Here is a 54,170-nt window from a genome sequence, read left to right on the forward strand (position 1 = left end):
CGCGGAACAGATCGGGAAGGATGCCGGTATATTGGACCTTGACCGCATTGGCGCTGCCGTCGGTGACGGTAAATTCCACCGTCGAACCGGCGCCGCGCACGACGCTGCCGGCGCCCACCAGCCCGCCGAGCCGGATGCGGGTCTCAGGCGCCACCGGGGTCTTGGCCAGATCCGCCGGCATGTAGAAATAGGCCACCGACTGGCTGAAGGCGAACATCACCAACAGCACCGCCGCAAGGATGAAACCCATCCCGCCCGCGATCACCGCAAGGCGCTTCTGCTTGCGCGTCATTGCGTCATTCCTTCCGTGGCTATGCCAAGTTCCCTGGCAAGCGCCAGCAATTGCCGGCCCTGTTCACCCGCCGGTGGAAAGGCCGCAAGGCCGCGCTTCAGGGCGTCGGCTGCGCGATCCTTATCGTTCAATACGGTGTAGGAGCGGACGAGCCGCATCCATCCGTCGAAGTTGTTGGGCTCGGCGCTCAGCTTGGCGTCGAGGCTTTCGACCATGCCGCGGATCATCTGCTGGCGATCGCCGGCGCTCATGTTTTCGGCCGCCGCCACGTCTTCCGACGTCGGTCCGCCAGGCGCCGAAGGCTGGGCAGCCGCGCCGCCGTTCTTGGCGATATGTTCATTGACCAGCGGCAACCAGGGCGCATCGGCAGGCGATTGCTGCGCCAGCGCTTCGAAGGCTCGGCGCGCCTCGTCGGTCCGTCCCGCTTGCTCCATGCTGAGCGCGACATAGAAGCGGGCACGCGGATTGTCGGGTTCCAGCGTCAGCGACTGTTCCAGCGCCTGACGCGCCTCCTCCGTCACCACGCCGTCGGAGACCGCCATCAGCGTCTCGGCAAGCCCGTCGAGCCGGATCGGGCTCGGGCCGAGAAGCCGGATCGCGTTGCGATAGGCGACCACAGCATCGTTGACCCGCATCGTGCGGACATAGATCGGCGCCAGCACATCCCAGCCCTTGCCGTCATCGGGATTCTCGGCCAGGTGCCGTTCCGCCTTGGCAATCAGCACCGCCACGTCATTGCCGGGGTTTTCCAGCCGCGCCTCCAGCGGCTGCGCGGGCAGATCCGGCCTGCCCGTCGTCAAATAAAGACAGAGCCCGAGCACCGGCAGGATCAGGAGAACGAAGGCTTCACTGACACGGTGAGATCGTGCGGGTTTCGGCGTCGTCTCCGGTTCACCGGCAGCAACGGCGATCAGCCGCCGGCCGATTTCGGCCCTGGCGTAATCGGCCTCTTCCGGTGTGATCAGCCCGCCGGCAAGATCGCGGTCGAGTTCGCGCAGCTGGTCGCGATAGACCGCCGCCTCGCCGGCGCGGCTGTTCTCCGCCGCCTTCGCGCCACGCAGAAGGGGGTAAAGCAGAATGACGGCGACGGCTGCCGTCAGAACGGCAACGAGAATCCAGAACAGCATAGCGGCCCAAATACGTGAAGCGCGCGCCCATTCCAACTGCCAAAGCCGGAATGACGAAGATTTGAGGCTATTCGCCGCAATTCAGCCGGCTTAAAGCGCGTCGCATCCAATTTAATGCATCCGACCCGCTTTCGCTCTTTGTTTTTATGCCTGTCGTTGTCCGGGAACCGCCGCACACTTCCGGGCGACATGCATCAGACCTTAACCGAGCGGCGACCAGCTGCCGTCGTCGTTGCGGCAAGCAGCGCCTCGCGCCACGCTGTCCTTGCCGTCGACCGTCAGCGTATGGGTATATTGCCGGCAATTCTGCGAGCCGACCTGATAGGGCGCTGCCGCCACCACCTTGCCGGTGACCTCCTTGCCGCTCCAGACCACGGGCTGGCCGGCGGCTGCCCCTTCCAGCGCCCGGTATTCCGCCTCGAGCGCCCTTTGCTTGTCGCTGTCGCTCAAGCTGACGCCGCTGCGGCCGACGATGCCGCCCTGCAGCGCGGTGATGAAGGCGGCCGATGCCGAGGGTTTGCTGGAAAAAATGCCGCGCGAAGCAGCGCTCTTCGTCGTCGTGCAGCCGGTGAGCGCGACGGCGAGAAGCAGAATGGAAACGATCATGCCTTGCGAGCGTAGAATCATTGCGTCGAACCACGATCAGAGGTCAATTTCAGCCGATCGAAGTGCAGCGTCCCCGTGTCAGCATTAAGGCAAAGCATGCTATACATTTGCCACTATCCTTGTGACATCAAGCAGTTGGTCATGCAACATCCTTTGTGACGCCGGGCAGGATAAGCTTCGCCTTCAGCCCGCCCCATTCACCACGGGACAGCTCGAGGCGCCCCTGGTACTCGTTGGAAATCTCGGTGACGATCGACAGGCCGAGCCCGGTTCCGGGCTTGCTTTCATCGAGCCTGCGGCCGCGTTTCAGCGCCTCGCGGATCTGGTCGGGCTCCAATCCCGGCCCGTCGTCCTCGACGGCGAGCTCCACCCAATGACGGCGCGCGCTCGCCTCTGCGCCCTTGACGTCCTCGCGGGCCTCAACGGCCGAAAGCCGGACCTTGCTCTTGGCGAATCGCGCCGCATTTTCCAGGAGATTGCCGACCGTCTCCTCGAGATCCTGCTGTTCCATGGCGACGGCCAGATGCGGCGGCGAGACGACGAGATCGAATTCGGTGTCGACATTCAGGCGGCGCATGACGCGCACCAGCCGTTCGAGCGCCGGCTCGGCATCGGTGCGGGCGAGCACGGATTCGCGCTGCGCGGCGATGCGGGCCCGGTTGAGATAGGACTGCACCTGCCCCTGCATCGATTCCGCCTGGCTGCGGACCAATTCGCCATGGGATTTTTCGAGGACACGCGCCTCATTGAGAAGAACGGCGATCGGAGTCTTCAGCGAATGGGCGAGATTGCCGACCTGCATGCGCGCCCGCTCGACGATGCGGCGGTTGCTGTCGATCAGCGCGTTCACCTCGTTGGCGAGCGGCAGGATTTCGCGCGGGAAATCGCCCTTCAACTGCTCGCTCTCGCCGGCGCGGATGCGCTCCAGGGCGGCGCGCGCCTTGTCGAGCGGCTTCAGGCCGTAGAGAATCGCCAGCGCATTGACGATCAGGCTGCCGACGCCGAAGCCGGCAAGCGCCAGATAAAGACTATGGGAGAAGGTGCGCACATCGTCCTCGACGACGTCGACATTGCCGGTGACGCGGAAGCGCGCCGCACGCCCGTCGGTATCGAGCACCACTTCGGTTTCGGCGACCTGCACCCGGTTCCCAGAGGCATCCGTCACCTGGTAATAACGCTCGTAATTCTTGTCGAAGGGCGCCTCGACGACGGAGGGAACCGGAATGAGCGCCGAGCCGAGCGAGGGCGAGACCAGCGGCGCTGTCGTATAGGTGCCGAGCGGCTCCACCACCCAGTACCAACCGGTCTTCGGCTGGGCAAAACGCAGGTCGCCGAGCTGCGGACTGCCGCTCAACGCTCCCTGATCACCGATCGTCACCGAATTGATGACGTTATAGAGCTGCGCCCGCAAGAGATCCTGGAAGCCGCGTTCGGCGCTCTTGCGGTAGAGCGTCGAGATCAGCAGGCCGATCACCACCAGGGCCACCGTCGACCAGACCGTGGTCAGCAGCAGCACACGTGCGGTGAGCGACTTAATTCGCATGTTTCGGCGCTTGGATGCGGTAGCCGAGACCGCGCACCGTCTCGATCAGGTCGACACCCATCTTCTTGCGCAGACGGCCGACAAAGACCTCGATCGTGTTGGAATCGCGGTCGAAATCCTGATCGTACATGTGCTCGACCAGTTCGGTGCGCGAGACGACCTCGCCCATGTGATGCATGAGATAGGCGAGCAGGCGATATTCGTGCGAGGTCAGTTTCAGCGCCGTGCCGTTGACCGTCGCCTTGGAGGATTTGGTGTCGAGCCGCACCGGCCCGCAGACGATCTCGGAGGAGGCATGCCCGGCAGCGCGCCGGATCAGCGCCCGAATGCGCGCCAGAACTTCCTCGACATGGAAAGGCTTGGTGACGTAGTCGTCGGCGCCGGCGTCGATGCCGGCGACCTTGTCGCTCCAGCGGTCGCGCGCCGTCAGGATCAAAACCGGCACGCCGCGGCCGGCGCCGCGCCATTTTTCGAGCACGGTGACGCCGTCCATCTCCGGCAGGCCGATATCGAGGATGATGGCGTCATAGGGTTCGGTATCGCCGAGGAAATGGCCCTCCTCGCCGTCGAACGCCTGGTCGACGACATAGCCCGCCTCCTTCAGCGTGTCGGTCAGCTGCCGGTTCAGGTTGACGTCGTCTTCGATTACCAGGATGCGCATCGGTCCGCCTTCGTCCGCTTCAAATCGATCATGTTCTGAATAGACCGATTCCGCCTACATCGGAACCTTTACCGTCACCTTGCGCGGACGTTGGCCGTTGCCCGACACCAGAACGGTGATGATGCAACTATCGCCCACCGGTTGCACGGACAGGAGCTGGCCGCCCGTCTGCTCGACGACCTGGGCTGCGGCAGCGCTGCAATCGCCTGCCACGCGCAGGACGAGGGTGCCCGCGCCGTCCGATGAGGGCGCCGATACCACCAGCCCGGCGGCCACTACTGCGACGCTCAGAGGAAAGGCCATGTGTTATGCTTTCAAGGGTAGTTCCAACTTGCTGCGACTATGTACTCACGTGACCTGAATGGCAAATGAATGCGCTGTAATACAGGGTGTTTAGAACCGTTCTCGACTGCTGGCGACAGCCGGTTTCAGCTGCTGAAAACCGATGCCGCAGCGGCCTTCGGCGGCCTTCTGCACATGGATAAAAGGTCTTCGGCCAAGGCACAGACGGCGGGCTGGGCGGGGACGCTCGAATCAAGCCGGCGCGCGGCGAGCTGCCGGAAATTGCAATCGCAGCTTTTACCGGCCGATCGAAACTGTTATGTCCTTGCGGCTCCCGCATTCAGGCCATTTCAGCACCAATGCCAAACTCCCTCCGCTTCCGCTCGGCGCAGACGGTCTTCGTGCTCGCCATCACCCAGCTGATCGGCTGGGGTACGACCTTCGACATGCTTGGGGTGATGGGCCGCATCGTGGCGCCCGATCTCGGCATGGCGAACGAGGTGGCGTTTGCCGGTCTGACGATCATGATGTTGGTCAGCGCCATCGTCGGCCCGGCGACCGGCCGCTGGCTTGGCCGTTACGGCGCCGCCCGGGTGCTTTCGGCGGCTTCCCTGACCTTTGCCCTCGGCCTCTGTCTGCTTGCCGCCGCCAACGGCGTCATTCTCTACGCCGCCGCCTGGATCGTGATCGGCGTCGGCGGCGCGCTCGGCCTGTCGGCGCCGGCCTATACCGCCGTCGTCGAGCGTGAAGGGATGAACGGCAAGCGCGTCATCGCCATATTGATGCTGTTCACCGGGCTTTCGAGCGCCATCTTCTGGCCGATCCTCAGCCTGCTCAACGAAGCCGTCGGCTGGCGCCTCACCTTCCTCATCTGCGCAGGCCTGCAATTCTTTGTCTGCCTGCCGCTGCATCTTTTCGCCCTGCCGAAGCCGATCGCAAGCCATGTCGACGGCGCCACAGCCGACATCGCCCCGGTGCCGCTGTCGAAGGCGGCACAGCGCAAGGCCTTCCTGCTGATCGCCGCGGCGACGACCCTTACCACCTTCGTCACCTTCGGCATCTCGCCCTCGCTGCTCGAGATCTTCCGCCAGTCCGGCGCCACGCCGGCCTTCGCGCTGCAGCTCGGCTCGGCCCGCGGCGTGCTCGGCATCTCGGCGCGCTTCCTCGACATGCTGCTCGGCCGGCGCGGCAACCCCGTCCTCAGCGCCGCCATGGGCATCGGCCTGATGCTGATGAGTTTCCTGATGATGCTGGCCACCAGTCCGTCGACGCCGCTGCTCGTCACCTTCGTCCTGCTTTACGGCTTCGGCTCCGGCGTCATGGCCGTCGCCCGCGCGCTTCTGCCGCTGGCAGTGTTTTCGCCGCGCGAATTCGGCCTGCAATCGGCCCGCCTGTCGCTGCCGCAGAACCTGGCCAATGCGATCGCCCCGGTCGTCTTCACCGCCATCCTCGACCGCGCCGGCACCGGCCCGGCGCTTTTCGCCGCTGCCGCTCTCGCCGCCTTGTCGCTGACCTTCGTGCTGATGCTGATGGCGCTGCTGCGCGGCGCGCGGGCAGCGCAGCCGAGCCCGGCCGTTTGATGAGGCCTGGAATGGACGCCGTCTTACGCTGACGAGTGAACGGTCGCGTTTGACGAATCTTTTGAATCGTTTGCCGCCGATTTTTCGAAAGTTGGGTCCGGTGGCTCACAGCTGCGTTCGACATCCGGCGCCCGCGAGTCCGGAATTCTTCTTATCCCTTTGAAATTTCAGCGAAACAATGACAGGAAGCCGATGGCCTGCCGATTCAGAGCGGCCGCTTCACCGCTGTGCGGCTGTCGTAGTCCGCGGCGATGCGCTTTTCCCGCAGCGGTCGGACACGCTCGATCGAGCGCTGATAATCGGGATGCGCCTTATAGGCGGCAAGAGCCGCTTCATCGTCGAATTCGCCATAGACGACGAGATCGATCTCGGTACCCAGCTGATCGGTCTTCACATTGGTGCCGATTTCCAGCAGCCGCGCATGCGGAATGGCGGTCAGGATCGAAAGCCCGGCCCTCACCTCCTCCAGATGTTCTTCCTGCACGGTGAAGAAGACGATGTGGCGGATCACGCGGAAGCTCCTGTCAGATTTCAGAGGTCGGCCCGCGCGATACCATGTGCGCCCCTGGCCTTCAACCGCGCGACCTGCCCGGCGCGGCATCCGGACGCATCGCCGCATTGAAAACCATGGCGTAGCCCGCGAGCTTCTCGGCCCGGTCGGTGCCGTTGACGATGCGGCGCGCATTGACCCAGTCCTCGGTCGTCGCGTTCAGGTGATCGGCAAGTTTGTGGCCGGTAAAGCTGCCCTGCAGCATGCCTTCGATCAGGATCGTCACCGCCGCATCCATCTCCATCGCCCGGTCGGGATCGGCAACGAGATCGATGCCCGTCAAACCACTCATCGCCTCGTAATTCCGCTTATGGGTAAGCTGCACCAGGCCACGCCCGAGCCAGCAGCGGCCATCCTCGTCCGGTCGCCAGTAGGGCGTCTTTACCCAGGCGAGCCGGCCTGCAGCATAGGCCGCCTCCAGGATCTCGACGGCGCGGGCATCGCTTTCAGCCAGCGTCTCGCGGACCGGCTGCATCGTATAGGCGGTCTCGTGATAAGCGGTCGCGAGGATATAGGCGAGCCATCGGCGGTCGGCCTGCGCAAACCGCCTTTCCCAGGCGTCGAGAATCGCCGCGATACCCACTACCTGAGGCTGAGTTAGCTCTCCTTTAAAGAGCTCCTCGCGCACCGCATCAAAAAAGAACATCCGATCCATGTGGACAACCATACCGCGCTTCCCGAGAGTCTCGTGGTTAAAACCGTCTTAATCGATTAAAATCAACTTAATCGTTTGAAGTGTCTAAGCCCCTGATTTACACGGCTTTTGTCTTGTGCAATGCATCTTCTCGCCCTGAAGCCTTACCACCACAAGAGGAGACTTCCGATGCAGACGCCTGCCAACACCCAGACCACCATTCCCCAGCACGTCGTCGACCAGATGGAAAACGAGTGGCGCCAGATTCGCCTTGAACGCGAGAACATCCGCCCGACCCGGCAGCCGCAACAGCAGCGCTGAGAAATACAGGCAGAGCGGCGCGGATGTAAGGGCTGCCTTCATCGCGTCTCGGCCTCAAGCCGCTTCGCCAGCGTCTCCAGCGACCGGGAGAAGACCGTTTCATCTCTAAGCGCGCGCGACAGCACCAGTGCCCCTTGAATGCCGCAGACGCCCTCCTCGGCCAGCGTCTGCGCCTCCTCCTCGACACAGCCAGCCCGCATCAGCGCCGAACGCAACGCGTCGATCCAGCGGATGAAATAGTCGCCGATCGCCGCCGAAAACTGTTCGCGGGTGTCGTCGAGCGCGAAGGCGCCGACGAGGCAGATGCGGCGGCCGGAACGGAAGTAGTCATTTACATTGGCCCACATCGCCGCGATCGCCTGACGGGCATCGTCATGTCGCAGCGGCCGATAGACTGCCTCTTCGAACCAGGCATCGATATCGGCGAGCACGGCGCCGGCCATCTCCTCCTTGCCGCCCGGGAAGAAGTGATAAAGGCTGCCCTTGCCGATGCCGGTGCGTTCGGTGATACGGCTGAGCGTGGCGCCCTCATAGCCGAGCTCGCGGAAGATTTCCGCGAGCAGCGGCACGATGTCGGCGCGTTCATAAACGGTCTTCACCGGGCTGAAATCATCCTGTTCTAGAGGCCGAGGTCCGTCAGACCGGGATGATCGTCCGGACGTCGGCCGAGCGGCCAGTGGTATTTGCGCTCCGTTTCCCGGATCGGCAGATCGTTGATGCAGGCAAAACGGCGCTGCATCAAGCCGGCCGCATCGAATTCCCAGTTCTCATTGCCGTAGGAGCGGAACCAGTTGCCGCTGTCATCGTGCCATTCATAGGCAAAGCGCACGGCAATGCGATTGTCGGTGAAGGCCCAGATCTCCTTGATCAGCCGGTAGTCCAGCTCCTTGGCCCATTTGCGCGTGAGAAAAGCGACGATCTCGGCGCGGCCGGTGATGAATTCGGCGCGGTTCCGCCAGCGGCTGTCCGGCGTGTAGACGAGCGAGACGCGCTCGGGGTCGCGGCTGTTCCAACCGTCCTCGGCGAGGCGGACTTTCTGCGTGGCGGTCTCCAGGGTGAAAGGCGGAACGAGGCTGGACATGAGATCTCCTGTACTGAATGGTTCTTAGTTTACCGAACGGTACAGGTATTGCAACTCTGTATCGGGCGGCGCTCGAGCTTAGACGTCGGAGCGCCGGCTCCACCGCAGCGGCAGGGCATCCGGGCGAAGCACAATGTTCTCGGGCGTGAAACGCCACAGCCTTTCCGCTTTGGGAAAGGCGGCGATCTCAGGCGAATCGAGCAGCACCTCGACCCGACCGGTCATCTGCAGCATGTCGCCGGTTTCGAAATCGATGAAGACCAGCCCGGCCTTCGGATTGACCAGGAAATTGCCGAGCGTGTTGAAGAATCGATTGCCGGCAAAGTCGGGGACGGTCAGGGCGCCGTCGGCGCCGAGATGCACGAAGCCGGCATAGCCGCCGCGATGAGAGACGTCGACCTGGCGTTCGCCATTCCCCCGGTCGACATAGGAAGCGACGAAGAACGTATCGGCGCTCTCGACCATCCGCCGCGCGCGCGCGTCGAGCTCATGGGACCGCAGCGGCGGCAGCGTGGCCGGCAGGGCGGGATCGCGAACGAAGGCGGCGGCGCGCGGCTGGATGTATTGCGGGCAATTGCCGAAGCTCTGGCCCACGCGCAGGCGGAAGGCGCCGGCATCCGTCCTGCGGATGACGCCGTTCAGCCGGTTGCGCCGCCGGGTCTCGAGCTGAATGCCGAGCATCGCGACGGCGGCGCCATCCTCCATGCCGGCGTCGGCGGGATCGGCCGGCTCGCGCGGCAGGCGGACCTCGAGCGTCTCCGGGTCCGGCGAGGACATGAAGCCCGGCTGCGCGGCCCGCACCGTCGCCCAGACGTTGCCCTTCGCATCGACCGTGCCGAGCACGACGAAAGGCAGCATTGGAAAGAAGGCGCGGTGCTGCTCGGGCATCGCCTTGCGGACGAAATTCCGCCCCGGCCCGTCCATGCGTTCGACGACGCCGAGGCTGCGCTGCATGGCAAGCTCACCCTGATGCCAGGGCGATGCCGCATCCTCTCCTGACTGCTCCAGCATCATGGCCTCCTTTCAGGCGCGATTTTCGACCGGGGACGGATCTTTATGCGGCCAGGCCGATCTTCGTCCTGCGGAAGCCGACGAAACCCGGCAACGCCTCGATGCGGGCAAGCCAGGCGCGCACGGCCTGATAGGGCGCGGTGTCGACATTGCCCTCCGGCGCATTGGCGATGTAGCTGTAAAGCGCGATATCGGCGATGACAGGATTGTCGCCGAGCAGGAAGGCGCGGCCGGAGAGCTCCGCCTCGACCAGCGTGAGAATACGGTGCGCCCGGGCAATCACCTCATCGGCATGAAATTTGGCGCCGAAGACGGTGACGAGACGAGCGGCGCAAGGCCCGTAGGCGATCTCGCCCGCGGCGACCGAGAGCCATTTCTGGATCCGCGCCGCCGTCAATATGTCCTCCGGCAGCCAGTCGGTGCGGCCATATTTGCGTGCGAGATAGACGAGGATGGCGGCGGAATCGGAAATGACCGCGCCATCGTCGTCGAGCACGGGCACCTGGCCAAAAGCATTGAGCTTCAGGAACTCCGGAGCCTTGTGAGCGCCGGCAGCCATGTCGACCTCGACCAGTTCGTAAGGCACGCCGAGCAGTGACAGGAACAGGTGAACCCGGTGCGAATGGCCGGACAGCGGATGATGGTAGAGTTTCATGACGGTTCCTCTGAGGTCTGATGGGCGGGAACAAGGCCTCGGCCTTGCCGGCGATGGCCGTTCGAACCATCTGCAGGGAATTTACTGCCTTCCAATGAACTGCAGTAGGATGCTAATCTGGAAGGCGTGTTCTCAATTGATGGAAGGATAAAATGGACCGCCTCGATGCCATGAGCGTGCTTCTTGCCGTTGTCGAGCAAGGCAGCCTGTCGGCCGCCTCGCGGCATCTGCGTTCACCGCTGGCAACCGTCAGCCGCAAGGTCTCCGAGCTCGAGGCGCATCTCGGCGCCAAGCTGCTGCAGAGAAGCAATCGGAAGATCACATTGACCGAGGCCGGACGCTCCTATGTGGAGGCGGCGCGGGAAATTCTTAACCGGGTGGAAGAAGCGGAACGGACGGCCGCCGGCGAATACAGCGCGCCGAAGGGCGAGCTGACGATGACCGCGCCGATCGTCTTCGGGCGGCTGCATGTCCTGCCTGTCGTGGTGGATTTCCTGAAGGCCTATCCCGAGATCAATCTGCGGCTTATGCTCGGCGACCGGCTGTCGAACCTCGTCGAGGATCATATCGACCTCGCGCTGAGGATCGGCACCCTTGTAGACAGCAACCTGATCGCCACGCGGCTCGGCGCGATCCGCCGCACCGTCTATGCCAGCCCGGATTATCTCGCGCAGCACTCGGCACCCCGCCACCCGAGCGATCTTTCCGCACATGACTGCATCACCTTCGAGAACATGGCCTCGACGCGGAGCTGGACCTTCACGGAGGGGAAGCGCGACCTCGCGGTGCCGATCCGCTCACGGCTTGCGGTCAACACCGCCGAGGCCGCCGTCGATGCGGCCGTCGCCGGTCTCGGCATCACCCGCGTACTCTCCTATCAGGCGGCCCGCGCCGCAGCGGCGGGCCTGCTGGTGCCGCTGCTCCAAGATTTCGAACCGCAGCCCGCGCCGGTGCAGCTCGTCTATCCCTCGCAGGGACTGGTGCCGCTGAAACTGCGGGCGCTCATCGATTTCGCGACGCCGCGCCTGCGCGCGACGCTGAAATAGGCTTTAGGCGAGCCTGCCCTCTTCCGCCTTGTAGAAATACTGGCTGGCGACCAGCCAGCCTTTCAGCGGCCGCAGTGGCGGAATGCAGGTGGCGAGCATGAAGGGGCCGGTGACCAGAAGCTGCACCCAGATCGGCGCCGAGAACGCCACCTCCAGCCAGACGCCGAGCAGCACGCTCGGGATGCAGGCGAAGCAGATGACGAAGAAGGCCGGGCCGTCGGCCGGATCGGCGAAGGCATAATCGAGGCCGCAGACCTCGCATTGCGGCTGCAGCGTCAGGAATCCCTTGAACATATGGCCCTGGCCGCAACGCGGGCAGCGTCCCCTGATGCCGGTCTGCATCGGGGGAAGTGGGGGATAGTCGGTATCCATGATAACCTCGTCTTCTCTGGCATACGGCTCAATGCCAATCAATGCCACATAGATGTATGCATTCAATATAAATACATTACGCCTCAATCACCAGTCAACTTGCCAGAATGCCGCAGATCCCCGTCGGCTGCCGACCGGGCAACGCAGACATCACATCGAAGGGGATGATACCCGAAGCGGCCTGAGGGCAGGCTTAGAAGAACGACGCCGCCATCTCCGGCGGGCCTTCCAGCGCATGGGCCATGAATTCCAGTGCGCCGTGCAGTCTCTCCCGGGTGATCGGACCGCCGAGGCAGACCCGCACCGCTTCCGGGGCGGCGCCCTCGACGGTGAAGGCATCGCTTGCCACGACGCCGATGCCGGAGGAACGCATATGACTGCCGAAGGTGGAGCGGGTCCAGCCATTGGCGAGCGGCAGCCAGATGTTGAAGCTGATCGGATCGGCGCGGTAGCTGCCGGCCGGCAGGATGGCGGCAACCATCTGCTGGCGGGCGGCGGCCTCGGTGCGGACGAAGCGCAGGATCGCATCGGCCGTGCCGTCTTCGATCCAGCGGGTGGCGAGCGCCATGGTCAAAGGCGAAGCCATGACGTTGTTGGCGCGCATGGCGCTGACGAAAGGCCATACGGCCTTGCTGTCGGGCGCCACGACATAGGCAAGGCGCAGGCCCGCGCCGAGGCATTTCGCCAGGCCGCCAATATGCCAGGTCAGATCCGGCACCATTGCCGCCAGCGGCGCCGGACCATGCTCAGGAATGAAGCCATAGGCATCGTCCTCGACGATCGGCAGCTGATATCTGCGGGCGACGGCCGCGATTTCCGCGCGCCGGTTGGTTGAAATCGTCAGCGTCATCGGGTTCTGCAGCGTCGGATTGAGATAGAGCGCCTTCGGCTTCAACCGCTCGCAGGCCTTCGCAAGGGCCTCCGGCAGGACACCGTCCTCGTCCATCGGCAGGCCGGCGAGATTGAGCCGCAGCTGGGCGGCGATCGAGCGCATGCCGGGATAGGTGATGATTTCCGACAGCACGGTCTCGCCCGGCTTTGCCAGCAGGCCGAAGATCGCCAGCAGGGCCGGATGGGCGCCCGGCGTGACGAAGATCCGCTCCTGCGACGGCGTGAGCCCGCGGCGTCCGAGCCAGGCGGCGGCGGCGTCCTTATCCATGCCGGAGCCGCCGAAGCCCTGGTAACGCAGAAGCTGAACGAGACTTGCGGCCACCGCCGACATGCCCTCGCGCATGCCGGCGATCAGTTCCGGATCATCCGGTTCCGGCGGCATGTTCATCGAGAAATCGACGATCGATGCGCGGCGCGGATCGGGTACGGCGTCAGGCGCGAAGTCCTGCCGCGCCTTGCCCGCGCGGCCGGTGACGAAGGTGCCCCGGCCGACATGCGACTCGACAAGCCCGCGCTTCTGCGCCTCGACATAACCTCTGGCCACGGTGGTGAAATCGACATTCAGGCGCTTGGCGAGGTCGCGCTGCGGCGGCAGCCGGTCTCCAACCGCCAGATGGCCGCTGCGCAGATCCATTTCGATCAGATCGGCAATCGCCATGTAACGCGGGCTGCTGCTGCGGCTGAGATCGGGATGCCAGTCCTTCATGTCATGATCCGTGCCCGTCTGATTCCTGGTAGGATTGACTGTATATTGTTGCGCAGAGACGCTGTCACCCCCGGATATTCCCGGTATCCCCTCCACGGTCGCGGCATGCGGGTGCGGAAATTCCCGTCGCGCCAGCCTTGCCGCCACCCCTTCATCTTCTTACCTATTAAGGAGGCGCGCCGGCTTTCGGTCTCGCGCGGCGGCGCCCTCGGGATAAAAGCATGAATATCGATCCGATCCTGCGGTCAGTCGTGGCCGTCCGTTCCTCCATTCCGGAAGATGCCTTCACGGCGGAGACGCTGGGCACCGTCCGGGAGGGCAGCGGCGTCGTCATTCGCGACAACGGGCTGGTGCTGACCATCGGTTATCTCATCACCGAGGCCGAGGAAGTCTGGCTGACGACCCAGGACGGCCGGGTGGTTCCCGCCCATCCCCTTGCCTATGATCAGGAAAGCGGCTTCGGCCTGGTGCAGGCGCTCGGCGTTCTGAACGCCCCGGCGGTGGATATCGGCGATGCGGCCGCCGCCAGGCCCGGCGATCCCGTCGTGCTTGCCGATGGGATCGGCGAGTTCGTCCAGGCAAACATCGTCGCCCGGCAGGAATTCGCCGGCTACTGGGAATATCTGCTGGATGAGGCGATTTTTACCGCACCGGCCCATCCGGCATGGGGCGGGGCTGCGCTGATCGGCGCCGACGGCAAGCTTCTCGGCATCGGTTCGCTTCGCCTGCAGATGAGCCAGGATGGCGAGATCGCCGATATCAATATGGTCGTGCCGATCGATCTTTTGCCGCCGATCCTCGACGACCTCTTAAACCGCGGTCAGGTCAACAAGCCGCCACGGCCCTGGCTCGGCGCATTCTCCGCCGAGAGCAATAGCGGCGTGGTGGTGATGAGCGTGGCCGAAGGCGGACCGGCCGCCGAGGCCGGCCTGCGTCAGGGCGATATCATCTCCGAGATCCGCGACGAAGAGGTCGATGGCCTGGCCGATTTCTACCGCAAGCTCTGGAGCAGTGGCCCGGCCGGCGCCGAGATTCCGATGCGGATCCTGCGCAACGGCCGCGAAGCCTGGCTGCGCGTCAAATCCGCCGACCGCAACAGCTTTCTGAAAAAACCGCAGCTGCAGTGAGCCGCATCGGCCCCTTGAACGCTGCCGGACGTCCGAACGGATTCACTTTCGTTTGGTGGCCATTTAACAATGCTGGTGTTGCATTGATAAAGATGCTGGTGTTGCATTGATCTTGAGATGAACGGAGTTTGCAGCCCATGTTCGATCATGTCTCCATCGGCGTCAAAGACCTCGACAGAGCCCGCCGTTTCTACGACGCGGCGCTGGCGCCGCTCGGCTATGAGCGCCTGTCCAATTCCGATGGCGTGATCGGCTACGGCCCTGATGAGGTCGGCCTCTGGGTGATACAGGCGGAGCATCCCGTTGTCGCCGACATGCAATCCGGGCTGCATTTCTGCTTCGTCGCTCCGAACGAGGCCGCTGTCGACGCCTTTCACGCGGCGGCTATCGCTTCCGGCGGCACCGACAATGGCGAACCGGGTATCCGGCCGGATTACGGCCGCTTCTATTACGCCGCCTTCGTCATCGATCCCGACGGCTACCGGCTCGAAGCCTATTTCCATAAGGGTGAGATATAACGGGCTCCGAATTTCGAGCAATTCCGAACGAACTTCGGCATCACCAATGCCGCGGCTGCCGGCTGGCAGGCCCTGCCGACCTGGGGTTCGCTCTCGGCGTCGCTGGTGCTGATCCTGCTCTTCCTCGCGGTTGAAGCACGCCATGCCGATCCGATGGTGCCGCTCGGCATGTTCCGCCGGGCGCGGCTGCGGCACGCCAATGCGATCGCCGCCCTCTTCCAGGGCGCCTATGTCGGCTTCCAGTTCCTGGCGACGCTCTATTATCAGAACGTCATCGGCTGGTCGGCCTTCACGACAGGCTTCTCCTTTGCCCTCGGCGGCGTCTTCGTGATGTTCCTGGCGCCACGCTTTGCGAACCTGGCGCAAAACCGCGGCGCCACCGGCCTGATGGCGGCAGGCGTCGGGCTGCAGGCCTTCAGCTACATTTTTTGGGTGACGGCACTCGGACATGTCGATCCGATCCTGCTCGTGCTGGTCTCGCAGGTCCCGCTCGGCCTCGGTTATGCCATGACCTACCCTTCGGTGCAGGTCGCAGCGCTTTCCGATGTCGAGGACGACAAATCGGGGCCCGCCTCCGGCCTGCTCTTCGCCTCCTTCCAGATCGGCGGCGGCATCGTGCTTGCGGCCGCTTCGGCGGTGTTCGGCGCCGCGCCGAATTTCGGCTGGGACCCGTATGTCGCCGGCGTCGCCTTCGTGGCGCTGCTTGCGATCGCCATCACCCTGCTTGCAGCCGCAGGTCCGAGGACATCAGCCGTCCGGAGGCCCGCCTATCAGGCGGCGGAATGACCGTTGCGCCCGCACCCTTATCGGTGCGGGCTTTTCATAAGCAAAAACGAATATTCATAGCGAGAATCCCATTGCCTTGCCTCGGCGAAAGGCGCATGGTTTCGCCGTCGGCAGCCATTGTCCGGGCGCTGCCGACTGAGGGTTTTCATACCTTCGCCCCGACGAAAGGAGGACCGATGTCTTCCACTTCCAAAAAGCCATACCTGACCTCGTCCGATCTCGACATGCTTCAGTCCGTACTCGACAATGCGGGCTACGAGGCCAGGATCGCGCCCGACGACGGCGGGGGCTGCAATGTCGCAGCGATGCTGCTGATCAAGCTGTTTCAGGAGGGCGTAACGTCGCCCGCCATGCTTTCGCAGGCACTCGAACACTACTTCGGCAAGCTGAAGACGCCGCCGAAACCAGTCACTCCGGTATACGACCGTTATGCGATCCAGGGATTGCCCAGCGACAGGCGTAAGACAAACCTCAAACCCGACGCGCGAAGCTGAAAACGCGCTTTGCATTCGTCTGAACAGGAGATCGATCGATGGCAAAAGGTCAGCTGAGAAGCAATCGCGAGGCTCGCAAACCGAAGAAGGACAAGCTGGCGCCGAAGATGGCACGCACATTCGCCGGCCAGATGAAGGCCGCGACCCAGGCCGCTCCGCACGGAAGCAGCGCGCCGAAGAAATAAGCTCGCATCGAGCCTTCGGGTGAATCGCCCCTCGCCGCCTCCATGACAAACGCAAGTCGGGATCGATTTGCGTAATGGGTGATGTGTGGCTAAAAGCGGCAGCGCGTCCTGCCGGGACGCGCGATCAGCGATGATCGTGTTTTCGAAAAGCCGGAAGGTGCCACAGAGCATGACTCCTCTTCAAATAATCAACCGCCTCGGCGATCCGTCGAGCGTCGCAGCCTTTTGCGGCGATATTTCGTGATCGAACGCGCGCACCGCTTCGAGAGCGAGGAAATCCGGCTTGCCACCTTGGACGAGCCTTGTGAAAATCCGCAGAACCCTGCGGCACCGACAGCACTTTTCGCCGAAAAAGCCTGGTTGAAGATCCTTGCAGGATATCGCCAGCCGAGGGCCACACGCAGTGCCTTTGAACTGGCCGTCACAGCTATTCCCTTTGCGCTGTTCTGGGCCGCCGCATGGGCGTCCGTTCGTTACGGCTTTTTGCCGGGCCTGATCCTTGTCATCCCGGCAGCCGCTTTCCTGCTCAGGCTGTTCATGATCCAGCATGATTGCGGCCACGGCTCATTTTTCGCCCGCCGCCGCCTCGACGACTGGGTCGGGCGCACGATCGGCATATTGACGCTGACGCCTTACGACTACTGGCGTCGGGCACATGCGGAACATCACGCCTCGGCCGGAAACCTCGACGAGCGCGGCGTTGGCGACATTGAGACACTGACGATCGCCGAATATAACGCGCGGTCCCGCCGGGGGCGGCTTGCCTACCGGCTCTACCGGCACCCAGCCGTCATGTTCGGGATCGGGCCGGCATGGCTGTTCATCTTCAAGCAGCGCCTGCCCTTCGGCATGATGCGCTCCGGCCCCCTGCCCTGGATCTCGACCATGGCGACCAACCTTGCCATCGCTCTGGCCGCCGCCTTATTGATCTGGGCGGGCGGGATCGTTCCCTTCCTCCTGGTGCACCTGCCGATCGTGCTTCTAGCGGGAGCCGCTGGCGTCTGGCTGTTCTATGTCCAGCACCAGTTCGAGGAAACGCACTGGTCGAAGAAACCTGACTGGCAGTTCCAGCATGCGGCGCTGCACGGTGCCTCGCATTACGACCTGCCGCCGGTGCTGCGCTGGATCACCGGCAATATCGGCATACACCATGTGCATCATCTGGCGAGCCGGGTGCCTTATTATCGGCTGCCGGAGGTGCTGAGGGACCATCCCGAGCTGGCCGATATCGGCCGCATCACGCTCATGGAAAGCCTGCGCTGCGTCAAGCTGGTGCTCTGGGACGAACAGACGAGGCGGCTGGTGTCGTTTCGTGACGTGGCGCGGCTCAGAGCCGCAAGCTAACGGGCTGCCTCAGCGATAGCCGGTGACATCCGCCGGCTTACCCGGCTCCTGCACTTCCACGATGTAGCGCCAGCAATCCGGCCGCGACCCGTCGATGTCATCGAAGCCATAGACCTTGGCCAGGCCGCCGCTCGACAGCGACTGACCGTTCCAGCGGGCGCGATCGGGATCGACGGCGATGGCCGCCACGGCGCGGCCGACGAAGCGCGGCGTTTCGGAAATGGCGAAATGCGGCTGGACCTTCGTCGCGTCGCGCCAATTCGCCTCGCTGACACCATAGGCGTCCAGCATCATTTCGGAGCGCAGCCAGCCGGGGGTGATCGAGAGGGCGGTGGCGCCGTGTTTCGCCAGATCCTGGGCGTGCGCCCAGGCCATGCGGATGACGCTTGTCTTGACGAGGTCGTAAAAGGGCGACAGCCGGTAATGCGCGGCGTTGTATTCCGCCGTGCCGTCGGTCACCTCGACCAAGAGCCCGCCCGGCCGTTCGATCATCAGCGCCAGCGCGTAGTGGGCGGTGATCAGATGTGTCTCGATGCCGAGCCGCAGCATGCGCAACCCCTTGTCCAGCGAATGCTCCCAGACGGGCTTGTCCCATTCGAACAGCTTCTCGCAGCCCCAGATGTCGTTGACGAGAATATCGAGCCTTCCGGTTTCCGCCCGGATGCGTGCGACCAGCGCCTCGACTTCATGGGCGACCAGATGATCCACCTGCACGGCAATGCCCCTGCCGCCCGCCGCCGTCACCAGCTCGGCCGTCTCCTCGATCGTCTCCGGCCTGGCATATTCGGATTGATGGGCGCGCGTCGTGCGCCCTGTCACATAAACCGTTGCGCCGGCAGCGCCGAGTTCAACCGCAATACCGCGGCCGGCGCCGCGCGTCGCACCGGCCACCAAAGCCACTTTCTCCCGCAAGTCCGCTGTCATTTCGCCATCCTCCGCGTTAGAACCGAAAAACGCCTTGTATATAAACGAATGCTCGTTCATAAATAAGCTGAATGCAAGAGGGAATTTTATGCCGCGTCGCCGCACACTGTCGGATGAGCAGCTTCTCGCCATGGTGCTGGCGCTGATCCAGACTAAAGGGCCGGATGCCGCGACCTTTGCGGCAGTGGCAAAGGCGAGCGGCCTTTCCGGCTCGACGCTGGTGCAGCGTTTTGCGACGAAGGCCGCGATGCTGCGTGCGGCGCTGCTCTATGCATGGGACAGGCTGGATGCGGAGACGGCAAGGCTTGCCGAAAGCGTGCCGAAAACGTCTGACGGCGCGGTCGCGCTGCTTGTCGGCCTGTCGCAGGATTACGGCGACAATGCCGCCGCCTATGGCGAGGGACTGCTGCTGCTGCGCGAGGACTTCCGCGACCCAGTGCTGCAGGCCCGAGGGGCCGCCTGGGGCAAAGCGCTGACGGCAGCGATCGCACGCTGTTTCGGATCGGCGAGCGCGCCGGAGACCATCGCCCGGCTGATGCTGTCGCAATGGCAGGGCTCGCTCACCTGGTGGGGCTTTGGCGCAGAAGGGCGGGTGGATGAATATGTGGAGACGGAGCTGCGGCGGTTCCTCGCGGCGGTCCCTGTCCATTCGGCTAAGCGGCCGTGAAGATCATCGCCTTGATAAAATAAACCAAGGTGGCGGTGGTGACGATCGTCGCCGATGTGAGCAGCAGTCCGATCAAGGTGACGAGACCATCCCGCTCCATCAGGGCGACGGCCAGCACGACCAGCGAGACCACCGGCAGGATATTGCCGAAGGGGATCGGCAGCGCGATCACCACAGCAAGCAGGAAGACAGGAACGCCAAGAAGTGCCTGCACTGTCGGACCGGTGAGAACCTGCAGCCGGCCGGCGCGCACGAGCTTTTCCACCCGGGCGATCACCGGAACCGCGTGACCGACGATAAGATCAAGCGCTGCGGGCGAAACCCGGCGATCCCTGAGGATGGCGGGCAACCAGATCTTCCGGCCACCCGCGACAATCTGGAGGGAGACCAGCGCGAGCGCGGTGCCGAAGACCATTCCGAACGGCCCGGGGATTGGGGTCAGCGCCGGGATTGCCAGGAACAGGATGGTGAAGGCGATGCTCGTCTGGCCCATCGCCTCCAGAGCCTCGCCGACGGAGAGGCCGCCCTTTACCCGGGCGATTTCCAACATCTCGCGAAGCCGCGTCGTGGCCACACCGCGCGGCGGTTGTTTCTTTCCGTCTTGATCAATCACACGGTCCATTTTCAGCTGGTTGCCGTCACGCACCCTCGCCGTCTCCCTTCAGGGCGCTGGCGAGGGCTGCGCATTGCGGATCGCTGCCGTCGAGAAGTTCCGCCGGCGCGGTATGGCCGATCGCTATGCTGACGACTGTGGCCGCCGCCCAGACGTAGTCGCCGGCGGCGCGCTCGACGAGCCGCGGTCCCTGAGATGTCAGGCAGTCCTGGGACTGGCGGACGATCTCCACGGGAAGCCGGGCGCGCTCAGCCTGTTGCTGTATCTCGGCCTGCAGCGGACCGACGACGAGGAGGGCAAAAATCCAGCCGATGAAATCCGAAATCATATGTGTTCCTTCCTTTGTTTACGTATTGCTCGCAGAGCCCGCTCAGGCGGGCTGCTGCGGATCCCGCGTTTTGAGGAGGCTCCAGACCACGCCGGCGGCGATGATCGCGAAAGTGATGCTCAGCGAGAGCGCAGCCGGGAATTTTTCCAGGCCCAGCAGATCGGCGACGAAGATCTTCGAGCCAATGAAGATCAGCACGATGGCAAGCGCGGGCTTCAGATAGCGGAAGCGATGAATCATCGCCGCCAGCGCGAAATAGAGGGCGCGAAGGCCGAGGATCGCGAAGATGTTCGAGGTATAGACAAGGAACGGATCGGTGGTGATCGCGAAGATCGCGGGGACCGAATCCACGGCGAAGATGACGTCGGCCACTTCGACCATCACGAGCGCCATGAAGAGCGGCGTGATGAACCAGGTCATCGCTCCCGTCCTGGGGTTTGCCTTTCTGACGAAGAACCGTTCGCCGTGATGCTCCTCGGTGACGTTGAAACGGCTGCGCATGAAGCGGACGAGGACGTTCTTAGAGACATCAGGCTCGGCCTCCTTGACGAACAGCATCTTGATGCCGGTGACGATCAGGAACGCGGCGAAGATATAGAGAAGCCAGGCGAATTCGGCGACCAGCGTGGCGCCGACGCCGATCATGATGGCGCGCAGCACGATGACGCCGAGAATACCCCAGAAGAGCACGCGGTGCTGGTAGAGGCGCGGCACGGCAAAGAAGGAGAAGATCAGGGCGATGACAAAGACGTTGTCGAGGGCCAGCGTCTTTTCGACGACGAAGCCCGTCAGATAGGCAAGGCCGGCCTCGGAGCCGAGATACCACCATACCCAACCACCGAAGGCGAGGCCGAGCGCGATATAGAGGGCGGAAAGCCTGACGCTTTCGCCGACGCCGATTTCCTTGTTCTGCTTATGAAGAATACCGAGGTCGAACGACAGAATGGCGATGACGAGGGCGAAAAAACTCGACCACATCCAGAGCGGCGTTCCCAGCCACTCGACGAGCAAAAAAGACAGATTCAAGGATAATCCCCTGGTCGGCACTGGTTGTCGGAGAAGAGGTCCGACATCGCAAGAGTGCCGAAGCTCTCGCCAGAGGGGCCCGGACCAGCGGGTCGCACCGCAAGTGGGGTCTCACTTTTCAATAATCAAGCAGCGGCCGGCGTCAATTTTATATGTCGCGTCGGAGACAAGGCGGCCGTGCGCATGGATCATCACACTGCAAGCGAAAGCCGGGCAGGCCAGCCGCTTACGCCTCTTCCTCGTCCTTCGCCTCGCCGACGGTCAGCGGCCAGTCGACGACGTAATCCTCGAGATCCTCGATATCGATCTCGGTTTCGCTGATCGTGCGGCCGCGGGCGGAAATGCCGGCGGCATGTACCGTTTCGGGGTCACCGGAGACGAGCGGATGCCACCAGTAGAGATCGCGGCCCTCGTTGATCAGCCGGTAGCCGCAGGTCGGCGGCAGCCAGGCGATGTCGGGCACGTTCTCCTTGGTCAGCTGCACGCAGTCCGGCACGAAATCCCAGCGGTTCTCATAGCTCGAGCAGCGACAGCTCTGCCTGTCGAGCAGCTTGCAGCTGACCGAGGTGAAATAGATATCGCCGCTATCCCATTCCTCGATCTTGTTGAGACAACAGAGGCCGCAGCCGTCGCAAAGGCTTTCCCATTCGGCGGCGGTCATTTCGGCCAGCGTCTTGCTCTTCCAGAAGGGCAGATCGTTCATCGTTCGTTTCTTGCAACAGCGGCCGCAAATTCGCGTGACCGCCGCTCTACTCTCTTGTTATCCGCCACAAAATCAATCAATTCTTCAGCATGCTCCTGGTACCGGAGAACTTTCTCCTGGTGCCGGAGAATTTTCTCCTGGTATCGGAGAGCTTTTCGGGCCCATCGGGCCTCGCGCTTTCGTCGCTTTCCGGCGGCCGGACATGAAGCAAGCGCGATCAGGCGGGAATACAGGACGTGCAGGATCCGGACAACCCTGAAAAAGGGCCTAAAAAAGGGGCAGAAAAACAGACAGCGGACGCCGGCAGGCGGCCGGCAAAGAGCCGTCACATTCTGCTGCGCATCGATTCATGGATCGATTCGACCGTCTGGAACGCCGGCTTCCGCGCCGCCGAGATCTGGGAAGACACCACCATTTTCTTCCGCCGTTTCCGCGTGCGCGGCTGGAAGCGCGTGGTCTTCGAACTGGCCGGCGAAGGTCTGACCCTCGGCACGGTCGGCGCGGTGCTGATGCTGGTGCTTGCCCAGCCGGCCTTCGAAGCGACCAAGGAGGACTGGCGCAACCGCGGCGATTTCGCCGTCACCTTCACCGACCGCTACGGCAACGTCATCGGCCATCGCGGCGTCATCCATCAGAATTCCGTGCCGATCGACGAACTGCCGGATTCGCTGATCAAATCGGTGCTCGCCACCGAAGACCGGCGCTTCTTCGACCATTTCGGCATCGACGCCATCGGTCTCTTCCGCGCCATGGTCACCAACGCCCAGGCCGGCGAAGTCGTGCAGGGCGGCTCGACGCTGACCCAGCAGCTCGCCAAGAACCTCTTCCTCTCCAACGAGCGTTCGATCGACCGCAAGGTCACCGAAGCCTTCCTGGCGCTCTGGCTCGAGGCCAACCTTTCCAAGAAGGAAATCCTCTCCACCTATCTCGACCGCGCCTATATGGGCGGCGGCACCTTCGGTGCTGCGGCAGCGGCGCAATTCTATTTCGGCAAGAACATCACCGACGTGAACCTCGCCGAATCCGCCATGCTGGCCGGCCTGTTCAAGGCGCCGGCCAAATATGCGCCGCATGTCAACCTGCCGGCCGCCCGCGCCCGCGCCAACGAGGTGCTGACCAACCTCGTGCAGAGCGGGCTGATGACCGAGGGCCAGGTGATCGCCGCCCGGCGCAGCCCGGCCACCGTCGTCGACCGCAACGAGGTGGAATCGCCGGACTTCTTCCTCGACTGGGCTTTCGACGAGGTGCAGCGGCTTTCGCCGCGCTTCCACCAGCATTCGCTGATCGTGCGCACGACGATCGACATGGGCATCCAGAAGGCGGCCGAAGATTCGGTCGAAACGTCGCTGCGCGAATATGGCGAGGCCTACCACGCCAAGCAGGGCGCCCTGGTGATGATCGAGAATGGCGGCGCCGTGCGCGCCATGGTCGGCGGGCGGGATTACGGCGAAAGCCAGTTCAACCGCGCCACCAGGGCGCTGCGCCAGCCGGGCTCCTCCTTCAAGGTCTATACCTATGCCTTGGCGATGGAGAGCGGGATGACGCCGCAGACGACGATCGTCGACGCGCCGATCTACTGGGGCAACTGGAGCCCGCACAATTATGCCAACCGCTATGTCGGCCGCATCACGCTCGAGACCGCGATCGCCCAGTCGATCAATACCGTGCCGGTGCGGCTCGCCAAGGAGAAGCTCGGCATCCAGCCGATCCGGGCGATGGCGAAAAATCTCGGTGTCGAAACGCCGATCCGCGACGACGTCACCATCCCGATCGGCACCTCCGAAGTGACCGTGCTCGACCAGGCGACAGCCTATGCCACCTTCCCGGCCGGCGGCTACCAGTCGCGCCGCCACGGCATCAGCCAGATCCTCGATTACGAGGGCGATGTGCTCTATGATTTCGACCGTGACGAGCCGGCGCCCAAACGCGTGCTGTCGGAACAGGCCGATGCCTATATGAACCAGATGCTGTCGCGCGTGCCCTATGTCGGAACGGCGCGCAAGGCGGCTCTCGACAACGGCGTTTTGACCGCCGGCAAGACCGGCACGACCCAGGCCTATCGCGACGCCTGGTTCGTCGGTTTCACCGGCAACTACACCTGCGCCGTCTGGTTCGGCAATGACGACTACACCTCGACCAACGAGATGACCGGCGGCTCGCTGCCGGCGATGACCTTCAAGCGGGCCATGGACTACGCCCATCAGGGTGTGACGCTGCGGGCCATCCCCGGCGTCGAAAATCCCCCGCCCTCGCAGAAGGATGTCGCCAAGACCGCCGCCGCCAAGCCGCAGGACGGATTGCCGCAGCTCATCCGGCCGCGCATGCTCTCGGTGCAATCGACGAATATCCTGAAAGACCTCGGCAAAAAGCTGAAGGACGCCGCCCCGCTCACGCCGCAGAAGGTGGCGAGCGCGGAGTAGTCGGCAGCGGAGATCGCCGATGGCTGCCCTATCCGCCTGTTCAAGACCCCTCCCCAACCCCTCCCCACAAGGGGGAGGGACTAACCCGGAGCGCCCGCCTCGTTCCACTCGAAACGTCGCAAATATGGAAACCGGGTGCGGCAGGTTAAGCCCCTCCCCCTTGTGGGGAGGGGTTGGGGAGGGGTCTTGAACAGGCCAACCGGACAGCCTTATTGCCGCACCTGGCATGACGGCTTCGCTGATATAACCGGGGATTGACCAGCGCCCATGTCGCCGCCCGGCATTCCACCCTGCCAGAATCAGTGGTAACCCTTTCATCCCGGTTTCCAAGGTCATGACGTGTTTCGATTCCCCCTCTTCATCCTGATCACGCTCATCGTCGCCTTTGGCGGCGGGATCATGATTTCGCTGTATGCGCTGGATGCGACGCAGGGTTTCGGAGCGATCAAGCTTGGCGCCTGGGAGGCTTTTCCGGCGTTGCAGACGGTCGATGCCGATCCTTATGCCAAGTCGCACCGGGCGCGTGCCGGCAAGCTGCTTTATGGCAGCGCCGAGGGGCTGACCTTCACGGCGAGCGTCGACGACGAAGGGGCGCGGCTGAATGCCGGCTGCCGCTACCGCATCAGCGGGCAGACGCCGCCCGCCCGGCTGTGGACGCTCTTTACCGCCGACAATGGCGGCAATCCGGCGGCGGTGAAGACCGGACTTCCCGCGGCGCTGAACTCCTGGACGGTGCTGCGCCAGCCCGACAGCAGCTTCTCGATCGAGATCTCCGCCGTCGCCCAGCCGGGCAATTGGCTGGCCCTGCCGCAGGCCGGCACCTTCCGGCTGGTGCTGACCCTGTTCGATACGCCGACGGCCGGCAGTTCCGGCGTGATCGACCTCGCCATGCCCAAGCTCACCAAGACCGGATGCGGCAATGCTTAGGATCGTTTTCGCCATCCTGACCGGCCTTTTCGGCGCAGCGCTTCTGCACCTCGTCATCATCCTTTCGCTGCCGCATTTCACCGGCAGGGACGCGGCGACCCGCGTCGAGGCGGAAGGTGACCTCAACAATTTCTACCTGCTGAACGACCAGCATGACGAGGCGGGGCTTGCCAATGGCGATCCCTTCGTGCGCACCGCCGTCTGCTCCTTCGACGTCGAGGATGGCCCGGTGCATTTCACCGCCAAGGGCAATGTGCCCTTCTGGTCGATCGCCATCTATGACAGCGCCTCCAACGAGGTGTTCAGCATGAATGACCGGACCTCGGTCGGCGGCGCGCTCGATGTGCTGGCGGGCGGTCCGATTCAGCTGACGGACCTGCGCAAGAACCTGCCGCCGGAGCTGGAACAGGCGATCCTGGTGGAAATGGCGCGGCCGGACGGTTACGCCGTGCTGCGGACGCTGGCGCCGCAGGCGAGTTTCGATGAGGCGGCGCGGAACTTCCTGACGGAAGCCGGCTGCGAACAGTTCAGCGCCCGCTGAGGTTGAACGGACGTTACTTCTTGCTGGCGCGCGGCGCAGGTGCCGGGCCATGTCTGGGGCTCTCGGCCAGCCGCTCGTAGCGGACACCGGTGAACCAGAGGATCTTGGCTTCGCGGGGTTCCTTGTCCTGAGGACGCGGCGCCCGCGGTCGCCGATCCGCCAATGCGACTACTATTGCCATTCTCGTCTCCATGCACTGCCCGAGACGGATGAACTTGCGATGGATTTCACCCTGCCCGCCAATCTGCGGGCCGGCGCGTCCTGCGGTGCCGGCATGACCGAACCGAGGGCATTCGCGCCTTTCCCACGGCACCTGACTGAAATACCGTGATGCGGAGTTTCAACGATCCAAACACTCAAATCGCGTCGTTCCTGTCCGAATTGAGACACATGACAGTTAACAGTTTACTAATATTCGACGGTTGCCAAACACAGTTCCCGTGACTTCCTCTTCAACGCGCGAAGCGCCGATTTGGTTTCATCCCGCCTGCGCGCGGGTCCGGACACCCGCCAAAGGATAAAATTAGAGACAATTCATATAGTTGATAATGCAGCGGCGACCCGCGGGCCGGCAGCGCTGCAAGTGTTGCAAATATGCGGCAGGCCGACTTTCGTTGCGTCGCAGCCCGGATCGGGGTCGATCCGCCATCAATCGGAGCGCGTTTTGCGGTCATCGCCGACCACGAATCTTTCAAGCCTCGACCGGTAGCGAAGAGCAACAGGCCTTGCCGTTGATTCCCCTTTCTTGTCCGACGACCCCGACATCACGGCTTCCGATGGCTGCGGCGCTCGCCGGCATATCAGCAGCGAGGGCCTGAAGACGACGCCTGCGGCACCCAGCACGATCTGCACCGGACCGATGAAGACAGCCGCGCAAAAGCTGCTGCACGCCGCGCACGACGACAGCAGGCTAACTGTCGCGGCGGTCGAAACTGCGATCGGGACATCGAAGCATCGGCCCTTCAAAAGCAAGGGGATTTTTGTTGCCGGCTAAGGATCAGGCAACACGCCACACGTGTATATTTCTGTTGCATTTTAATAAAATCTTCAGCATGCATTAACCGTACCGGTGTAGGATTTGTTCATATCCGTGCGGTCCGACAGGCGTCCCGCCAGCGCTATCGGCCCACGGTTTCCCTTGGTTCTGCGTTTTCAGGGTGTGCATGTGCGTGACCGGTTTCGAGACCTCGAGGGCCCGTTGGCCGTCAGGAAAAAGGACGTGGTGTTAATGGCGACTGTCAGCAGTTTCGAGAGCCTGTCTCATCCGACGCGATCCGAACTGCGCCAATTCGCCGAGCTTTTCACACCGCTGTTCCAGGCCTCCTCCGACGAGGCCAAGCGCCAGGCGGTCGCCGCCCTTTCCCAATGCCCGACCATGCCGGCAGCCGTGGCGCTGTTCATCGGCAATCAGCCGATCGAGATCGCCGCACCCTTTCTTGCCGCCTCCAAGGCCATTGCCGACGACACGCTGATCACCATTGCCCGCATGCAGGGCGCAGCTCATGTCAAGGCGATCGTCAGCCGCGACTCGCTGTCGCCGAAGGTCATCGACGCGCTGGTGGCGTTGCGCCAGACCCAGCCGCGACATGCGGCCCCCGCCGCGCCGATCACAGAATCGGAGGCCGTCCCGCTGTCGCCGGCCTCGGCGGAGAGCAACGAGGCCGAAGCGCTGGAGGAACAGCGCATCGCCAATGAAGAGGCGTTGCGCGAGCGCATTCTCGACCTTGCCGGCCATCTCGGCCGCAAGGACGAAGATCGGCTCGGCCTGCGCACGCTCACCGATATTCAGGAGGCGCTGCTGGTGCGCTTTGCCCGCTCGCGCGAGGCAAACCATTTCGCAACCGCGCTCGCCGATGCGCTTTCCGCCAGCCGCTGGCTTGCCGAACGCATCATGCTCGACCTATCGGGCCAGCAGCTCGCCACGACGTTGACGAGCCTCGGCATGGGTTTTCTCGACGCCGTCTTCGTACTGGAACGGTTCTATCCGCACCTGGCCGAACAGCAGCACAATGTCACGCGCGCCTGGATGGTGCTCGATGCGCTCGATCCGGAAGAATGCCACGAAAGGATAGAGGCCTGGCGGCGCGCCGATCGCTACACCTACAAGCCGGAGGCGGCCGCGACACCTGCGCTTGCGGAAACGGAGAGCCACCGCTTCGTCCGCCAGGCGCCGGTGCAGCGCGACATGCGCGTGCTCGGACGACGGTCACGCTGAGCCATCCCGCGCGAGCGGGATCATGTCGCCCAGTTCCTCCGCCTCCAGCTCGACGATCCACAGATCGGGATCGAAGCGGCGTTCGCGCTCCAGCATCGCCCGCACCGCTTCCGGCTCACTGCGCGCAAGACGGATTTCGAACAGGCGATCGCGGATCTCGTCTTCGCCGAAGGCGGTCTGCGGCGCCGGCGCATAGAGCGTTTCCAGGCCGTCGCGGAAGTGCTGGCGGATGAAGATCGCACCGGCCTCCTCGGCCCCCTTCTTCTCGACGGCGGCGAAATCGCCGCTGGCGAAGACGCGGCGCAGCAGGGATGAAACGAAGATGTCGGCGCGTAATCTCATCGGCGCGGTATAGACCGGCGCGCCGGGATCGGCAATCCGCAGTCAAATGATGACGATGCGTCAGACCTTGACCGCCAGCCGCAATCCACCCCAATGGCGGCCCCTCACGATGATCGGCGCGGAAATATCCTTCATCATCACGAAATTGCCGCCGCCCATGTCGCGCCGATAGGTCTGAACGAGGAAAGGCGCGGTGCTGCGGCCGGCGGCAAGGCCGACACGATCGGCGAAGATGCGGCGATTGCGGCAATTGGCGGTGTTCCAGACGGCGTCGCCCGGCCGCTGCGGCTGCGAGAATTTCCGGTTATGGGTCGGCAGGTAGCCGTTTTCGTCGACTGCCGCACAGAAGGCGACGCGCTCGTCCAGGGCAACCACGGGTTCCTGGATCGACGGCAGCAGGCGGTCGGTGAGCTCGGTGAAGGCGGCCATCATCTGCGCCGGATCGGTACCCGGTATCGGCCGGTAGCGTCGGTCGAAGAGCGCGTCGAGGCCGATCTGGCCCTCGACGACGGCCCGTTCGAATGCGCCTGATATCTGCCTTGCCACCGATTGCGCCTCCTCGATCCAGCGGCTGTCGGCGGTCTTGACACCAGCGCTCGCCGTCAGCTGGACCAGGGTTTCGGAGAGACCGACGACGCTGTCGACGCGTTTTGCCGCCTGCTGCAGCCTGATATTCGAACCGGCGACCTCGCCCGACATCTCGCTGAGCTTTTCGACGAAACCGGCGCATTGCTGGTCGACGGCCTCGGTGGTGTTGGCCATGACGGTCGAACTGTCGAGGATGCGGGTGATGACATGTTCCATGCTTTCGAAGGCGCCGCGCATCGCCTCCGACTTGTCGCGCACACCGGCGGCACTCTCACGCGCATCGCCGCCGACCACCGACAGCCGGTCGATCTTCACCCGTAATTCGTCCAGCGTGTCCTGGATCGAGCCGGTCGCCTTCGAGGTCTGCAGCGAAAGCGCCCGGACCTCGGCGGCGACGACGGCAAAACCCTTGCCCGCATCGCCGGCGCGCGCTGCCTCGATCGCGGCATTCAGCGCCAGGAGGTTGGTCTGGCGGGCAATCGTGCTGATCTCGTCGGCGATCTTGTCGACATCGGCCAGCGACTTCGAAAAGCCGGCGATTTCAGCACCGATGACGTTGGAGGACTGAACCATGTGGCCGATCTCGGCGACGGAGCCGGACAGGCGGTCGGCCGATTCCTTCAGCATCTGGCGGGCTTCGGCCGCAGTGCGGTCGGTCTCGCGCAGCGACAGGGCGACCGAACGGTTGGTTTTGGCAATCGAAAGCGCAGTGCTGGTGACATGATCGAAGGCGGAGGCATGGCGGGCCGACATCGCCGCCATGTCCTGAATGGCGCCGGCAATATCGACGAGATCGATGCCGAGCGTCGAGGCCTCCTCTGCAAGACGCTGCAGGATGTGGCGCAAGGCGGTGCGATCCGGGCCTTCCGCTTCGACTGCCGGTTCTCCGGCCAGATCGTCTATCGCCTTCAGCGCATGCATGACCGACGTCCCCCGCCTCAATCGGCAAAGCTTCGATCAACATGGTTAATAAGTTGCAAATAGCGACAGCGTCTTAGACTTAGGTTGTAGGTCCTTCGAGCAAAGCTTGCGGCTACAGGCGGCGCGCCATGCTTCAGATCGCGCCGATTTCCTTGAGTTTCTTCAGCACCGCCTCGTTCGGCTCGCCGTTTTCAGGCAGGTTGTAGTGCTTCTGGAAATGGCGGATGGCAGCGCGGGTCTGCTCGCCGGCAACACCGTCGACGCCGACATTGGCATAGGCCATGTTGGACAGACCCTTCTGGATCTTCAGCACCAGGTCGACAGTGGTGAGTTCGCTGGAAGGAAGCTGCTTTGCGGCTGATGGCGCCGTCTTGACCGTCTTTTCGGCGCTGCGGATCGCGGCGGCCACCGGGTCTTCCGCCGCCGCCTTCGAGCTCACATCCTCACGCGGTTTTTCCACCGGCACGGTCGAAGGGCCGGCAGCGTCGGTTTTCAGCGCCGCCAGCACTTCCGGTGTCGCTTCCCCGGTCTGGGCCATGCCGACGGTCTCCTGGAAGAACAGGATGGCGGCGCTGGTGCGGGGGCCGATGATGCCGTCAGGGACACCGTTATAGAGGCCGCGGCGCACCAGCTGCTGCTGGATCCCCATGACCAGCTCGCTCGGCTGCTGAGCCGGTGCGGCCGGCGCCGGCGTCGCGCTGGTGGTGGCGGCGGCATCCTCAGGCCGTTCGATCCGGAAGGTGGTGACGTCGCCCTGCTGCTCTTCGGCCGGGCGGCGGGCGCCGAGCACGTTTGAAGAATGCGGATCGCGGGTGCGGAAAATCGGATGCGGATGCAGGCCGGGCTGATACCAGAGCGCATTGGCCGCGACGAAGGAGAAGATGACGAAGAAGGCGATCGTGCCGCCGGCAACCGACGGATTGCGGCCGATGACGCCGCCGAGCGCCGATGCGCCCTGCAGGCCGAGACCGCCCAGCGCAGATGCGCCCTGCAGGCCGAGGCCACCGAGAGCGGCTGCACCTGACACGACAAGGCCCGGCTGCTGCCGTCGGTTTTTTCCCCTAGGCGATTTTCGCTTGCGCGCGGCCATCGAAAAGCCCCTCTTCCAATTCTACCCCTGACTTGATCGCGTCCTTCAGCCGCGGCGGAAACTCGACGGTCGCGCCATGGCCGGCATCCTCGGCCCGCCGGGCGCCCGAACCGTCCACCGCGATCTCGATGGTGATGATCGTACCCTCGCCCGGCTGGCTGGCGATAGCAAAATTTCCGCCATGCAGCGCCACCAGCCCCTTGACCAGCGAAAGGCCGAGGCCGGTGCCTTCGAAGCGGCGGGTGTAATCGTTCTGGATCTGGACAAAGGGCTGGCCGAGCATTGCCAGCTTGTCGGCGGCAATGCCGATGCCGGTATCGCTGACCGTCAGCTTCAGGATGCCGTCGCGCGCCGCCGCATCGACGGAGACGACGCCGCCGGCCTCGGTGAACTTCACCGCATTACCGACGAGATTGATGAGGATCTGCTGGATGGCGCGCTGATCGGCGACGATCTCGCCGAGGCCGCGCTGGATCCGGCTCGTCAGGGTGACGCCCTTGCTCTTGGCCTGCAAGGCCAGCATCGATTCGCAGGATCTGACGGAGGCCGATATATCGAAGGCTTCGAGGATCAGCTCGTAGCGGCCGGCTTCGATCTTGCTCATGTCGAGCATGGTGTTGACGACGGACAGCAGATGCGCGCCGGATTCGCGGACGAGGCCGACATATTCCCGCTGGCGGTCGTTTTCGAACTTGCCGAAATATTCGCCGATCAGAATGTCGGAAAAACCGAGAATGGCGTTGAGCGGCGTGCGCAGCTCATGGCTGACGGCGGCGAGGAACCGCGATTTGGCATCGTTTGCCGATTCGGCGTCGGCCGCGCGGCTCTGCGCCTCGGCCCGCAGCTGCTGCTCGACGGAGACGTCGCGCAGCTGGGCGATGACGGCGGCCAGCTCACCATCGGCATCGCGCCGGGCAGTCATATCCATTCTGAGATAAGCGAACTGGCGCTGATCGCGCGAAACCGAGGGCCGGTCGAGGCGCAGATCGACGCTTGCGGCATCCTCGCCGCGCCGCAGGCCATCGAGCGCCTGCAGGAACAGGATGCGATCGGAGACATGCACCTGCTCCAGGAAGCCCCTGCCCTTGGGATCGCGCATCCAGGCGAGGAAATCGCGGCGGTCGCGGCCGCCGATGGTGGCGACGCTGCCGTGCGGATCGAGAAACAGGACGAGGCCGGGCGTGACGGCAAGGAAGAAGTCCTCGGCCGACTGCGTGGCGATGCCGGCCGACGAGCCCTGGCGGGCAAGCGCAATGCTGCCGACGGCGGAAAAGAGGAAGGCGGCGCAGACCATGGCGACACCGGCCGGCAAGGCGACGGCGGGGCTGGTGACGGCCGAAAGACCGACGGGCGCGGCGACGAGAGCGGCCGAGGACAGCAGCACCAGGCGGCGCAGAATCGCAAGTTCGCGCTGGCGCACGGCTTCGCCGCCGCCCGTCCGGGAGAGCCAGCTTGTCGCCGCCCGGTCTACGAGCGCCGTCACCCAGCCGCCAATGTCACTCAATATTCGCACGCAATACCCGCCCGAAAAAGGCTGTTTGTCGATCCGGACAATAGGCCCCCGCGACTTAAGGAAAGGATAAGGCAAAAGCGCTGTTCACAGCCAGAAAGCGCAGAAAATCCCGTTTTGAAGCATCCGAGAGCCCCTTTGCTTTTTGTGGTTAATAGCCGGTAAGCAACGGAATTCCTTCATATTTCAGCACGACGTTAACTCCTGTGGCAAGGCGAGCGGCCAAAAGCCCTGCAATTGCAAGCAGGTGCTGCCCTGATGCTTAACGGCAATCGCTCGCATTCGACTTAAATGCAGCTCAAATCCGCTTCGCTAAAATTTGAATTAAATTTGCCGCAAATGCGCGCGAGTTTCGAAAAGCGGCATTCGCAACTTATCGATAGGGTGAAAGCACACCGGACAACCGGCCTGATTCGGCGAAAAGAACCGGACGGGAAAACAGGATGGGCAACGACAATGTGGTTTCTGATCAAAGGATCCTTCTGGTTTGGCCTTGTGCTCGTGCTTCTTTCCGTCTTCAGCACGGAGGGTTCCGACAAGCTCGCCAGCGGCCCGCAATTGCAGCTTTCCGATGCCTTTACGGCGGCGAGCGGCGCCTATGACTATCTGACCGGCATGTGCTCGGAAAAACCCGAGGTCTGCGCCAAGGGCGCCGAGACGCTGACGGCGCTCGGCTACCGGGCCCGCGAGGGTGCTCACGTTGCTTATGAACTGCTTGACAGCCAGTTCAGCGACGAGCCGGCAACGACTGCAAAGCTTGCCGAAACGGCACAGCGGGCAGCACCCGCCCTGCCCTCCCTCGCCGCCCCTTCCGTCCAGGAGAAGGTGCGCGAGGCAAAGGCTGCACTCAACCAGCCGATGCCCTACCGCCCGCCGGTCGACGATGAAACGGCCCCCGAGACGGTGGTAACCGGCGCGATCCCGCTGCCGACGCCGAAACCGGCGATCTGACGATAGTGCGCGGGCGCCCGCCCGAAACGCATTTCGAATTCTTCGTTCTTGTTTGACGCAATTCCGGACAGAGACAGCTTCGCAGCCGGAATTGCCTGAGCTTGCATCGGTGGTCCGCATGACGCGGAAATGCCCCATGCCTGACGTGCCTGCCCTGTTTAATTCAGCATCTTGCTGCGCCGTGAGGATGCCCATCCCTCACGGCGTTTCTTTTCAGAACGTGTCACGCATAAATATGCGGGCGAGGTCTTGCACGACATGCCCAAACAGAAAAAAACTGAAGCACGGGCAAATCCGAGGGGCCACGACGCGCTTTAACTGTTCAAATCTGCCGGTCTTTCACCTATATGCAGTAGTAGAGCATGTCCGGAGGCAAAATTGCCGTGCAGCTTTGCCGGCATGCCAATGGTGAAAGGCGTTTTATGGCATCCCTCGACCAGATCATCGACGACTTTACCTTCCTGGACGATTGGGAAGACCGCTACCGCTATGTCATCGAACTCGGCAAGGCGCTGCCCGAGCTGGCCGAGGAAAAGCGCACCTCCGAGAACAAGGTGATGGGCTGCGCCAGCCAGGTGTGGCTGGTGACGCACACGTCGGGCGATCCGGACAACCCGATCATGAGCTTCGAGGGCGATTCCGATGCCCATATCGTGCGCGGTCTCGTCGCCATCGTGCTTGCCACCTATTCCGGCAAGCCGGCATCGGAGATCGCCGCGCTCGATGCCTTCGAAACCTTCTCGAAGATCGGACTGGTGGAGAACCTGTCGTCGCAGCGCTCGAACGGGCTGCGCTCGATGGTGAGGAGAATCCGGGAAGAGGCGAACGTCCGCGCCGCGGCTTGAACGTGATTCGATTCTCCCCGAACGCACGTGGCAGCGCCGTGTAATTTAGTATATTAACACTTCCTTATAGTATAGGAATACATTCTACGCCTCACCCCGGAAGCATAAGATGGGGCTCCTCGTGATATCCCGTCTTCACCTGCGTCATTTCCGATCGGCGCGAAATAGTCTGGAAGATTATTTTCCTCGCCTGGAACAGGATGATTTCGGATCTCCCCGGACTAAAGTCTGATTCCCGTTGTCAATTAATGAGTCGGAACAGAATGCCGCTCGAAAACGGCTCACGTTTTTTGGAATCACAGTCGCGTTACAGACAGAAAAGCCGGGCGCAAGACCCGGCTTTTGTCGTTGATTGCTTTCGAAAAAGCTCAGCCGCGGCCGCGCTTGCGGCGCTGACCCAGGCCCATCTCCTTTGCCAGGCGCGAACGCGCTTCGGCATAGGCGGGCGCTACCATCGGGTAGTCGGTCGGCAGGTCCCACTTCTCGCGGTATTCTTCCGGCGAGAGAGAGTGATGCGTCATCAGGTGACGCTTGAGGGACTTGAAGTTGCCGCCGCATTCCAAACACGTAATCTGCTCGTCCTGTACGGACTTGCGGACAGAGACTGCAGGCTTCTGCTTTTCGACAACGGCCGCAGCGGGCTGCGGTACGGACGTGTTGCTCAGTGCCGAATGCACGTCGGAAATCAGATTCGCCAGGTCGCTGACCGGGACAACATGGTTGCTGACATAAGCCGCCACGATGTCGGCCGTCAGTTCCACAAGCAGCTCCGGCCCATTGCCGGTCGCCATATCCGTCATATTGTTTTCTCCTGTTAGCATGCTCAAACGATCTTTGACTGTCACGCCAAAGACCCGCCTCGTAGAAGCGAACAGCAAAAGCACAGGAAGCAATCTTCTGTTTCGAAAAACGTGAAATCCACCCCTAGATTCCGAAGTTCGAGACCTGTTCTTATACTGCCTGACCAAAAACCACTACGTCATGCTCCAGGCGATGGCCCCAGTTTAGACATTGAAAAATCAAAACTGAGGGACTTGGAAGCAGTACGATTGTAATTCACAATCAGAATTCTACTTGCATTTTCAAATACCATCGTTTGGCCGAAAGGCCAATTATTATTTGTCGTTTTTCTTGAGAAAAAATGGCCGACGAAGAATTATAGGACTTTAGCCCAAGCTTTACTCACAGCTTCCTGTGCATAAGTCAGACGTAAAACAGGTTAAGATGGCAATAGCAACCCCTCAGCGTTCGCGCATATCATCGCGGACCGAGATGGCGCCGAGATCGTGTCCCGAACGATGGGCTGCCCTGGCCAGCAGATGGGCGGAAACCGGCGCCGTCAACAGGAAGAAGACGAAACCGGCAAGGGCGCGGGCGATAACCGCCGGGTCCTGCGAATAGAGGCCGGCGGCAAAGAGCAGCAGGCCGGAGCCGACGGTGCCGGCCTTCGAGGCCGAGTGCATGCGCGTATAGAGATCGGGCAGCCGGACCAGGCCGATGGCCGCCGCAAGGGCAAAGAGCGCACCGGCAACCAGCAGCAGCGCGGTGACGGCTGCGACGAGATAAGCCATCATCGTCCCTTCCTCCCTGCCCGGCGCGTCTTTGCGCCACCCTTGGCTGCGGATGCCGATGGCGGCGATTGGATGTTGCCGCGCGACAGCACGAAGCGGGCGAAGGCGACGGTTGCCAGGAAGCCGACGAGGCCGAGCGAGATGGCGATATCGATATAGAGGGAAAACCCTGTTTTGACCGCGATGACGGCGATGAAGCCGATGGCGATGCCGGTCAGCATGTCGAGGGCGAGGATGCGATCCGGCAATGTCGGGCCGACAACGACGCGCCAGACGGTCAAAAGCAGCGCCAGGCCGAGGATGACGAGGGCGACCGCGGATGCGACGGCGACGATGGCGGCAGGCGTGATCACCGGAAGGCCTCCATGATCTTGCGTTCGAAACCACTGGCAATGCCGCGTTTTGTCGCCTCCGGATCGGAGCAATCGAGCGCGTGGACATAGAGCGTGCGGCGATCTGTCGAGACATCGACGGAAAGCGTGCCTGGTGTCAGCGTGATGAGATTTGCGAGCAGGGTGATCTCGAAATCGCTGGTCACCGTCAGAGGAAAGGCGAAGATGCCTGGCTTCAGTTTCATATCCGGTGAGAGAACGGTGAGCGTGACCTTCCAGGCCGACAGCGACAATTCCTTGAGGAAGAGGGCGATGAGCGACAGCACCAGGCGGGTGCGACGCAGATATCCCCTGCCGCCGAAAGGTTCGCGGATGACGGCCAGCGCCAGGGCCGCCAGCAGGAAGCCGAAGACGAAATTATGCAGCGAGGCGCTGCCGGTAACAGTGACCCAGGCGATGGCGAGCAGCAGGTTGAAGACGAAGGCGATCACCGCTGACCTCCTTGCGGGAAGACCGAATGGAGGTAGGCCTGGGGATCGGCAAGGCCGGCGGCGGCCGCTTGCGACAGCGCCAGCAGCCGTTCCGGCAGGATGCCGAAGCCGATGGTGAGCGCCGTCAGCGCGGCGAGCGGCAGGCCGGTGCGCCAGGAGGGTTTCGACGACGCGAGCGCCATCGGCGCGGGGCGCCAATAGGCAAGGAGGAAGAGGCGACCGAAGGCGATCGTCGTCAGGAAACCGCCGGCGAGGATTGCCGCCGCCAGCCACCAGGCACCGCTATCGAGCGCGGCCTTGACGAGCATGACCTTCGGCCAGAAGCCGGAAAAGGGCGGAAGGCCACAGGCGGCAAGGAAGAGCACGAGCGACAGTGCGGTGAAGCCGCCGCTTTGCCGATAGAGCCCGCCGAGATCCGACAGGCAAAAACCACCGCCGCGCCGGCCGATCTCGCCGGCGGCAAGATAAAGCGCCGTCATCAGCACCATGGAATGGAGCGCGTAGAAGACCGCGCCGCCGATGCCGCCGGGATTGCCGAGCGCGACGCCGGCAAGCATGTTGCCGATGCCCGATATGACGACATGGCCGAACAGCCTGCGGATGTCGTTTTCGGCCAGAGCGCCGAGCGCGCCGACGAGAATGGTCGCGGCGGCCGCGAGCGCGATCACAAGGCTGAGTTCGGCGCGTTCGGCCGGCAGCAGCATGACCATCACCCGAACCAGCGCGTAGATGCCGACCTTGGTCAGCAGGCCGGCAAACAGCGCCGAGACGGTGATGCGCGGGGTATGATAGGCGGCGGGCAGCCAGAAATTGACCGGGAAGGCGGCCGCCTTCATGGCAAAGGCAAGCAGAAAGAGGCTTGCCAGCGACATCAGCGGCGCCGTGCCGCCGATGTCCCTCGCCTTGCCGGCGATATCGGCCATGTTGAGCGTGCCGAAGACGGCATAGAGAATGCCGACGCCGACCAGGAACAGGGTCGTGGCGATCAGATTGAGCACCGCATATTTCAGCGCGCCGTCGATCTGCTGCCGTTCCGAGCCGAGGATGATCAGCCCGAAGGAGGCGATCAGCAGCACCTCGAACCAGACATAGAGATTGAAGACGTCGCCGGTGAGAAAGGCGCCGGTGACACCGGCCATCAGCAGCATGAGCAGCGGAAAGAAACCGTATCGGCGGCCGCTTTCGCCGATATCGGCCAGCGCATAGATGCCGCCGGCGAGCCCGGCAAGGGCTGCGGCGAAGGCCATCAGCGCACCGAAGAGATCGACGGTGAAGGCGATGCCGAAGGGCGGCAGCCAGCGCCCCATGACCATGGTCAGCGGCCCTTCGGCCGCGACCTTGGCAAGCAGCGCCGCATCCATCAGCGCCAGGCCCGCAAGGCCCGAAATGGCCAGCCAGGCCTGCAGGCGGGGATAGGCGCGCACCATCAGCAGCACGGCGCCGAGCGTGATGCAATGGGCGACCGGCAGGATGGCGAGCCAATGACCGATGGGCACCGGGGCGGTGACCAGGGCGGCGGCGAGATCGACGGTGACGGTGGGAGCGGCCATCAGATGTGGCCTCCGGGATGCCCGGCAGGGCAGAGGGGGGTAAGCATCCGCACCGACATCCGCATCAATACCCCAATGGCGGCAGCGGCCGGTCGTCGGGCTCGGCGGCGCGCATTTCGCTGGTGTCGTCGGTGCCGAGATCCTGATAGGCGCGGTAGGTCAGCACCAGCAGGAAGGCGAGGAAGGAGAAAGAGATGACGATCGCCGTCAGGATGAGCGCCTGCGGCAGCGGGTTGGCGGCACCGGCGGGCAAGGCGTCGAGACCCGCCGGGATGATCGGCGGCACCTCACGTGTCAGCCGGCCTGATGTAAAGAGCAGCAGATTGACCGCGTTGCCGAGGATGGCGATGCCGAGCATGATGCTGATCGAGAATCTCGACAGCATCAGATAGATGGCGGCGGCAAAGAACAGGCCGACGAGGATCGCAAGAAGCGGCTCCATCACTCCACCTCCTTTTCTTCCAATGCCAGCGCTATCGAGGTGATGGCGCCGAGCACGACGAGATAGACGCCGACGTCGAAGAGCATGACGCTCGACAGCGGCACTTCGAGGCCGAGAAGGTTCGGATAGATCCAGAGGCCGGTCATGAAGGGAACGCCGAAGAGGATGGAGAGAAGACCGGCCGCGGTCGACAGTAAGAGGCCGCAGCCGGCAACCGACAGCGGATGGAAGAACAGGGCGCGGCGAACGGCGGCGACGCCGCGGGCAATGCCGTAGATCGCCAGTCCCGAGGCGGCGATCAGCCCACCGATGAAGCCGCCGCCCGGCTCATTATGGCCGCGCAGCAGCACGAAGACGGAAAAAAGCAGCATCAGCGCGGTGAGGAACGGGGCGACGGTGCGGAAGATCAGGGTGTTCACGTCATCACTCCCCTGCTCCGACCGCATCCGGATCATTGGCGGCAAGCCTGCGCTCGCTGCCGGCGCGGATGCGGATCAGCGCCAGAATGGCAAGGCCGGTCACGGCGACGACAGCGATTTCGCCGAGCGTGTCGGTGCCGCGGAAATCGACGATGATGACGTTGACGACATTGGCGCCGTGGGCGATCGATTTGGAATAGGCGTTGAAGAATAGTGTCAGCGCGTCGTTGAACGGCAGCTGCGTCGCCCGCAGCAGCAACAGCGAAAAACCGAGACCGCAGGCAAGCGCCAGCGCACCGTGCAGGAGCCTGCGGCCGGGCGAGCGCCGATCGTCCGGAGAGAGCCGAAGCCTGGTCATGACCAGGGCGAGGATGACCACCGAAAGCGTTTCGACCATGAATTGGGTGAAGGACAGGTCCGGCGCGCCGAACAGCAGGAAGATGACGGCGACGGCGAAGCCCTGGATGCCGAGCGAGACGATCGCCGTCAGCCGGTCGCGGGCGACGAGCACGGCGGCAAGGCCGAAGGCGGCGATCAGGAACACCGCCCATTCATACAGCCTGACATCTGCCGGCCAGGCGGGAAGATGCGGCAGTTCGCCATAGAGGATCGGGGGAATGATGAGGATGGCGGCGAGGCAGAGGAAGGTGCAGGCGACATAGGTCTCCAGCCGCCCCGGCTGGACAAAGCGGATGAGGCGGCCGGCGAAACGGACAAGGCCCACCATGGCGAGGTCGAAACCATGGTCCGGCCCGCGCCCGGCCGCGCGCAGAAAAACCGCCATCCAGAAACGTGTCCGATCGAGCTGCCAGTAGACGCCGATGCCGAGCAGCACGGTCAGCAGCGAAAGGGCCAAGGGCAGGCCGATATGCGGCGCCAACGAAATGGAAATCTCAACCGGGGTCCCGCGGATCGCGGCTGCGATCGGCGAGGACAGAGCGGCATGGCTGAAGCTCGCGAAAATCGCCGACAGCAGGCCGAGGACGGCGAGAACGGCCGGGCCGAGCCAGAGCAGGACGGGCGCCTCATGCGCGGCTTTCGGCGTCTGCGCCGGCCGGCCGAGGAAGGGTTTCAGCGCCACGGCAAAGGCGACGGCGAACATCAGCGCGTTGCCGAAAACGGCGATCGCGGTGAAGGTGATGGCGCGGATGTCGCCGCCGACGAGCGCCGTATAGATCTCCTCCTTGGCGAGAAAGCCGAAGAAGGGCGGCAGGCCGGCCATGGAGAAGGCCGCGGCAAGGGCGATGATCCATGTCAGCGGCATCGCCCGCCTGAGGCCGCCGAGCCGGGTGATGTCACGCGTGCCGGTCTCGTGATCGATGATGCCGGCGACCATGAAGAGCGCCCCCTTGAACAGGGAATGCGCCACCAGATAGAGCGCCGCCGCCGCCACCGCGTGGTCGGAGCCGAAGCCGATCAGCATGACGAGCAGGCCGAGCGAAGAGACGGTGGTATAGGCGAGCTTGAGCTTCAGGTCGGTCTGGCGGATGGCAAGCGCGGTGCCGACCACCAGCGTCAGGCCGCCGAAGAAGGGCAGAAGGATTTCCCAGGCGGGCGTTGCACCCATGACCGGATTGAGCCGCATCAGCAGATAGACGCCGGCCTTCACCATGGTGGCCGAGTGCAGGTAGGCCGACACCGGCGTCGGCGCCTCCATGGCGTTCGGCAGCCAGAAATGAAAGGGAAACTGCGCCGACTTGGTGAAGGCGCCGCCGAGCACCAGAATGAGGGCCGCGAGATAGAGCGGGCTTTCGCGCAGCATATCGCCCGACCCGATCAGCTGCGACATCTGCGTGACGCCCGACATGTTCCAGAGAATGAGCAGGCCGGCGAGCAGGCAGAGCCCTCCCCCGCCGGTGACGACAAGCGCCTGCAGGGCGGCGCGACGGGCCGCCTCGCGCTCGTGATCGAAGCCGATCAGCAGGAAGGAGGTGATCGACGTCAGTTCCCAGAAGATGAAGAACATCAGGAAGCTGTCGGACACGACGATCCCGAGCATCGCGCCCATGAAGAGAAAGATGAAGGAGAAGAAGCGGCCCTGATCCCTATGTCCCCTGAGATAGGCGCCGGCATAGAGCACGATCAGCGTGCCGATGCCGGTGATCAGCAGCGCGAAAGCCAGCGACAGGCCGTCGAGGAACCAGGAAAAGGAGAGGTTGTAGCTCGGCACCCAGGCATAACCGCCGGTGACGGCCTGACCGCGCGCGACCTGCGGAAGCAGGCGCAGAAAATGCAGGAAGGCAAACAGCGGAGCGGTCGCCAGCAGCCAGGCGCCGTTTGCGCCGAGGATGCGGATGACGAAGGGAGCGGCAAGAGCGCCGGCGAGCGGCAGACACAGGGCCAGAAATGTCAGAGCCGTGACATCGGCCATGTCTCCTCCTCTACCGGCCAGACGGAACGCCGACGCAAATCGGCTCGTCTTCTGACTTAGGCGAAACGGGAGGGCGTCTCAAGCGTTTTCGGTCGCCGGCCAATGCCGCGCGGAAAAGTTCGAAGCGGTCAGGCGGCGGAGTGGGAAAGACGTGTCAGCAGCCGGAGGACGCAGCCGTGCAGGATGAAGAGCACAAGCGTCAGCGGCCACAGCAGGCACGCGATAAGGCCGGCGAGACGATGGAGCGTCAAGCCGTCACGATTGGCCCAGCCTTCCAGCATCGTGACCGCTATGGCGGCCGCGGTCACGAGACCGTAGAGCAGGACGATTGCCGCTTCAAACACCAATGTTTCCTCAATGCACGTAACATTAACCCTAACGGAAAACCCTTAATAGATGTAAAAGCAAGCGTCTTCCCTGAATTGCCGTATGCCGCGATTGTGGCGGCAAGGCGCCGGAGGCTTGATGAAGCAAGGACGGCGCACCACATTTTCTCGCAAGAAGGAGCCGCGCCTCGGCGAAAGGAGCACGTCATGTCCGAAACTGCAACCACCGCCAAGATCCATAAAACCGATGCCGAATGGAAAGAGCAGCTGACGCCGGAGCAATACCGCATCACCCGCCAGCACGGCACCGAGCGCGCCTTCACCGGCCCCTACTGGGATTCCTTCGAGACAGGGCTTTACCGCTGCATCGGCTGCAACGCGCCGCTCTTCCGCTCCGACACGAAATTCGATGCCGGCTGCGGCTGGCCGAGCTATTTCGAAGCCGTGTCGCCCGATGCGGTGACCGAACATCGCGACACGACCTACGGCATGGTGCGCACCGAAATCCGCTGCGGCAGCTGCGACGCCCATCTCGGCCACGTCTTCCCCGACGGCCCGCCACCGACCGGCCTGCGCTACTGCATCAACGGCCACGCCATGGTGTTCGAGCCGGGGAAATAGGTCGCACCGATCCTTCGTATGGCAAGCAGGGAAGTACGTCGTCAGCTTGAGGCGATGCGCGACTGGACCGAGGTTTGCAGACGCCGTCGTTGCACGACCTTGACCGAGAGAGGATTGAGGTGGTGTCGCTCCAGCTCGCAGAACGGACCAAATTTTCCTTCGTCCTATTGAATCGAAAATCGTCAAAAACCAACTAATCTGGCGCCAGCCGAGCGCCCGGTTTGGAGGCCGCAAAGCCTCGTCGCAGATCACAGCTCGGAGGCGCTTGACGCAGATTGCTCGTCCAACATCGCGGTAGGAAAGGAGAGAATGATGAGACCCGATGTGTTCAAACAGCCTGTCACTATTTTTGTTGGCCTTGGATTTCCTGCGGAGCTCCGAACGGTCATGGAGGCATACCGGCATCTTGACGAATGGCCGGCCATATCCCGAGACGCGGCCCATTCGGTTGCGCTGAAGGCCTGTGCTGCCGCCCTCCGTGGCGAAATCGACGCGGAAACTGCTCGTGGACTGTTCGTCGCGTTCGCAGAGAAACATGATCTCCTGGCACAGCAGACCGGCCGTCACGGCTTCGCCGCAGCAGCGGAACAACGGGCCGCACCTACGTGAGCGCCCGTCGGGGAATTGCCTCGCAAGAGACAAAGGGCTCGTTGACCTCGTCGGACCCGCCGTCGCAAAGTTCAGCCAAGCGGGTCCGCAAGCCAAGATCGATCGGAGGCGGCCGGGTGGCGGCCGCCATACTTGTTTGGATCAGCTCCTGATGGCGATGCGCTTGACCTGTGACTGAGCCTTTTCGGTCTTAGGCAAGCGGACGGTCAAGATGCCGTTCTTGAAGGTGGCCTCGACCTGGTCTTCCTTGACCTCGGTGCCGAGCGGGATGCGCCGCTCGAAGCGGCCGTAGTAGCGCTCCGAGAACTGCTTCTCCTTGTCTTCGGTCTCCGAACGCTTTTCACCTTTCAGCGTCAGAACGCCGTCATTGAGCAGGACTTCGATGTCCTTTTCCTCAAGGCCGGGTACTTCGGCCGTCACCTTGATTTCCTTGTCGGTATCGGAGATTTCGACACTCGGCCAGCCGGCACCGAACCCGCTGACGCCACGCAGTGACGGCAGCCCGGAGCCGAAACCGCGGAAAACATCGTCGAACAGCCGATTGACCTCGCGATGAAGCGACAGGAAGGGATCGCGGTCGTCGTCGCGAAGAAGACTCGGACCCTGGTTGCCGTTGTTGCGACCCCAGGGAATCAAATCACGGACACTCATGGTTTTACTCCTTTCTGGTGGTTTCTGGGCAAGCTCTTCGTTTGGCGCCAGGCCATTCCCGGCGCCATGTTTGCCTGCGGCCGGCGAAGCTTAAGCCGCGTGCTTCCCGGCATCGATCTCTTTCGGCCGCACCTTCGGCATTGACTGACCCGTTTCGATTCCGATCTGGCGTGGCTTCATCTCTTCAGGAATTTCGCGTTTGAGAGCGATGGTCAGCAGACCGTCGACGAGGCCGGCATCCACGACCTTCACGTGATCGGCAAGTTCGAACCGACGCTGGAACCGTGCGGCAATGCCGCGATGCAGGTATTGAACATCTTCGCCGTTGGTTTTCTGCCCTGCGACAATGAGCATGTTCTGCTCTTGAGTGATCGCCAGCTCGTCCCGCGAGAAGCCCGCTACCGCCATAGCGATGCGGTAATCATCCTCGCCGGCCTTGACGATGTCGTAAGGCGGCCAGTTGTCGACTGTTTCGGCACGGCTTGCAGCCTCGAGCGCGTTCAACATCCGCTCGAAGCCGATGCTCGACCGGAACAGGGGAGAGAAATCGAGGTTTGTCCTCATAGCCATATCCTCCTTACAAGCAACATGGATACAAGGAGACGCCCAGAGCGACCGGCGTCTCCTGGACCTGGCGTCGGCCGCTATTCGTCGGCCAACAATACTGATATAATTCAGTAGCTTAACGTTTCAAGAGGACAGAACCGCCCAACGAAAAAAATTGATTTTTTCGAACACGCCACCATATCTGGGCGAAGCTTGAGCGAGGAGCAATGGCTATGACAATGACTTCAGACGATGTCGTCGCCGTCCTGGGGCCCGCCGACAAAATGCTCGTGGCCGAGGTCATCGCAACAGGTGCGACGCAGGCCGAACTTGCCGAGGCATTTGCATGGGCAAACAACGACGAAGCGTTGATGGGTGAAGGCCGGCATCTGCCGACAGGCAGGGTTGCTGCGCTTGTCGATCTGCTAAGGTCGGATGAAGACGAACAGGATTAGAAACTCGCCGCTCGTTCCGATACCCGACATCCCTCAACCAGCCGGGCGTAGTTGCCATAGGCGCAAGGTTTCGCCCGACTACTCGTGCTCGGCCGGGCATGGCCAGGTTGCCGGCGTAGAGAGGCCGGAGGGGAGCTTGGTCGAGGCGTCGCCGCAAGCGAGATCGATCTGCGTCTGTTCGAGCCCGGCGGCGGCCGACAGGTCGAGACCTTCGATGCGGGTCAGGAACATGAAGGCGCGCTCGAATGTTGCCGGGCCTTCGAAGGTGGCGTTGGAGAGATCGGCGCGGGAGAGATTGGCGAAGGAGAATTTCACCCCCGTCAGCACCGCCTTGTCGAAATCGGCGCGACCGAGTTCGGCCTTTTCGAAGCTCGCACCGGAGAGCCGGGCGCCGCCGAAATTGGCGCGCTGCAGCTCGGCGCCGGCAAAGGACGCGCCTTCGGCGGCAATATTGGCGAAGCTGGCGCGATAGGCCTCGACCTTGGCGAAGTTGGCCCCTTCGGCATGTGAACCCTCGAGCGAGGCGCGCACCAAAGTCGCCTTCTCCAGATTGGCCGATTTGAAATTCCCGCCACTGAGATCGGTCAGCGAGAAATCAGTGCTGAAGAGATTGGCGCCTTCGAGATCACTGCCCTGCAGCATCAGGTTCTTCTTCGAGCATTCCTGCCAGTCGAGCTTCGGTGAGGCCGTGCTGCCGCAATCGGCGGCACGCGTGGAGATCGGAGCGGAGGCGAGAAGAAGCAAGGCAAGGAGGCCGAGCGGCGATCTATGCATTACCATTGAACTGTTGATCTCCATGACGCTTCACGCCGCCTCTCGCGAAGCAGGCGGCCTCTCATTTCTACACAGCTCAGAATACAATAAAAAGATGGCGAGCGCGCTGGCAATGATTTGCCGTTTCACTCCGTCCGAAGCGCTCATCCGTGCCCAGGCAGGCGGCCATCCGCCTACCCGGGCAGGCGAAGCTCCATGCAGGTGAGATCCAGCCAGCGGCCGAACTTGGTGCCGACCTCGGAAAATCTGCCGGCGATGCGGAAGCCGAGCTTCTCGTGCAGCCGGATCGAGGCGGCGTTCTCAGCCTCGATGCCGGCGATCATCACGTGGATATCGGCGGCAGCGGCACGGGCGATCAGCGCCCGCATCAAGGCCTCGCCGATACCGGCGCCGCGGCAATCCTTGTCGACATAGACGGAATGTTCGACCGTATGGCGGTAGCCCTCGAAGGCGCGCCAGTCGCCATAGGAGGCGTAGCCTGCGACCTTGCCCGACATCTCGGCGACGATGACGGGAAAGCCGCGCCCCTTGCGCGCGTTCAACCATTCCCGCCGGTTTTCGAGATCGACGAGCGTCTCGTTCCAGATCGCCGTCGTGTGCTCGACGGCATGATTGTAGATCTCGCGGATGGCCGGAAGATCGGCTTCGGTGGCGTCGCGAAGGAGGACGGCGTCTGTCATGGTGGGTCCGGTTCGATTGGCTGTCGGGGGTGGCATACGCCGCGGTGCAAAGGATGTAAACGGCAGATGGCGGAGATGCCGCTTGCGGGATGGCTGCGCTGAGGCCGCCGCTTAGAAACCCTGCACCGGCAGGCTGAAACAGGTGAAGACGGCCGAATAGTGCACGGCGGCGGCGGTGACGACGAAACCGTGCCAGATGGCGTTCTGGAAGCGCAGCTTCTCCCAGACATGAAAGATGACGCCGAGCGAATAGAGGACGCCGCCGATGACGATCAGCAGCATCGAGGCGGAGGGGATGCGCGCGGCGACAGGCCCGGCCACCAGCACGCCGCTCCAGCCCATGGCGAGGTAAAGCAGGATGGCGAGACGGTCGTAACGGCCGGGAAAGACGCATTTCAGGACGATGCCGACGGCGGCGAACAGCCAGATCGCCACCAGCATGAACAAGAGCAGCGGATCGTCGGCGCCGCGTTCGAGGAACGGCGTATAGGTGGCGGCGATCAGGACGAAGATCGCCGAATGATCGAAGCGGCGCAGGAACCATTTGGTGCGCGAGACCGGCCACACATTGTAGGAAAAAGAAATGGCAAGCGTCAGCACCAGTCCGACGCCATAGATCCAGGCGGCGGCGAGCGCGCCGTAGGAGCTCCAGACGGTGGCGTAGAAGATCAGCACCGTGGCGCCGATCAGCGCCAGCACTAGGCCGACGCCGTGGACGATGCCATCGGCGATCAATTCATACTTATCGTAAGCCCAGCGAATGCCGTTGAACTCAGCCATGCGCGCCAATCCATTTCGTCCCCGGCCTCGATGGTCGCACCGAACGGATGGCGGCGCAACAGCGGCACATCGCGGGCGCGGTAAATCTTCGTGACAGGTCACGCGGCGCCTGCCGCGCTTTAAGAGCGGCGAGCGGAGAAAAGGGAAAACGCGCGCTCAGATCTTGTGCCGTTCGACCAGCACGGAGCACTTGGCATGGCGCACGACGCGGTCGGCCGTGGCGCCGATGAAGTAGTTGGAAAAATCCGGCACATGCGAGGCGAGGATGATGAGGTCAGCGCGATGGCTTTCGGCGGCCGCAATGATGGCCTTGGCCGGCGGGCCGTTGCGGATTTCGACGGCTGCCGCGACTCCGGTTGCGGTGACCAGCGCCTGCAGCCTGTCGCGGCCGTCCTTCATGGCGTCCTCCAGCATATTGGCCGGCAGTTCGATCGCGACATAGGTCGGCACATCCTCGACGACGTTGAGCGCGATGATCTCGCCGCCCTCGTCGAGCAGCGATGCGGCCTTGCGGAGGATATCTTCTCCCCTGCCGAGGCCGCCGAGCGCAATCGCCACGATGATCTTCCTGTACATGGCTTCCCTCCATGACTGAGATGCATAAGCTTCTTCTTAAGAAGATATGGACGTATTGATCGTGATCAAGTCGGCGGGACACGTCAGCGAAGCAAATCAGCGCAAGCGATTGTCAACGCTTGCTCAACGCTTCATCCTCAAAAACGAGGCTTCTGTGAACAATGGCGATGGGCCATATAGGAATCAAGTACGGCAGCCGAGAGGATATCAGGCACATGAACCGGCGACAGTTTCTCGAGCTTGCCACGGGCGGCATGGTTGCCGCCACCGCCGGTGCGCCTTCGATTTCACAGGCAGGAGAATTATCCATGACGACCGAAACATCCTATGCGCTGACGCGGCCTGCCTATATCGACCAATCGCATCTCGTCGTTAAAGACCTCGGTCTTGTGTCCGGCTTCTATCAGTCGATGCTCGGTCTGAAAGTCATCGAAAAGACGCCAAGCGGCGAAGTTCTCGGGGTCGGCGCTCTGCCGCTGCTGACGCTGACGACCGCCGGGAATGCCGCCATCGCGCCGCGCAACGCCGCCGGGCTGTTCCACACCGCCTTCCTGATGCCCGACCGCACCGAACTGGCGCGCTGGCTGCGCCATGCGGCGCATAACAATGTCGTGCTCGACGGTGCTTCCGACCATCTCGTCAGCGAGGCGATCTATCTTTCCGACCCGGAAGGAAACGGCATCGAAATCTATGCCGACCGGGCGCACGAAGGATGGAAGTTCCATCAGGACGGCATGGTGGAGATGGCGACGCTGCGCCTCGACCTGCAGGCGCTTTACGACAGCGCGCCCGAGGATCGCTGGGACGGCATGGCTGAGGGTGCGGCGATCGGCCATCTGCATCTGCAGGTCGGCGATATCCCGCAGGCCGACGCCTTCTACCGCGACGTGCTCGGCCTCACGCTGATGGCCCGTTATCCCGGCGCAAGCTTCTTTGCCACCGGCGGCTATCATCACCATCTCGCCGCCAATATCTGGAACAGCCGGGGCGCGGCCCCGCGCGCCGACAATATGACCGGGCTTTCGGACTACAAGATCCGTTTCAACGACAAGGCGACTCTCGATGCGGCGGTCTCGAAGCTCGACGGGCTGGAGATCGACAGCGAGAAGCGCGATGGCGGCGTCTTCCTCAGGGATCCCTGGGGCATCGGCCTGACGCTCTCGGCCTGATCTACATCGGCGGCCTGAACTCCATCTATTGAACCTTTTCGGTTCCGGATGGCGTCGTCACCCCGGTCGGACCGCTACCGCTTCCGCTCGGCGTCGGGTCGCGGTCCGTCGCTTCGGGCGGCCGTGAAGGGCCGGAGGCCGGGTCATCGTTGAAGGTGCCGGGGCCGGACGGCTGCGCATTGATCGGATCCGGCCTCGTCGATGCTGTCGCCGTCGGATCGTTATTGGTGGGGTCGGGCCAGATCGCCACGCTTACGCCCGCAATGATGAGGACCGCCGCACCCGCCACGAGGACGGTCCAACCCCACCACCGCCTGCGATCGGCGGCTTTGAGCTTCGTCTCGTCCGCATAAGGGGGATTGGTCGAAAAGCTCTCGGTGACCTTGGTCTGATCGCGATCTGCAGTCATGAGCTATCTCCTTCAGAGATCGAACGTCCGCGACTGGGAGGTTGTTCCGGCGGCCGGATCAAAACCACGCGCTCGTCGATGAGGGCGGAGGGCTTCTGCCGATCGCCCCTGCGGCAAGCCGAGGGGCCATCTTTCGACGTCGCATGACCTCCAGCGGAACCGGAACCGCATCAGCGCGTTTTCGTGGCGAAGCAATGGGGCTTCGGGGACCTCACCGCATGGGCATCGCCAACGGCATCCGCAAACAAGCAAGGAAAATCGCTATCGGCGAACGCCATACCAGCGCCTGGGCGAAATCATTGCGGGAGACGGCGGAGGAATTGCCTTCCCCGCCGGTGCATCGGCTTGAAAAGGACGGGCTTGATATCAGCATGGCCTGGGCGATCATCGGCATCTTCGCCATACTCGGCCTTGCCGCCGTCTACATGATGTCGCTGATCCTCATTCCCATCACCCTTGCCGTCGTCGTCGGCATGATCCTCGGCCTCGCCGCCGAAAAGCTCGGCAAAATGGGCGTGCCGCGGCTCGCCAACGCTTTCCTTCTGTCGAGCGGCGTCGCCCTGGTGATCGCTCTGCTGGCCAATTCGCTTGTCGGTCCGCTGACGATGCTTGCCAACGAAGCGCCGGCCTTCGTCGAGCGGACGATCAACCGCATCATGCCCTACCTCGAGCGCATCGAATGGCTGCACATCACGCCGGCGACATTCGAAAGCGGGCCGATGTCGATCGGCGCGCTGCTCGAAAACACCGGCAACGTCCTGCATCTGGTGACCACGAGCCTGACGCCGGCGCTGGTGCAGGGGCTGATCTTTTTCGCCGCACTGCTGCTCTTCCTCGCCAGCCGGGTCAATCTGCGCAAGACGATCATCATGACCTTCCGCACCCGCCCGCAGCGGCTGGCGGCGATCCGCGTCATCAATGCCGTCGAGCAGGTGCTCGGCTTCTATTTCGCCACCGCCTCGCTGATCTATGTCGGGCTCGGCGTCGTCATGACGGTCATCGCCTATGCGAGCGGATTGTCGGCACCGGTGCTGTGGGGCTTCTTCGCCTTCCTGTCGAGCTTCATTCCCTATCTCGGCATCACGCTGATGACGCTGTCCGTCGCCATCGCCGGCATCATCACCTATGACGGCTTCATCGTCGGCCTGATGCCGGCCGCCGCCTTTTTCACCGTGCACCTCGTCATGGAGAACCTGATCTTCCCGGCGGTGATGGGACGGCGGCTGGAAATCAACCCCTTCATCGTCTTCCTGGCCATCCTGTTCTGGACCTGGATGTGGGGCGCGGTCGGCGCGATGCTGGCGCTGCCGCTGTCGCTGATCGTGATGACGGTTATCGAGGAATTGCTGATCGAAGAAAGACCGCAGCCGCAATTGCCGAAGTGATCAAGCGAGGAGACATCCGTGGCATCCGATCTCGATCTCGACGAAGCCGACCATGAGCAGATGGTCAGCGGCCGTTCGCTCTGGGGACGAACCGGCATACGGCCCGCATGGCAAGCGATCAGTGAGAGCTTTTCCGCCGATGTCGCGGTGATCGGCGGCGGCATCACCGGCGCGCTGGTCGCAGAGCACCTTGCGGCGCGCGGCTTCTCCGTTGCCATCATCGACCGGGAGGAGCCGGGTTTCGGCAGTACCGCTGCCAGCACCGCAATGCTGCAATGGGAGATCGACAGCACGCTCAGCGAGCTGGAGACCTGGTATGGCTTCGAGCGCGCCGCCGGCATCTATCGCCGCAGCGCCGCTGCCGTTGCAGGCCTTGCCAAGCTGATCGCCGCCAACGCGATCGCCTGCGGCTTCCGGCCGCGCAACACGCTTTATCTCGCCGCCAACCAGGAAGGCGCCCGCGACCTGCTGGAAGAGCGCCAGCTGCGGCGCCGGGCCGGCCTTCCCGGCGTCTATCTCGAACATCCCGATCTCTTCACCCAGTTCGAGCTCGATCGGGATGGGGCGATCTATTCGCCGGGCTCGGCGGAGGCCGATCCGCTGCTCTTGACCTGGGCGCTGATCGCGATGGCCATGCGGCACGGCGCGCAGCTGGTCAGCGCTTCGGTGAGCGCGCTGCACAGCGAAGGCGACCACGTGACGGTCGAGACCGACGGCCCCCATGTCATCGAAGCGCGGCATGTGGTGCTGGCGACCGGCTATTCGATGCCGGGCCTCGATATGCCGGAGCTGCACCGGACAAGCTCGAGTTGGGCATTCGCCACCGTGCCGCAGGACCCCGCGACGTTCTGGCGCGACAGGGCGTTGATCTGGGAGGACAGCCACCCTTATCTCTACATGCGCACGACCGCCGACAACCGCATCGTCGCCGGCGGCGAGGACGATGGCACGACCGACCCCGCGGCGCGGAATCGCCAGCTGCCGTCCAAGATTCGCGCAATCCAGGAGAAGATGAAGCGGCTCTGGCCGAGAGCCGATACCCGCATCGCCCATGCCTGGGGCGGAACCTTCGGCGAAACGGCCGACGGCCTGCCGCTGATCGGGCCGGTGCCCGGCATGCCGCATGTGCTAGCCGCCTATGGTTACGGCGGCAACGGCATCACCTTTTCCTATCTCGCCGCCCAGATGATCGGCGCGATGATTGCCGGCATGCATCGCGACTGGTTCGAGGATTTCGCGCTCGATCGGGATGGACCGGGGCTGCGGCGGTTTGGGGAAGATGGGCTGCGGGTTGGGAGTGAGCTGAGGTAGCCTTCGCATTGACTGTCGTGCCGTGGCCGCCCCTGCGGAACTACTCCGTCGTCTGATCGTCGCCCATATCCTCGACATCCTGCAGCCGAACAAACTCCGTGCCCTTCATCTTCAGATCGACCAGCGCCTTCGCCACCCCCTCGCCGGCCGCATGGGTCGGCTGGTTGATGTGGGAGATGACGACATCGCCGTCTTTGGCCGAAGCGATACGCTTTTCGGTGATTGCGGCGCCGAGCAGCGAGCCGCCGTCGCCGTTCACCGAATAGCCGGCGATGCGATAGCCGAGGGCGCGGATTTCGCCGATGGCGGAAAGGTCATATTTGGCGGTCGAGCCGCGGAACCAGTGCGGTGCGGGAATGCCGGATGCGAGCATGGCGGCAGCACCGCCTTCGACTTCCTGTCGGACGGCCTGCGGCGAGCCGGCGGAGGCTATGCCATAGACCAGCGTCGGCGTATCGACGGCGGGAATGTGGTTCTCGCCATGATTTTCGAGTTCGAACAGGTCGGGGTTCTGCAGGAAGACGGCGAGCGCGGCGGGGTTGCGCTTCAGCCAGCGGGCGGTGACGAAGAGCGTCGCCGGAATGCGCTCGCGCACCAGGGTCGACAGGATGCGCTCGTCCGCCTGGCCCATGCAGGCATCGAAGGTGAGCGCAATGCGGGCATGGCCTGATATATTGGAGCGGGCGATATGCAGATGCGGCTCGACGAGCTTGACCGCCGGGCTCTTCATGACCGGAGCGGCGGCGGCCGGCAGCGGCGGGGTTTCGGCCGCGCACAGCGTGGAGAGACCGGCCAGAAGAAACGCCGAAGCAAGCAAGATGCGGTTCATGGAAGGACTTCTACGATTCCATCGGCCGAGTTTAGCGACGGCATTGGTCCACCGCCATGCGGCCGGTCAGCGCAGCCAACGGGACAGGCGATCAATCGTAGAGATAATATTTTTCCCACTTCTCACGCGGCACCTTGTCGCCGATCTGGTAATCGAGCTGGCGCACGTTGATATGCTGCGGACCGGTGATGCAGGTGTAGGAGAGATGGTACCAGTCGCCCTTGCTGCGGAAGACCGCGCCCGGCGCCTGCAGCGAATTGTCGCCGGGAATCGGGTCCTTGAAGGTGTAGGCGATCACCTTGTCGGGCTTGAAGCCGGTGCTGTCCTGGTTGATCCGGCTCATCGCCTCGGTGTCACAGCTCTGCTCCAGGCGGGTCGAGGGATCGAGTTTTTCCAGCTGCTTCTTGATGGCGGGATCGACGGCAAAGGCGGGGGCAGCAAGGCCGACGAGGGATACAAACAGGAGCAGGTGTTTCGGCATTGAAGAAAATCCCTTGCTGTTGTCCAGTCTTCACCCTGCCATCGGCGGCTTGCCGCGGGCTTGGCACGTGTAAATTTCGATCTGCGATAGCGGACATTCTTAAATATTGTGGTGACATCAAGGCAGGGCGAACCGAGCCGCCGCCATGCCTGTGGAAGGTCACCTCGCCCCTTGGCGCTTGATCCGGAACCGGTGCGCCTCTATCTCTTGCCAACCCGACATTCCCACCGGAGCCAATTCCTTGTCCGTTTTCAAGAACCTGCCGACACCGCCCGCCGCACCGAAGAAGCCCGTCTCCGATACGCGCCACGGCATTACCCGCACGGACGATTATGCCTGGCTGCGCGCCGACAACTGGCAGGCGATGTTCAAGGATCCCTCGATCCTCGATCCCGAGATCCGCCGGCATCTCGAAGCCGAGAACGCCTATATGAATGCGGCGATGGAGGACACCAAGCCGCTGCAGAAGGCGCTGTTTTCCGAAATGCGCGGCCGCATCAAGGAAGACGACAGCTCGGTGCCGGTGAAGGACGGCGCCTATGCCTACGGCACGTCCTACGTGACCGGCGGCGAACAGCCGCGCTATTTTCGCATTCCTCGCAATGGCAGTGTCGCCGACGAGACGATCCGCACGGTGCTGCTCGACGGCGACAAGGAGGCATCAGGCAAGGCCTATTTCCGCCTCGCCGGTCTCGACCATTCCACCGACCACGGCCGCGGCATCTGGGGCTATGACGACAAGGGCTCGGAATTCTTCACACTGAAGGTGCGCGACCTTTCGACCGGCCAGGATCTCGACGATGTGATCGAGAATACCGGCGGCGGCGGCGTCTGGGCGCCTGATGGCAAGAGCTTCTTCTATTCGGCGCTCGACGAGAACCACCGGCCCTCGAAGGTGTTCCACCATATTGTCGGCCGGCCGCAGTCGGAAGACCGGCTGGTCTACGAGGAAGCCGATGCCGGCTTCTT

Annotated in this window: 64 protein-coding genes and 2 pseudogenes (1 of these 66 running past the window's edge); 24 read left to right on the top strand and 42 right to left on the bottom strand. The window is 63.3% G+C overall.

The genetic code is table 11. The features are described from left to right. The 6 genes from CO671_RS26575 to CO671_RS26600 all read right to left on the bottom strand — a co-directional run. A partial coding sequence (locus CO671_RS26575) for a cytochrome c maturation protein CcmE (protein WP_141514496.1) occupies positions 1-292 on the bottom strand: 292 nt, incomplete at its 3' end. After that, positions 289-1,419, bottom strand: a complete 1,131-nt coding sequence (gene ccmI / locus CO671_RS26580; RefSeq protein WP_097608439.1) for a c-type cytochrome biogenesis protein CcmI — start codon at positions 1,417-1,419, stop codon at positions 289-291. The genes ccmI and CO671_RS26575, both read right to left, overlap by 4 nt. 201 nt (positions 1,420-1,620) lie before the next feature. Then, the gene (locus CO671_RS26585) at positions 1,621-2,046 is read right to left on the bottom strand and encodes a hypothetical protein (RefSeq protein WP_097608440.1); all 426 of its coding nucleotides are present in this window, start codon (positions 2,044-2,046) and stop codon (positions 1,621-1,623) included. Positions 2,047-2,164: 118 nt separating this feature from the next. Beyond that, positions 2,165-3,568: a HAMP domain-containing sensor histidine kinase gene (locus CO671_RS26590; protein WP_097608441.1), complete on the bottom strand. Its 1,404-nt coding sequence runs from the start codon at positions 3,566-3,568 to the stop codon at positions 2,165-2,167. Further along, positions 3,558-4,229 carry a response regulator transcription factor gene (locus CO671_RS26595; RefSeq protein ID WP_097608442.1) on the bottom strand — a complete coding sequence of 224 codons (672 nt, stop codon included), beginning with the start codon at positions 4,227-4,229 and terminating at the stop codon, positions 3,558-3,560. Before CO671_RS26595 ends, CO671_RS26590 begins: the two co-directional genes overlap by 11 nt. A 54-nt stretch (positions 4,230-4,283) precedes the next feature. Then, positions 4,284-4,532, bottom strand: coding sequence for a hypothetical protein (locus CO671_RS26600; protein WP_010029158.1), 249 nt, complete (start codon positions 4,530-4,532; stop codon positions 4,284-4,286). 338 nt (positions 4,533-4,870) lie between these two features. Here CO671_RS26600 and CO671_RS26605 point away from each other — a divergent pair, with 338 nt between their 5' ends. Then, complete coding sequence (locus tag CO671_RS26605; RefSeq protein ID WP_097608443.1) at positions 4,871-6,091, top strand: MFS transporter; 1,221 nt, start codon at positions 4,871-4,873, stop codon at positions 6,089-6,091. Positions 6,092-6,296: 205 nt separating this feature from the next. Here the strand turns inward: CO671_RS26605 and CO671_RS26610 are convergent, their stop codons facing one another. Beyond that, entirely contained in the window at positions 6,297-6,602 is a 306-nt protein-coding gene (locus CO671_RS26610; protein ID WP_010028887.1) for a Dabb family protein, read from the bottom strand. Positions 6,603-6,622: 20 nt separating this feature from the next. Beyond that, positions 6,623-7,308: pseudogene (locus CO671_RS26615) on the bottom strand (hypothetical protein). A 156-nt stretch (positions 7,309-7,464) separates the two neighbouring features. On the opposite strand from CO671_RS26615, the gene CO671_RS34535 reads away from it, so the two are divergent. Next, the gene (locus tag CO671_RS34535; protein WP_275593071.1) at positions 7,465-7,596 is read left to right on the top strand and encodes a hypothetical protein; all 132 of its coding nucleotides are present in this window, start codon (positions 7,465-7,467) and stop codon (positions 7,594-7,596) included. Positions 7,597-7,634: 38 nt separating this feature from the next. Here the strand turns inward: CO671_RS34535 and CO671_RS26620 are convergent, their stop codons facing one another. The 4 genes from CO671_RS26620 to CO671_RS26635 form a co-directional block, all read right to left on the bottom strand. Beyond that, positions 7,635-8,195 (bottom strand): TetR/AcrR family transcriptional regulator, encoded by a 561-nt coding sequence (locus CO671_RS26620; protein WP_097608444.1) that lies wholly within the window; start codon positions 8,193-8,195, stop codon positions 7,635-7,637. A gap of 20 nt (positions 8,196-8,215) precedes the next feature. Then, complete coding sequence (locus CO671_RS26625; RefSeq protein ID WP_097608445.1) at positions 8,216-8,677, bottom strand: nuclear transport factor 2 family protein; 462 nt, start codon at positions 8,675-8,677, stop codon at positions 8,216-8,218. Between the two features lie 78 nt (positions 8,678-8,755). Next, positions 8,756-9,688 (bottom strand): pyridoxamine 5'-phosphate oxidase family protein, encoded by a 933-nt coding sequence (locus CO671_RS26630; protein ID WP_097608537.1) that lies wholly within the window; start codon positions 9,686-9,688, stop codon positions 8,756-8,758. Between the two features lie 43 nt (positions 9,689-9,731). Further along, complete coding sequence (locus CO671_RS26635; protein ID WP_097608446.1) at positions 9,732-10,343, bottom strand: glutathione S-transferase; 612 nt, start codon at positions 10,341-10,343, stop codon at positions 9,732-9,734. A 152-nt stretch (positions 10,344-10,495) separates the two neighbouring features. On the opposite strand from CO671_RS26635, the gene CO671_RS26640 reads away from it, so the two are divergent. Continuing rightward, positions 10,496-11,389: a LysR family transcriptional regulator gene (locus tag CO671_RS26640; protein WP_097608447.1), complete on the top strand. Its 894-nt coding sequence runs from the start codon at positions 10,496-10,498 to the stop codon at positions 11,387-11,389. A 3-nt stretch (positions 11,390-11,392) separates the two neighbouring features. Here CO671_RS26640 and CO671_RS26645 read toward each other — a convergent pair whose 3' ends face one another. After that, the gene (locus CO671_RS26645) at positions 11,393-11,761 is read right to left on the bottom strand and encodes a DUF983 domain-containing protein (protein WP_097608448.1); all 369 of its coding nucleotides are present in this window, start codon (positions 11,759-11,761) and stop codon (positions 11,393-11,395) included. Between the two features lie 193 nt (positions 11,762-11,954). Next, positions 11,955-13,358 carry a PLP-dependent aminotransferase family protein gene (locus CO671_RS26650; protein ID WP_097608449.1) on the bottom strand — a complete coding sequence of 468 codons (1,404 nt, stop codon included), beginning with the start codon at positions 13,356-13,358 and terminating at the stop codon, positions 11,955-11,957. A gap of 221 nt (positions 13,359-13,579) precedes the next feature. Between CO671_RS26650 and CO671_RS26655 the strand changes: the two genes are divergently transcribed. The 6 genes and pseudogenes from CO671_RS26655 (at position 13,580) to CO671_RS26675 (ending at position 17,812) form a co-directional block, all read left to right on the top strand. Next, on the top strand, positions 13,580-14,485 hold the full coding sequence (locus tag CO671_RS26655; protein WP_097608450.1) for a S1C family serine protease: 906 nt from the start codon (positions 13,580-13,582) through the stop codon (positions 14,483-14,485). Between the two features lie 137 nt (positions 14,486-14,622). Beyond that, positions 14,623-15,003, top strand: a complete 381-nt coding sequence (locus CO671_RS26660; RefSeq protein ID WP_097608451.1) for a VOC family protein — start codon at positions 14,623-14,625, stop codon at positions 15,001-15,003. A 33-nt stretch (positions 15,004-15,036) separates the two neighbouring features. Further along, positions 15,037-15,789: pseudogene (locus tag CO671_RS26665) on the top strand (MFS transporter); the annotation flags it as partial. Positions 15,790-15,884: 95 nt separating this feature from the next. Then, positions 15,885-16,283, top strand: coding sequence for a hypothetical protein (locus tag CO671_RS26670; protein ID WP_097608452.1), 399 nt, complete (start codon positions 15,885-15,887; stop codon positions 16,281-16,283). A gap of 38 nt (positions 16,284-16,321) precedes the next feature. Then, positions 16,322-16,468, top strand: coding sequence for a hypothetical protein (locus CO671_RS33870; protein WP_170965057.1), 147 nt, complete (start codon positions 16,322-16,324; stop codon positions 16,466-16,468). 291 nt (positions 16,469-16,759) lie between these two features. Then, on the top strand, positions 16,760-17,812 hold the full coding sequence (locus CO671_RS26675; RefSeq protein ID WP_170965061.1) for a fatty acid desaturase: 1,053 nt from the start codon (positions 16,760-16,762) through the stop codon (positions 17,810-17,812). 9 nt (positions 17,813-17,821) lie between these two features. Here CO671_RS26675 and CO671_RS26680 read toward each other — a convergent pair whose 3' ends face one another. After that, positions 17,822-18,736 (bottom strand): SDR family oxidoreductase, encoded by a 915-nt coding sequence (locus CO671_RS26680; protein WP_097608454.1) that lies wholly within the window; start codon positions 18,734-18,736, stop codon positions 17,822-17,824. Between the two features lie 88 nt (positions 18,737-18,824). On the opposite strand from CO671_RS26680, the gene CO671_RS26685 reads away from it, so the two are divergent. Further along, positions 18,825-19,403: a TetR family transcriptional regulator gene (locus tag CO671_RS26685; RefSeq protein WP_097608538.1), complete on the top strand. Its 579-nt coding sequence runs from the start codon at positions 18,825-18,827 to the stop codon at positions 19,401-19,403. Here CO671_RS26685 and CO671_RS26690 read toward each other — a convergent pair. The 4 genes from CO671_RS26690 to CO671_RS26705 form a co-directional block, all read right to left on the bottom strand. Beyond that, positions 19,390-20,016 carry an exopolysaccharide biosynthesis protein gene (locus tag CO671_RS26690; RefSeq protein ID WP_097608539.1) on the bottom strand — a complete coding sequence of 209 codons (627 nt, stop codon included), beginning with the start codon at positions 20,014-20,016 and terminating at the stop codon, positions 19,390-19,392. The two genes, CO671_RS26685 and CO671_RS26690, sit on opposite strands and share 14 nt — an antisense overlap. Before the next feature lie 25 nt (positions 20,017-20,041). After that, entirely contained in the window at positions 20,042-20,344 is a 303-nt protein-coding gene (locus CO671_RS26695) for a hypothetical protein (protein ID WP_097608455.1), read from the bottom strand. 42 nt (positions 20,345-20,386) lie between these two features. Beyond that, complete coding sequence (locus CO671_RS26700; RefSeq protein ID WP_097608456.1) at positions 20,387-21,370, bottom strand: TerC family protein; 984 nt, start codon at positions 21,368-21,370, stop codon at positions 20,387-20,389. Between the two features lie 226 nt (positions 21,371-21,596). Beyond that, positions 21,597-22,073, bottom strand: a complete 477-nt coding sequence (locus CO671_RS26705) for a YcgN family cysteine cluster protein (protein WP_097608457.1) — start codon at positions 22,071-22,073, stop codon at positions 21,597-21,599. Positions 22,074-22,309: 236 nt separating this feature from the next. Between CO671_RS26705 and CO671_RS26710 the strand changes: the two genes are divergently transcribed. From CO671_RS26710 to CO671_RS26725, 3 genes are all read left to right on the top strand, one after another. Next, complete coding sequence (locus CO671_RS26710; RefSeq protein WP_097608458.1) at positions 22,310-24,493, top strand: transglycosylase domain-containing protein; 2,184 nt, start codon at positions 22,310-22,312, stop codon at positions 24,491-24,493. A gap of 339 nt (positions 24,494-24,832) precedes the next feature. Further along, entirely contained in the window at positions 24,833-25,420 is a 588-nt protein-coding gene (locus CO671_RS26720; RefSeq protein ID WP_010031064.1) for a DUF1214 domain-containing protein, read from the top strand. Next, on the top strand, positions 25,413-25,961 hold the full coding sequence (locus CO671_RS26725; RefSeq protein WP_097608459.1) for a DUF1254 domain-containing protein: 549 nt from the start codon (positions 25,413-25,415) through the stop codon (positions 25,959-25,961). The genes CO671_RS26720 and CO671_RS26725 overlap by 8 nt, the downstream gene beginning before the upstream one ends. Positions 25,962-25,974: 13 nt before the next feature. Here the strand turns inward: CO671_RS26725 and CO671_RS33875 are convergent, their stop codons facing one another. After that, the gene (locus CO671_RS33875; protein WP_170964763.1) at positions 25,975-26,142 is read right to left on the bottom strand and encodes a hypothetical protein; all 168 of its coding nucleotides are present in this window, start codon (positions 26,140-26,142) and stop codon (positions 25,975-25,977) included. Between the two features lie 564 nt (positions 26,143-26,706). On the opposite strand from CO671_RS33875, the gene CO671_RS26730 reads away from it, so the two are divergent. Beyond that, on the top strand, positions 26,707-26,955 hold the full coding sequence (locus CO671_RS26730) for a hypothetical protein (protein WP_097608460.1): 249 nt from the start codon (positions 26,707-26,709) through the stop codon (positions 26,953-26,955). A gap of 171 nt (positions 26,956-27,126) precedes the next feature. After that, complete coding sequence (locus CO671_RS26735) at positions 27,127-28,176, top strand: DUF2336 domain-containing protein (RefSeq protein WP_170965058.1); 1,050 nt, start codon at positions 27,127-27,129, stop codon at positions 28,174-28,176. On the opposite strand, the gene CO671_RS26740 is transcribed toward CO671_RS26735, so the two are convergent. The 4 genes from CO671_RS26740 to CO671_RS26755 all read right to left on the bottom strand — a co-directional run bounded on the left by CO671_RS26740 (position 28,168) and on the right by CO671_RS26755 (position 32,630). Further along, entirely contained in the window at positions 28,168-28,518 is a 351-nt protein-coding gene (locus tag CO671_RS26740) for a DUF1491 family protein (RefSeq protein ID WP_010033104.1), read from the bottom strand. The two genes, CO671_RS26735 and CO671_RS26740, sit on opposite strands and share 9 nt — an antisense overlap. Before the next feature lie 60 nt (positions 28,519-28,578). Continuing rightward, the gene (locus CO671_RS26745; RefSeq protein WP_097608462.1) at positions 28,579-30,027 is read right to left on the bottom strand and encodes a methyl-accepting chemotaxis protein; all 1,449 of its coding nucleotides are present in this window, start codon (positions 30,025-30,027) and stop codon (positions 28,579-28,581) included. 133 nt (positions 30,028-30,160) lie between these two features. Then, a complete protein-coding gene (locus CO671_RS26750; RefSeq protein ID WP_097608463.1) occupies positions 30,161-31,117 on the bottom strand; it encodes a peptidoglycan-binding domain-containing protein in 957 nt (318 codons plus the stop codon). Beyond that, entirely contained in the window at positions 31,089-32,630 is a 1,542-nt protein-coding gene (locus CO671_RS26755; RefSeq protein ID WP_097608464.1) for a HAMP domain-containing sensor histidine kinase, read from the bottom strand. Before CO671_RS26755 ends, CO671_RS26750 begins: the two co-directional genes overlap by 29 nt. A 453-nt stretch (positions 32,631-33,083) precedes the next feature. Between CO671_RS26755 and CO671_RS26760 the strand changes: the two genes are divergently transcribed. Continuing rightward, a complete protein-coding gene (locus CO671_RS26760; protein ID WP_097608465.1) occupies positions 33,084-33,578 on the top strand; it encodes a DUF5330 domain-containing protein in 495 nt (164 codons plus the stop codon). A gap of 422 nt (positions 33,579-34,000) precedes the next feature. Next, entirely contained in the window at positions 34,001-34,423 is a 423-nt protein-coding gene (locus tag CO671_RS26765) for a SufE family protein (protein ID WP_097608466.1), read from the top strand. Between the two features lie 368 nt (positions 34,424-34,791). Here CO671_RS26765 and CO671_RS26770 read toward each other — a convergent pair whose 3' ends face one another. The 9 genes from CO671_RS26770 to CO671_RS26810 all read right to left on the bottom strand — a co-directional run bounded on the left by CO671_RS26770 (position 34,792) and on the right by CO671_RS26810 (position 41,943). Beyond that, complete coding sequence (locus tag CO671_RS26770; RefSeq protein ID WP_010060045.1) at positions 34,792-35,223, bottom strand: MucR family transcriptional regulator; 432 nt, start codon at positions 35,221-35,223, stop codon at positions 34,792-34,794. A 441-nt stretch (positions 35,224-35,664) separates the two neighbouring features. After that, positions 35,665-35,997: a monovalent cation/H(+) antiporter subunit G gene (gene mnhG / locus CO671_RS26775; RefSeq protein ID WP_097608467.1), complete on the bottom strand. Its 333-nt coding sequence runs from the start codon at positions 35,995-35,997 to the stop codon at positions 35,665-35,667. Further along, positions 35,994-36,347 carry a cation:proton antiporter gene (locus CO671_RS26780; protein ID WP_097608468.1) on the bottom strand — a complete coding sequence of 118 codons (354 nt, stop codon included), beginning with the start codon at positions 36,345-36,347 and terminating at the stop codon, positions 35,994-35,996. The genes mnhG and CO671_RS26780 overlap by 4 nt, the downstream gene beginning before the upstream one ends. Next, a complete protein-coding gene (locus CO671_RS26785) occupies positions 36,344-36,817 on the bottom strand; it encodes a Na+/H+ antiporter subunit E (RefSeq protein WP_097608469.1) in 474 nt (157 codons plus the stop codon). Before CO671_RS26785 ends, CO671_RS26780 begins: the two co-directional genes overlap by 4 nt. Beyond that, on the bottom strand, positions 36,814-38,367 hold the full coding sequence (locus CO671_RS26790) for a Na+/H+ antiporter subunit D (protein ID WP_097608470.1): 1,554 nt from the start codon (positions 38,365-38,367) through the stop codon (positions 36,814-36,816). The genes CO671_RS26785 and CO671_RS26790 overlap by 4 nt, the downstream gene beginning before the upstream one ends. Before the next feature lie 64 nt (positions 38,368-38,431). Next, positions 38,432-38,809: a Na+/H+ antiporter subunit C gene (locus CO671_RS26795; RefSeq protein ID WP_097608471.1), complete on the bottom strand. Its 378-nt coding sequence runs from the start codon at positions 38,807-38,809 to the stop codon at positions 38,432-38,434. Then, positions 38,809-39,228, bottom strand: coding sequence for a Na+/H+ antiporter subunit B (locus tag CO671_RS26800; protein WP_097608472.1), 420 nt, complete (start codon positions 39,226-39,228; stop codon positions 38,809-38,811). The genes CO671_RS26795 and CO671_RS26800 overlap by 1 nt, the downstream gene beginning before the upstream one ends. A 4-nt stretch (positions 39,229-39,232) precedes the next feature. Beyond that, a complete protein-coding gene (locus CO671_RS26805) occupies positions 39,233-41,599 on the bottom strand; it encodes a putative monovalent cation/H+ antiporter subunit A (RefSeq protein ID WP_097608473.1) in 2,367 nt (788 codons plus the stop codon). Between the two features lie 128 nt (positions 41,600-41,727). Continuing rightward, a complete protein-coding gene (locus CO671_RS26810; protein WP_097608540.1) occupies positions 41,728-41,943 on the bottom strand; it encodes a hypothetical protein in 216 nt (71 codons plus the stop codon). A 189-nt stretch (positions 41,944-42,132) separates the two neighbouring features. On the opposite strand from CO671_RS26810, the gene msrB reads away from it, so the two are divergent. Continuing rightward, positions 42,133-42,546, top strand: a complete 414-nt coding sequence (gene msrB, locus CO671_RS26815) for a peptide-methionine (R)-S-oxide reductase MsrB (protein WP_097608474.1) — start codon at positions 42,133-42,135, stop codon at positions 42,544-42,546. A 312-nt stretch (positions 42,547-42,858) separates the two neighbouring features. Further along, positions 42,859-43,155, top strand: a complete 297-nt coding sequence (locus tag CO671_RS26820) for a DUF982 domain-containing protein (RefSeq protein WP_170965059.1) — start codon at positions 42,859-42,861, stop codon at positions 43,153-43,155. Positions 43,156-43,296: 141 nt separating this feature from the next. On the opposite strand, the gene CO671_RS26825 is transcribed toward CO671_RS26820, so the two are convergent. Continuing rightward, positions 43,297-43,806 carry an Hsp20/alpha crystallin family protein gene (locus CO671_RS26825; RefSeq protein ID WP_010030372.1) on the bottom strand — a complete coding sequence of 170 codons (510 nt, stop codon included), beginning with the start codon at positions 43,804-43,806 and terminating at the stop codon, positions 43,297-43,299. Positions 43,807-43,896: 90 nt separating this feature from the next. Beyond that, positions 43,897-44,370 (bottom strand): Hsp20 family protein, encoded by a 474-nt coding sequence (locus tag CO671_RS26830; RefSeq protein ID WP_097608476.1) that lies wholly within the window; start codon positions 44,368-44,370, stop codon positions 43,897-43,899. Positions 44,371-44,585: 215 nt separating this feature from the next. Here CO671_RS26830 and CO671_RS26835 point away from each other — a divergent pair, with 215 nt between their 5' ends. Next, positions 44,586-44,807, top strand: a complete 222-nt coding sequence (locus CO671_RS26835) for a hypothetical protein (protein ID WP_097608477.1) — start codon at positions 44,586-44,588, stop codon at positions 44,805-44,807. A 78-nt stretch (positions 44,808-44,885) separates the two neighbouring features. Here the strand turns inward: CO671_RS26835 and CO671_RS26840 are convergent, their stop codons facing one another. The 4 genes from CO671_RS26840 to CO671_RS26855 all read right to left on the bottom strand — a co-directional run bounded on the left by CO671_RS26840 (position 44,886) and on the right by CO671_RS26855 (position 47,617). After that, entirely contained in the window at positions 44,886-45,587 is a 702-nt protein-coding gene (locus CO671_RS26840) for a pentapeptide repeat-containing protein (RefSeq protein ID WP_097608478.1), read from the bottom strand. Positions 45,588-45,754: 167 nt separating this feature from the next. Continuing rightward, a complete protein-coding gene (locus CO671_RS26845) occupies positions 45,755-46,261 on the bottom strand; it encodes a GNAT family N-acetyltransferase (RefSeq protein ID WP_097608479.1) in 507 nt (168 codons plus the stop codon). Between the two features lie 111 nt (positions 46,262-46,372). Then, on the bottom strand, positions 46,373-47,041 hold the full coding sequence (locus tag CO671_RS26850) for a hemolysin III family protein (protein WP_097608480.1): 669 nt from the start codon (positions 47,039-47,041) through the stop codon (positions 46,373-46,375). 156 nt (positions 47,042-47,197) lie between these two features. Continuing rightward, a complete protein-coding gene (locus CO671_RS26855; protein WP_010029807.1) occupies positions 47,198-47,617 on the bottom strand; it encodes a universal stress protein in 420 nt (139 codons plus the stop codon). Between the two features lie 308 nt (positions 47,618-47,925). Between CO671_RS26855 and CO671_RS26860 the strand changes: the two genes are divergently transcribed. Then, on the top strand, positions 47,926-48,786 hold the full coding sequence (locus tag CO671_RS26860) for a VOC family protein (protein WP_097608541.1): 861 nt from the start codon (positions 47,926-47,928) through the stop codon (positions 48,784-48,786). A gap of 25 nt (positions 48,787-48,811) precedes the next feature. Here CO671_RS26860 and CO671_RS26865 read toward each other — a convergent pair whose 3' ends face one another. Next, entirely contained in the window at positions 48,812-49,195 is a 384-nt protein-coding gene (locus tag CO671_RS26865) for a hypothetical protein (protein ID WP_097608481.1), read from the bottom strand. Between the two features lie 218 nt (positions 49,196-49,413). Between CO671_RS26865 and CO671_RS26870 the strand changes: the two genes are divergently transcribed. Beyond that, positions 49,414-50,580 carry an AI-2E family transporter gene (locus tag CO671_RS26870; RefSeq protein ID WP_097608482.1) on the top strand — a complete coding sequence of 389 codons (1,167 nt, stop codon included), beginning with the start codon at positions 49,414-49,416 and terminating at the stop codon, positions 50,578-50,580. An 18-nt stretch (positions 50,581-50,598) separates the two neighbouring features. Then, positions 50,599-51,891 carry an FAD-dependent oxidoreductase gene (locus tag CO671_RS26875; protein ID WP_097608483.1) on the top strand — a complete coding sequence of 431 codons (1,293 nt, stop codon included), beginning with the start codon at positions 50,599-50,601 and terminating at the stop codon, positions 51,889-51,891. Between the two features lie 40 nt (positions 51,892-51,931). Here the strand turns inward: CO671_RS26875 and CO671_RS26880 are convergent, their stop codons facing one another. Further along, complete coding sequence (locus CO671_RS26880) at positions 51,932-52,720, bottom strand: polysaccharide deacetylase family protein (protein WP_097608484.1); 789 nt, start codon at positions 52,718-52,720, stop codon at positions 51,932-51,934. Positions 52,721-52,811: 91 nt separating this feature from the next. Next, positions 52,812-53,201, bottom strand: coding sequence for a DUF930 domain-containing protein (locus CO671_RS26885; RefSeq protein ID WP_097608485.1), 390 nt, complete (start codon positions 53,199-53,201; stop codon positions 52,812-52,814). A 241-nt stretch (positions 53,202-53,442) separates the two neighbouring features. On the opposite strand from CO671_RS26885, the gene CO671_RS26890 reads away from it, so the two are divergent. Next, positions 53,443-54,170: the start of a S9 family peptidase gene (locus CO671_RS26890; protein WP_097608486.1), read on the top strand. It continues 1,381 nt past the right edge of the window; only the first 728 of its 2,109 coding nucleotides appear in the window; it begins with the start codon at positions 53,443-53,445; its stop codon lies off the right edge, out of view.

The organism is Rhizobium sp. M10 (genome assembly GCF_002531955.1).
GTDB classification, from domain to species: Bacteria; Pseudomonadota; Alphaproteobacteria; order Rhizobiales; family Rhizobiaceae; genus Rhizobium; species Rhizobium etli_C.

Bases quoted from the DNA above. Each gene is read 5' to 3' on its own strand.
- ccmI (WP_097608439.1), bottom strand. From the start codon at position 1,419: ATGCTGTTCTGGATTCTCGTTGCCGTTCTGACGGCAGCCGTCGCCGTC.
- CO671_RS26585 (WP_097608440.1), bottom strand. From the start codon at position 2,046: ATGATTCTACGCTCGCAAGGCATGATCGTTTCCATTCTGCTTCTCGCC.
- CO671_RS26590 (WP_097608441.1), bottom strand. From the start codon at position 3,568: ATGCGAATTAAGTCGCTCACCGCACGTGTGCTGCTGCTGACCACGGTC.
- CO671_RS26595 (WP_097608442.1), bottom strand. From the start codon at position 4,229: ATGCGCATCCTGGTAATCGAAGACGACGTCAACCTGAACCGGCAGCTG.
- CO671_RS26600 (WP_010029158.1), bottom strand. From the start codon at position 4,532: ATGGCCTTTCCTCTGAGCGTCGCAGTAGTGGCCGCCGGGCTGGTGGTA.
- CO671_RS26605 (WP_097608443.1), top strand. From the start codon at position 4,871: ATGCCAAACTCCCTCCGCTTCCGCTCGGCGCAGACGGTCTTCGTGCTC.
- CO671_RS34535 (WP_275593071.1), top strand. From the start codon at position 7,465: ATGCAGACGCCTGCCAACACCCAGACCACCATTCCCCAGCACGTCGTC.
- CO671_RS26625 (WP_097608445.1), bottom strand. From the start codon at position 8,677: ATGTCCAGCCTCGTTCCGCCTTTCACCCTGGAGACCGCCACGCAGAAA.
- CO671_RS26630 (WP_097608537.1), bottom strand. From the start codon at position 9,688: ATGCTGGAGCAGTCAGGAGAGGATGCGGCATCGCCCTGGCATCAGGGT.
- CO671_RS26635 (WP_097608446.1), bottom strand. From the start codon at position 10,343: ATGAAACTCTACCATCATCCGCTGTCCGGCCATTCGCACCGGGTTCAC.
- CO671_RS26640 (WP_097608447.1), top strand. From the start codon at position 10,496: ATGGACCGCCTCGATGCCATGAGCGTGCTTCTTGCCGTTGTCGAGCAA.
- CO671_RS26645 (WP_097608448.1), bottom strand. From the start codon at position 11,761: ATGGATACCGACTATCCCCCACTTCCCCCGATGCAGACCGGCATCAGG.
- CO671_RS26650 (WP_097608449.1), bottom strand. From the start codon at position 13,358: ATGAAGGACTGGCATCCCGATCTCAGCCGCAGCAGCAGCCCGCGTTAC.
- CO671_RS26655 (WP_097608450.1), top strand. From the start codon at position 13,580: ATGAATATCGATCCGATCCTGCGGTCAGTCGTGGCCGTCCGTTCCTCC.
- CO671_RS26660 (WP_097608451.1), top strand. From the start codon at position 14,623: ATGTTCGATCATGTCTCCATCGGCGTCAAAGACCTCGACAGAGCCCGC.
- CO671_RS26670 (WP_097608452.1), top strand. From the start codon at position 15,885: ATGGTTTCGCCGTCGGCAGCCATTGTCCGGGCGCTGCCGACTGAGGGT.
- CO671_RS33870 (WP_170965057.1), top strand. From the start codon at position 16,322: ATGGCAAAAGGTCAGCTGAGAAGCAATCGCGAGGCTCGCAAACCGAAG.
- CO671_RS26680 (WP_097608454.1), bottom strand. From the start codon at position 18,736: ATGACAGCGGACTTGCGGGAGAAAGTGGCTTTGGTGGCCGGTGCGACG.
- CO671_RS26685 (WP_097608538.1), top strand. From the start codon at position 18,825: ATGCCGCGTCGCCGCACACTGTCGGATGAGCAGCTTCTCGCCATGGTG.
- CO671_RS26695 (WP_097608455.1), bottom strand. From the start codon at position 20,344: ATGATTTCGGATTTCATCGGCTGGATTTTTGCCCTCCTCGTCGTCGGT.
- CO671_RS26705 (WP_097608457.1), bottom strand. From the start codon at position 22,073: ATGAACGATCTGCCCTTCTGGAAGAGCAAGACGCTGGCCGAAATGACC.
- CO671_RS26725 (WP_097608459.1), top strand. From the start codon at position 25,413: ATGCTTAGGATCGTTTTCGCCATCCTGACCGGCCTTTTCGGCGCAGCG.
- CO671_RS33875 (WP_170964763.1), bottom strand. From the start codon at position 26,142: ATGGCAATAGTAGTCGCATTGGCGGATCGGCGACCGCGGGCGCCGCGT.
- CO671_RS26740 (WP_010033104.1), bottom strand. From the start codon at position 28,518: ATGAGATTACGCGCCGACATCTTCGTTTCATCCCTGCTGCGCCGCGTC.
- CO671_RS26745 (WP_097608462.1), bottom strand. From the start codon at position 30,027: ATGCATGCGCTGAAGGCGATAGACGATCTGGCCGGAGAACCGGCAGTC.
- CO671_RS26750 (WP_097608463.1), bottom strand. From the start codon at position 31,117: ATGGCCGCGCGCAAGCGAAAATCGCCTAGGGGAAAAAACCGACGGCAG.
- CO671_RS26760 (WP_097608465.1), top strand. From the start codon at position 33,084: ATGTGGTTTCTGATCAAAGGATCCTTCTGGTTTGGCCTTGTGCTCGTG.
- CO671_RS26765 (WP_097608466.1), top strand. From the start codon at position 34,001: ATGGCATCCCTCGACCAGATCATCGACGACTTTACCTTCCTGGACGAT.
- CO671_RS26770 (WP_010060045.1), bottom strand. From the start codon at position 35,223: ATGACGGATATGGCGACCGGCAATGGGCCGGAGCTGCTTGTGGAACTG.
- mnhG (WP_097608467.1), bottom strand. From the start codon at position 35,997: ATGATGGCTTATCTCGTCGCAGCCGTCACCGCGCTGCTGCTGGTTGCC.
- CO671_RS26790 (WP_097608470.1), bottom strand. From the start codon at position 38,367: ATGGCCGCTCCCACCGTCACCGTCGATCTCGCCGCCGCCCTGGTCACC.
- CO671_RS26795 (WP_097608471.1), bottom strand. From the start codon at position 38,809: ATGGAGCCGCTTCTTGCGATCCTCGTCGGCCTGTTCTTTGCCGCCGCC.
- CO671_RS26805 (WP_097608473.1), bottom strand. From the start codon at position 41,599: ATGGCCGATGTCACGGCTCTGACATTTCTGGCCCTGTGTCTGCCGCTC.
- msrB (WP_097608474.1), top strand. From the start codon at position 42,133: ATGTCCGAAACTGCAACCACCGCCAAGATCCATAAAACCGATGCCGAA.
- CO671_RS26820 (WP_170965059.1), top strand. From the start codon at position 42,859: ATGAGACCCGATGTGTTCAAACAGCCTGTCACTATTTTTGTTGGCCTT.
- CO671_RS26825 (WP_010030372.1), bottom strand. From the start codon at position 43,806: ATGAGTGTCCGTGATTTGATTCCCTGGGGTCGCAACAACGGCAACCAG.
- CO671_RS26830 (WP_097608476.1), bottom strand. From the start codon at position 44,370: ATGAGGACAAACCTCGATTTCTCTCCCCTGTTCCGGTCGAGCATCGGC.
- CO671_RS26835 (WP_097608477.1), top strand. From the start codon at position 44,586: ATGACAATGACTTCAGACGATGTCGTCGCCGTCCTGGGGCCCGCCGAC.
- CO671_RS26840 (WP_097608478.1), bottom strand. From the start codon at position 45,587: ATGGTAATGCATAGATCGCCGCTCGGCCTCCTTGCCTTGCTTCTTCTC.
- CO671_RS26845 (WP_097608479.1), bottom strand. From the start codon at position 46,261: ATGACAGACGCCGTCCTCCTTCGCGACGCCACCGAAGCCGATCTTCCG.
- CO671_RS26850 (WP_097608480.1), bottom strand. From the start codon at position 47,041: ATGGCTGAGTTCAACGGCATTCGCTGGGCTTACGATAAGTATGAATTG.
- CO671_RS26855 (WP_010029807.1), bottom strand. From the start codon at position 47,617: ATGTACAGGAAGATCATCGTGGCGATTGCGCTCGGCGGCCTCGGCAGG.
- CO671_RS26860 (WP_097608541.1), top strand. From the start codon at position 47,926: ATGACGACCGAAACATCCTATGCGCTGACGCGGCCTGCCTATATCGAC.
- CO671_RS26865 (WP_097608481.1), bottom strand. From the start codon at position 49,195: ATGACTGCAGATCGCGATCAGACCAAGGTCACCGAGAGCTTTTCGACC.
- CO671_RS26870 (WP_097608482.1), top strand. From the start codon at position 49,414: ATGGGCATCGCCAACGGCATCCGCAAACAAGCAAGGAAAATCGCTATC.
- CO671_RS26880 (WP_097608484.1), bottom strand. From the start codon at position 52,720: ATGAACCGCATCTTGCTTGCTTCGGCGTTTCTTCTGGCCGGTCTCTCC.
- CO671_RS26885 (WP_097608485.1), bottom strand. From the start codon at position 53,201: ATGCCGAAACACCTGCTCCTGTTTGTATCCCTCGTCGGCCTTGCTGCC.